General features: G+C 72.2%; 43 protein-coding genes and 1 riboswitch (2 of these 44 running past the window's edge). Of the genes, 19 read left to right on the forward strand and 24 right to left on the reverse strand.

Annotation, left to right across the window (positions count from 1 at the left end; translation table 11 throughout):
- On the reverse strand, nt 1-339 hold the 5' portion of the coding sequence (locus tag AB0N16_RS07040; protein ID WP_365793855.1) for a TetR family transcriptional regulator. Its footprint begins 405 nt before the window's first position; only the first 339 of its 744 coding nucleotides appear in the window; the start codon lies at nt 337-339; its stop codon lies off the left edge, out of view.
- Between the two features lie 175 nt (nt 340-514).
- Between AB0N16_RS07040 and AB0N16_RS07045 the strand changes: the two genes are divergently transcribed.
- Together AB0N16_RS07045 and AB0N16_RS07050 are read left to right on the forward strand one after the other, a co-directional pair.
- Complete coding sequence (locus AB0N16_RS07045; protein ID WP_365793857.1) at nt 515-1,318, forward strand: peptidoglycan-binding protein; 804 nt, start codon at nt 515-517, stop codon at nt 1,316-1,318.
- 135 nt (nt 1,319-1,453) lie between these two features.
- Entirely contained in the window at nt 1,454-1,597 is a 144-nt protein-coding gene (locus tag AB0N16_RS07050; RefSeq protein ID WP_365793859.1) for a hypothetical protein, read from the forward strand.
- Nucleotides 1,598-1,606: 9 nt separating this feature from the next.
- On the opposite strand, the gene AB0N16_RS07055 is transcribed toward AB0N16_RS07050, so the two are convergent.
- From AB0N16_RS07055 to AB0N16_RS07080, 6 genes are all read right to left on the reverse strand, one after another.
- Nucleotides 1,607-3,967, reverse strand: a complete 2,361-nt coding sequence (locus AB0N16_RS07055; RefSeq protein ID WP_365793861.1) for a SpoIIE family protein phosphatase — start codon at nt 3,965-3,967, stop codon at nt 1,607-1,609.
- Between the two features lie 101 nt (nt 3,968-4,068).
- Nucleotides 4,069-4,452 (reverse strand): hypothetical protein, encoded by a 384-nt coding sequence (locus AB0N16_RS07060; protein ID WP_365793863.1) that lies wholly within the window; start codon nt 4,450-4,452, stop codon nt 4,069-4,071.
- Between the two features lie 413 nt (nt 4,453-4,865).
- Nucleotides 4,866-5,789: a MurR/RpiR family transcriptional regulator gene (locus AB0N16_RS07065; protein WP_351744960.1), complete on the reverse strand. Its 924-nt coding sequence runs from the start codon at nt 5,787-5,789 to the stop codon at nt 4,866-4,868.
- Nucleotides 5,790-5,923: 134 nt separating this feature from the next.
- Nucleotides 5,924-7,612, reverse strand: coding sequence for a phospholipid carrier-dependent glycosyltransferase (locus tag AB0N16_RS07070; RefSeq protein WP_365793866.1), 1,689 nt, complete (start codon nt 7,610-7,612; stop codon nt 5,924-5,926).
- A gap of 93 nt (nt 7,613-7,705) precedes the next feature.
- Nucleotides 7,706-9,637 carry a phosphatase PAP2 family protein gene (locus AB0N16_RS07075; RefSeq protein ID WP_365793868.1) on the reverse strand — a complete coding sequence of 644 codons (1,932 nt, stop codon included), beginning with the start codon at nt 9,635-9,637 and terminating at the stop codon, nt 7,706-7,708.
- Between the two features lie 276 nt (nt 9,638-9,913).
- Entirely contained in the window at nt 9,914-10,819 is a 906-nt protein-coding gene (locus AB0N16_RS07080) for a BadF/BadG/BcrA/BcrD ATPase family protein (protein WP_365793870.1), read from the reverse strand.
- A gap of 547 nt (nt 10,820-11,366) precedes the next feature.
- On the opposite strand from AB0N16_RS07080, the gene AB0N16_RS07085 reads away from it, so the two are divergent.
- The 6 genes from AB0N16_RS07085 (at nt 11,367) to AB0N16_RS07110 (ending at nt 19,622) form a co-directional block, all read left to right on the forward strand.
- A complete protein-coding gene (locus AB0N16_RS07085; RefSeq protein WP_365793872.1) occupies nt 11,367-12,500 on the forward strand; it encodes an ROK family transcriptional regulator in 1,134 nt (377 codons plus the stop codon).
- 274 nt (nt 12,501-12,774) lie between these two features.
- Complete coding sequence (locus tag AB0N16_RS07090; protein ID WP_365793874.1) at nt 12,775-14,097, forward strand: extracellular solute-binding protein; 1,323 nt, start codon at nt 12,775-12,777, stop codon at nt 14,095-14,097.
- Between the two features lie 124 nt (nt 14,098-14,221).
- The gene (locus AB0N16_RS07095; RefSeq protein ID WP_365793876.1) at nt 14,222-15,133 is read left to right on the forward strand and encodes a sugar ABC transporter permease; all 912 of its coding nucleotides are present in this window, start codon (nt 14,222-14,224) and stop codon (nt 15,131-15,133) included.
- Nucleotides 15,130-16,032, forward strand: a complete 903-nt coding sequence (locus AB0N16_RS07100) for a carbohydrate ABC transporter permease (RefSeq protein ID WP_365793878.1) — start codon at nt 15,130-15,132, stop codon at nt 16,030-16,032. The genes AB0N16_RS07095 and AB0N16_RS07100 overlap by 4 nt, the downstream gene beginning before the upstream one ends.
- Before the next feature lie 2 nt (nt 16,033-16,034).
- Complete coding sequence (locus tag AB0N16_RS07105) at nt 16,035-17,753, forward strand: hypothetical protein (RefSeq protein ID WP_365793880.1); 1,719 nt, start codon at nt 16,035-16,037, stop codon at nt 17,751-17,753.
- A 51-nt stretch (nt 17,754-17,804) separates the two neighbouring features.
- Nucleotides 17,805-19,622, forward strand: a complete 1,818-nt coding sequence (locus AB0N16_RS07110; RefSeq protein ID WP_365793882.1) for a hypothetical protein — start codon at nt 17,805-17,807, stop codon at nt 19,620-19,622.
- Nucleotides 19,623-19,855: 233 nt separating this feature from the next.
- Here AB0N16_RS07110 and AB0N16_RS07115 read toward each other — a convergent pair whose 3' ends face one another.
- The gene (locus AB0N16_RS07115) at nt 19,856-20,725 is read right to left on the reverse strand and encodes a helix-turn-helix transcriptional regulator (RefSeq protein ID WP_365793884.1); all 870 of its coding nucleotides are present in this window, start codon (nt 20,723-20,725) and stop codon (nt 19,856-19,858) included.
- Between the two features lie 114 nt (nt 20,726-20,839).
- On the opposite strand from AB0N16_RS07115, the gene AB0N16_RS07120 reads away from it, so the two are divergent.
- Entirely contained in the window at nt 20,840-21,538 is a 699-nt protein-coding gene (locus AB0N16_RS07120) for an SDR family NAD(P)-dependent oxidoreductase (protein WP_365793886.1), read from the forward strand.
- A 219-nt stretch (nt 21,539-21,757) separates the two neighbouring features.
- Here the strand turns inward: AB0N16_RS07120 and AB0N16_RS07125 are convergent, their stop codons facing one another.
- On the reverse strand, nt 21,758-22,399 hold the full coding sequence (locus AB0N16_RS07125) for a nucleoside/nucleotide kinase family protein (protein ID WP_365793888.1): 642 nt from the start codon (nt 22,397-22,399) through the stop codon (nt 21,758-21,760).
- 77 nt (nt 22,400-22,476) lie between these two features.
- On the opposite strand from AB0N16_RS07125, the gene AB0N16_RS07130 reads away from it, so the two are divergent.
- Both AB0N16_RS07130 and AB0N16_RS07135 read left to right on the forward strand, forming a co-directional pair.
- Nucleotides 22,477-23,211, forward strand: coding sequence for a beta-phosphoglucomutase family hydrolase (locus AB0N16_RS07130; protein ID WP_365793890.1), 735 nt, complete (start codon nt 22,477-22,479; stop codon nt 23,209-23,211).
- Nucleotides 23,208-25,553 carry a glycosyl hydrolase family 65 protein gene (locus AB0N16_RS07135; RefSeq protein ID WP_365793892.1) on the forward strand — a complete coding sequence of 782 codons (2,346 nt, stop codon included), beginning with the start codon at nt 23,208-23,210 and terminating at the stop codon, nt 25,551-25,553. Before AB0N16_RS07130 ends, AB0N16_RS07135 begins: the two co-directional genes overlap by 4 nt.
- 159 nt (nt 25,554-25,712) lie before the next feature.
- On the opposite strand, the gene AB0N16_RS07140 is transcribed toward AB0N16_RS07135, so the two are convergent.
- Nucleotides 25,713-26,606 carry a M56 family metallopeptidase gene (locus AB0N16_RS07140; protein WP_365793894.1) on the reverse strand — a complete coding sequence of 298 codons (894 nt, stop codon included), beginning with the start codon at nt 26,604-26,606 and terminating at the stop codon, nt 25,713-25,715.
- Nucleotides 26,603-26,986, reverse strand: coding sequence for a BlaI/MecI/CopY family transcriptional regulator (locus AB0N16_RS07145; protein ID WP_365793896.1), 384 nt, complete (start codon nt 26,984-26,986; stop codon nt 26,603-26,605). The genes AB0N16_RS07140 and AB0N16_RS07145 overlap by 4 nt, the downstream gene beginning before the upstream one ends.
- 147 nt (nt 26,987-27,133) lie before the next feature.
- On the opposite strand from AB0N16_RS07145, the gene AB0N16_RS07150 reads away from it, so the two are divergent.
- Nucleotides 27,134-28,081 carry a lysylphosphatidylglycerol synthase domain-containing protein gene (locus tag AB0N16_RS07150; protein WP_365793898.1) on the forward strand — a complete coding sequence of 316 codons (948 nt, stop codon included), beginning with the start codon at nt 27,134-27,136 and terminating at the stop codon, nt 28,079-28,081.
- A gap of 40 nt (nt 28,082-28,121) precedes the next feature.
- On the opposite strand, the gene AB0N16_RS07155 is transcribed toward AB0N16_RS07150, so the two are convergent.
- On the reverse strand, nt 28,122-28,823 hold the full coding sequence (locus AB0N16_RS07155; RefSeq protein WP_365793900.1) for a phosphatase PAP2 family protein: 702 nt from the start codon (nt 28,821-28,823) through the stop codon (nt 28,122-28,124).
- 240 nt (nt 28,824-29,063) lie between these two features.
- Between AB0N16_RS07155 and efeU the strand changes: the two genes are divergently transcribed.
- The 3 genes from efeU to AB0N16_RS07170 all read left to right on the forward strand — a co-directional run bounded on the left by efeU (nt 29,064) and on the right by AB0N16_RS07170 (nt 33,927).
- Nucleotides 29,064-31,289, forward strand: a complete 2,226-nt coding sequence (efeU, locus tag AB0N16_RS07160) for an iron uptake transporter permease EfeU (protein ID WP_365793902.1) — start codon at nt 29,064-29,066, stop codon at nt 31,287-31,289.
- A gap of 47 nt (nt 31,290-31,336) precedes the next feature.
- Nucleotides 31,337-32,608 carry an iron uptake transporter deferrochelatase/peroxidase subunit gene (gene efeB / locus AB0N16_RS07165; protein WP_365793904.1) on the forward strand — a complete coding sequence of 424 codons (1,272 nt, stop codon included), beginning with the start codon at nt 31,337-31,339 and terminating at the stop codon, nt 32,606-32,608.
- Nucleotides 32,609-32,748: 140 nt separating this feature from the next.
- A complete protein-coding gene (locus AB0N16_RS07170; RefSeq protein WP_365793906.1) occupies nt 32,749-33,927 on the forward strand; it encodes a HoxN/HupN/NixA family nickel/cobalt transporter in 1,179 nt (392 codons plus the stop codon).
- Between the two features lie 10 nt (nt 33,928-33,937).
- Here the strand turns inward: AB0N16_RS07170 and AB0N16_RS07175 are convergent, their stop codons facing one another.
- The 5 genes from AB0N16_RS07175 to AB0N16_RS07195 form a co-directional block, all read right to left on the reverse strand.
- Nucleotides 33,938-34,897: a hypothetical protein gene (locus AB0N16_RS07175; RefSeq protein WP_365793908.1), complete on the reverse strand. Its 960-nt coding sequence runs from the start codon at nt 34,895-34,897 to the stop codon at nt 33,938-33,940.
- A 12-nt stretch (nt 34,898-34,909) separates the two neighbouring features.
- Nucleotides 34,910-36,382 carry an APC family permease gene (locus AB0N16_RS07180; protein ID WP_365793910.1) on the reverse strand — a complete coding sequence of 491 codons (1,473 nt, stop codon included), beginning with the start codon at nt 36,380-36,382 and terminating at the stop codon, nt 34,910-34,912.
- Nucleotides 36,383-36,674: 292 nt separating this feature from the next.
- Nucleotides 36,675-38,078 carry a Si-specific NAD(P)(+) transhydrogenase gene (sthA, locus tag AB0N16_RS07185; RefSeq protein ID WP_365793912.1) on the reverse strand — a complete coding sequence of 468 codons (1,404 nt, stop codon included), beginning with the start codon at nt 38,076-38,078 and terminating at the stop codon, nt 36,675-36,677.
- A 111-nt stretch (nt 38,079-38,189) separates the two neighbouring features.
- On the reverse strand, nt 38,190-38,354 hold the full coding sequence (locus AB0N16_RS07190) for a hypothetical protein (RefSeq protein ID WP_365793914.1): 165 nt from the start codon (nt 38,352-38,354) through the stop codon (nt 38,190-38,192).
- A gap of 123 nt (nt 38,355-38,477) precedes the next feature.
- Nucleotides 38,478-38,684, reverse strand: coding sequence for a hypothetical protein (locus AB0N16_RS07195; protein WP_365793916.1), 207 nt, complete (start codon nt 38,682-38,684; stop codon nt 38,478-38,480).
- A 170-nt stretch (nt 38,685-38,854) separates the two neighbouring features.
- Between AB0N16_RS07195 and AB0N16_RS07200 the strand changes: the two genes are divergently transcribed.
- The gene (locus AB0N16_RS07200) at nt 38,855-40,690 is read left to right on the forward strand and encodes a glycoside hydrolase family 15 protein (protein WP_365793918.1); all 1,836 of its coding nucleotides are present in this window, start codon (nt 38,855-38,857) and stop codon (nt 40,688-40,690) included.
- A gap of 255 nt (nt 40,691-40,945) precedes the next feature.
- On the opposite strand, the gene AB0N16_RS07205 is transcribed toward AB0N16_RS07200, so the two are convergent.
- The 5 genes from AB0N16_RS07205 to AB0N16_RS07225 all read right to left on the reverse strand — a co-directional run bounded on the left by AB0N16_RS07205 (nt 40,946) and on the right by AB0N16_RS07225 (nt 49,863).
- Entirely contained in the window at nt 40,946-43,582 is a 2,637-nt protein-coding gene (locus tag AB0N16_RS07205; protein ID WP_365794067.1) for a SpoIIE family protein phosphatase, read from the reverse strand.
- Between the two features lie 182 nt (nt 43,583-43,764).
- Entirely contained in the window at nt 43,765-46,266 is a 2,502-nt protein-coding gene (locus AB0N16_RS07210; RefSeq protein WP_365793920.1) for a SpoIIE family protein phosphatase, read from the reverse strand.
- Nucleotides 46,267-46,419: 153 nt separating this feature from the next.
- The gene (locus AB0N16_RS07215) at nt 46,420-46,707 is read right to left on the reverse strand and encodes a DUF1232 domain-containing protein (RefSeq protein WP_365793922.1); all 288 of its coding nucleotides are present in this window, start codon (nt 46,705-46,707) and stop codon (nt 46,420-46,422) included.
- A 39-nt stretch (nt 46,708-46,746) separates the two neighbouring features.
- Complete coding sequence (locus AB0N16_RS07220; RefSeq protein WP_365793925.1) at nt 46,747-47,922, reverse strand: hypothetical protein; 1,176 nt, start codon at nt 47,920-47,922, stop codon at nt 46,747-46,749.
- Between the two features lie 576 nt (nt 47,923-48,498).
- Nucleotides 48,499-49,863: an FAD-dependent oxidoreductase gene (locus AB0N16_RS07225; protein WP_365793927.1), complete on the reverse strand. Its 1,365-nt coding sequence runs from the start codon at nt 49,861-49,863 to the stop codon at nt 48,499-48,501.
- Between the two features lie 247 nt (nt 49,864-50,110).
- Between AB0N16_RS07225 and AB0N16_RS07230 the strand changes: the two genes are divergently transcribed.
- Nucleotides 50,111-51,172: an NAD-dependent epimerase/dehydratase family protein gene (locus AB0N16_RS07230; protein WP_365793929.1), complete on the forward strand. Its 1,062-nt coding sequence runs from the start codon at nt 50,111-50,113 to the stop codon at nt 51,170-51,172.
- Between the two features lie 20 nt (nt 51,173-51,192).
- Here AB0N16_RS07230 and AB0N16_RS07235 read toward each other — a convergent pair whose 3' ends face one another.
- A complete protein-coding gene (locus AB0N16_RS07235) occupies nt 51,193-53,358 on the reverse strand; it encodes an NlpC/P60 family protein (protein ID WP_365793931.1) in 2,166 nt (721 codons plus the stop codon).
- Nucleotides 53,359-53,366: 8 nt separating this feature from the next.
- Nucleotides 53,367-53,541: riboswitch (cyclic di-AMP (ydaO/yuaA leader) on the reverse strand.
- 408 nt (nt 53,542-53,949) lie between these two features.
- On the opposite strand from AB0N16_RS07235, the gene AB0N16_RS07240 reads away from it, so the two are divergent.
- Entirely contained in the window at nt 53,950-55,902 is a 1,953-nt protein-coding gene (locus AB0N16_RS07240; RefSeq protein ID WP_365794069.1) for a DUF1996 domain-containing protein, read from the forward strand.
- 74 nt (nt 55,903-55,976) lie between these two features.
- Here the strand turns inward: AB0N16_RS07240 and AB0N16_RS07245 are convergent, their stop codons facing one another.
- Nucleotides 55,977-56,618, reverse strand: a complete 642-nt coding sequence (locus AB0N16_RS07245; protein WP_365793933.1) for a lipoprotein — start codon at nt 56,616-56,618, stop codon at nt 55,977-55,979.
- A gap of 253 nt (nt 56,619-56,871) precedes the next feature.
- Here AB0N16_RS07245 and AB0N16_RS07250 point away from each other — a divergent pair, with 253 nt between their 5' ends.
- Nucleotides 56,872-57,671 carry the 5' portion of a lipase family protein gene (locus AB0N16_RS07250; RefSeq protein WP_365793935.1) on the forward strand. 517 nt of this gene lie beyond the right edge of the window, so only the first 800 of its 1,317 coding nucleotides appear in the window; it begins with the start codon at nt 56,872-56,874; its stop codon lies off the right edge, out of view.

Below are 57,671 nucleotides of genomic sequence, written 5' to 3' on the forward strand. Positions count from 1 at the left end.
GAGCCGGTAGCGCTGCACCGAGAACGTGGGGTTCTCCGCGTACATCCGCAGCACCAGCCGCGCCGCGTCGCAGACCCGCCGCACCGGCTCGCACCCGGGCTCGCTCGCCGCCAGGAAGGCGGTCATGTCGGCCAGGCAGCCCTCGTGGTCGGGGAAGACCACGTCCTCCTTGGAGGGGAAGTATCGGAAGAACGAGCGCCGCCCGACTCCGGCCAGGGCAACGATGTCGTCGACGGTCGTCTGCTCGTAGCCGCGCTCCAGGAAGAGCCGGAAGGCCGCCGCGACCAGGGCGTCCCGCATGGGCGGCTTCGTGGGCGGCGCCGTGCTGCTGGAGCTCATGGACGTGAACGTAGCATTCCGGCGCGCTCATGGCACTCAGTGCACACCAGGTGGGGAACTGAGTGCACTCCCTTTCCGCTGGTCCGGCGCGGGCTGAACCGGCGGACCGGTCCTGCCGTATGTGTTCTCGGGGATCGCGGACACCCGTGCGTACGGGACGTAGAAGGAGAGCAGTGTGTCGACACCGCCCGACCCTGAGCAGCCGCGCCGCGGGCCGATCCTGGAACCGGTCCGGGTGCTGCGCCCCCGCCGACTCGACGCTCTCGCGGAGTTGATGCGCGAGATCCGGGAGGAGGCGGAGGCCGACGAGAAGGCGCGCGAGACCGGGAAACAGGCCGGCAGTCAGACGGGGGACCCGACCGGGAAACAGGCCGGCAGTCGGACGGGGGACCCGACCGGGAAACAGCCGGGTCCGGCGGACTTCGAGGCCTTCGACGGACACGGCCGGCCCGGTGCCGGCACGGAGGACGAGACCCAGGAACTGCCGCCGGTCGCCGACGGCCCGCCTGGCCACGGTCACGGCCATGACGACCGTTCGTCGCGCGCCTTCGGCTTCGGCCCGGGGCTGCGCCGGGCCGCGGCCGTGGTGGCCGTCGGCGCGGCCGCCCTGGTCGGCTTCGGCTGCGCCCTGCTGCTGCCCGGCCGTGAGGGCACCGCCGCGGCCGCCCAGCCCGCCCCGTCCGCCACCACGTCACCGGTCACCACCTCACCCGCCTCGGACACCTCCACCGACCCCGACGGCGCCGGCACCCTCCGCGAGGGCGACACCGGCCCCGAGGTCGTCGACCTGGAGCAGCGCCTCCTGCGCATCCCGGACGTCTACCGTGACGGCTCCACCGGCGGAACATACGACACCGCCCTCACCGCGGCGGTGGAGCGCTTCCAGATCTGGTACGGCATCAGCGGCGACGAGCGCGGCGTCTACGGCGACGACACCCGGCGCGCCCTGGAGTCGCGCACCAGCCCGACGGCCGGCTGAGCGGGGACGAACGGCCCGGTGACCGGTCCCGTCGGCCGGTCCGGCGAGCGCCCTCGAACGCCGGGCAATGGATCAGGAAAGCGCCGGGACCGTGCGAGGAACGGGCGTCACCATGGGCAGCCACCCGGCAGCTCCGTGCCGCCGCGTTCCCACCGTACGACCCCGAAGGCCATGCCGATGAACGGCTCCCGCATCCCGGGCCTGCTGCTGCCCGCCGTGTTCCTGCTGGCCCTGGTGGTGGGCGTGTTCTGGTACTGGCGGCACCGCGACGACGACTGACCGCCGGGGCTACTCCGCGTCCGCCGCCGGCACCCGGATGTCCAGCACGCACACGTCGTCCCGCCGTTCGCCCTCCAGCATCGCGGCGAGCAGCGCGTCCAGGGATCCGGGTTCGGGGGTGCGGACGGCCTCGGCCAGGCGGGTCAGGCCCCGGTCGATGTCCTCGCCAAGCCGTTCCACCAGGCCGTCGGTGTACAGCAGCAGCCGGTCGCCGGGCTCCAGCTGGAACTCGGCGGACTCGTAGACCGGGTCCGCCGACGCCCCGAGCAGCATGCCGTCGGGGCGGTCGAGCCGCCGGACCTCGCCCGCGCGCACCAGCAGCGGCGGCAGGTGGCCCGCCTGGGCCCAGACGAGCCGGCGCTCGGCGGGCTGGTACCGGGCGAGCACGAGGGTCGCGGTGGACTGGCTGTCGCGCGAGTGCAGGAGCAGGAAGTTCAGCCGGGCGAGCGCACCGGTCAGCGAGGAGCCGGTGGTCACCATGCCCTTGGCGGTGAACCGGAGCTGTGCCATCGTCGCGACGGCGTCGACCCCGTGGCCCGCCACGTCGCCGACGACGAACAGCGCCGAGTCGTCGGGAAGCTCGATGGCGCTGAACCAGTCGCCGCCGACGTGCACCCCCGCCTGCGCGGGCAGATAGGCGACCTCGACGCGCAGCCCGCACAGCCGCACCGGCCCGCTGGGCTGCGGGAGCAGCGCGTGCTGGAGCCGGGTGGCCAGCGCGCGCTCGGCCTCCAGGACGCCGCGCTGCACCAGGATCGCCCGCTCGCTGTCCACCAGGGCGAGTTCGGCGCTGCGCTGGGCGGTGAGGTCCTGGACGAAGCCGTGCACCTCGACGACCATGCCGTCCGCGGCGGTCACCCCCTCCGCGACGGCCCGCAGATGCCGCACCGTGTTCCCGGTCCTGATCCGGAACGGGACGTCGAACGACCCGCCGGTGCGGGCGAGTTCGGAGACCGCGCGGGCCAGCGCGTGGGCGTCCTCGGGCAGTACCAGGTCCGGCAGCAGGTCCAGAGCGACCGCGCCGCGGCCCGGGTCGCGGCCCAGGATGGTGTACACCTGGGACGACCAGGTGACCTGACGGGTGATCAGGTTCCAGTTCGCCCAGCCGAGGTTGCCCAGCCGCTGCATGTCCGCCAGCCGCTGTTCCTGCCGCTCCTGCTGGTCGTGCCGCAGCCAGGTGACCAGCAGTCCGTCACCGAGCCGCGTGGCCCGTACCGAGTAGACGGCCCGCACGGTCGCCCCCGCGACGACCTCCTCGTGGACGAACGGTTCACCCTCGTACGGCTCCCCGTCGAGCGCCTTGAGATACCCCTGCCACAGCGACTCCCCGGCGACGGAGGGATAGCTCTCCAGGATGTGCGAGCCGACCAGCTCCCGGCCGGTGCGGCCGAGGATGTCGACCGCGTTCGGGCTGGCCGCCTCGATGCGGTAGTCCTCCACCTCCCCGACGGCGGTGCGCAGCGGGGTCAGCAGGACCGCAGCTCCCGGCAGCGCGTCCAGCACCGTCTGCACCGACCGGGAGAAGTCCGAGGCCGGCGGTTGGGCCGGGGCGCCGAGGGCGGTGAGCCGGCCCGCGCACAGCCGGGCGACGGCCCGGAGCAGCTCGCGTTCCGCCGGCCCGAAGACCGCGTCCTGCCGGCGCAGCACGCCGAGGGCCACATCGGTCGTGTCCCCGGTCGTGACCGGCAGCCAGGCCCGGGACAGCCAGCGCCCGGGGGGCTCGTCGATCAGCCGGTAGTCCTGCCGGTCCCGGGCGACGTGCTCCAGCCAGCGGGGCTCACCGGTCTTGAGGGTCTCCAGCGGGGCGAACCCACTCAGTGGCGGTACCCGGTGCCACTGGGCGGCGAGCGTCGCGTCGACACCGGCGTACCCGATGAGCTCGAGCCCGTGGCCGGCCGGCCGCCGGTACAGCAGCACCGCGTCGGCGCCGACGCCGGGCGCCAGGTGGTCGAGCAGCGCACCGGCCAGCTCCTGCGCGGAGCCCACGTGCACCAGGGCCGTGCCGAGGTGGCCGAGCGTCTCGGCGGTGCCGGGCGGCGCGAGCGACTTGCGGGGTTCCGCCGGGGCGGGCAGGTCGGTGACGGCATCGACGGCCGGGGACACGGTGGGCATCAGGGCGCCGAGGGTGAGCCAGCACTCCTCCAGCAGCGTGCGGCTGCCGGCCTGGGCCCGCTGCACAAGCGCCTCGTGCGCGGCGTCGGGGGAGTAGCCCGTGGTGGCCATCAGGGCGCCCTTGGCCCGCTCCACCACGGCGGAGGCGGCCACCTGGTCCCGCAGCCGGTCCAGCTCGGCGCGCTGCCGGGACACCACCTTGGCCAGAACCGCCGGCTCGGCGACGGCGCCGACAGGCGGCGCTTGCTCGCTCGTCACAGATCGAGCATGGCACAGGAAGGCGCCTTCGCTCACACCCGTACCCGATCAGTGAATGATCTCAGCATCCTCGGTCCGGAACCGGACCGGAACCGGACCGGTCAGCGGCCGGTACTGTGCCCGACGAGCGCCTCGGTGACGGCGCGGACGCTGCGCGCGATGTGCTGGAGTTGCAGCACCTCCGCCGCGTACAGCTTGATCGTGTGCTCGATGACCGACTCGGGCAGCCCCAGCAGGGGCAGTTCGGCCCGCGCGGTCTGCAGTGCCGTGCGGGCCACCCGGATCTCGTGCTGGACCTGGATCTGCGCGTGCCGGGCGAGCAGCACGGGGTGCCGGATCAGCGCCGGGTAGCTGGCGTAGCGGGCCGGCACCAGTTCGCGCAGCCACTTGGTGGCGGAGCGCTCCCAGTCGTAACTGCCCGGCGTCTTGACCTGGCAGGGCCAGTCGGGACTGATGCGGGTGGTCGTCGTCAGGGTCATGATCATCGCTTCCGGGGTGCGGCGTCGGGAAGGGTGGTCGACGGATGTCTGGGCGGCTCCGGCCTAGGGGATGGCCGGAGCCGCCGCGGGCGAATCGCGCAGGCGATGCCCGTTCGAACACCCCGGGCGCCGACGCGGGTAGGAGACGGCGGCTGGGGGTGTCCGTGCAGGGACCCCGGGTGTCGGCCGCTGGCGCTGCGGTGGTGCTGCGTGCGCATGGGCGGTCCGTCGGCTTTCTCGGGGCGGGTGCGAGCGGTGCGTCCTGGTGCGGAACGTGCCCGGAGTGTGCCGGGTGATCCGTCAGCAGTATTTATATATGCCATCCGGTTTGCAAGACGTATGAAAACATTCATGCGTGAATTGCGGTGAATGATCCCGCTACGGGTTGCTGCTACGGGGGAACCGCCGACGGCCCCGGGTCAGTCCTTGAGGAAGAACTGGTGCTGCTCGGCGACGTGCTCGTACTCCTCCAGGCGCGCCTGGGTGCGCTCCGGGTCGGCATCGGTCATGGCCTGGAGCAGGGCGGCGGCCATCAGGCCGGGCGCTGCGTAGGTGTCGAAGACCAGGCGGGACCCGATACCGGTGCTGAAGGTGACGTCGGCCTCGTCGGCCAGCGCGCCGAGCGCCAGGTCGGTCACGAGCGCGACCCGCAGACCCGCGGTGCGCGCCACCTGGATCGCGGTGAGCGTTTCCTGCGCGTGCCGCGGCATCCCGAACGCCAGCACCCAGGTGCCGCCCGCCTCCCGCGACTGCAGGAGCGCGTCGTAGGCCACGCTGCCGCCGCGGGTCACCAGCCGTACGTCGGGGTGGATACGGCGGGCGGCGTAGGCGAAGTACTCCGCCAGCGAGACGGAGATGCGCAGACCGAGCACGGTCAGCGGGGAGGACTGGGACAGCTCGCGGCCGATCCAGATCACCCGGTCCGGGTCGGCGAAGTCCCGGCGCAGGTTCTCCAGGTTCTCGATCTCGGCGTCGACGGCCGCCTGGAGTTCGTTGCTGCGGTGTTCGGTGGCGGCCCCGGTGCCGCCCGCCAGGGTGCGCAGTGCGATCGACTGGAGCCGCTCGCGCAGCGCCGGGTAGCCGTTGAAGCCGACCGCGCCCGCGAACCGGGTCACCGACGGCTGGCTGACCCCGACCCGCTCGGCGAGGTCGGTGATCGACAGAAAGGCGGCCTCGGTGATGTGGTCGATCAGGTACTGGGCGATGCGCCGCTGGCCGGGGGAGAGCCGGGGGCCGTCGAAGAGTTCGCGGAGCTGGGAGGTGGGCGCGGCCTCCGCCTCCGGCACCGTCTTGCCCGAGGTGATCGCGGATGCCTGTGCGCGAGCCTGCTGCGGCGATGGCACCGAAGCGCCTCCTTTGTCTCCCACGATGACTCAACATAGCTCACGGACCGTGGTGACCAGGGGTTGTGCCGACAGCCTGAGCGCCCCGGCGGCCGAACGCACAACGTGCGCGGCCGGCGCCGGGGTTCCTCTGGTCACCGCCGGTAGACGGTGATGGAATGCCCGACGTCGTCGACGGCACGGCTGCTGTCGATCAGCGCGGCCAGCCGGCCCCGCGCCTTGGCGACCGACGAGTCCGAGACGACCAGCAGCCCGTGCACCTCGCGGGGCGGCACCGTGCGGGGGTCGGTGGCGTGGATGCCGTAGTACGACGGGACGCCACTGCCCTTGTAGACCAGCCAGATCCGCTCGCCCGGATAGCGCACCCGCAGCCGGTCGGCGAGCCGGCCCAGGTCCTGGCCCCAGTCCACGTTGGAGTCGTGCAACCGCAGATGCGTCTTCGCCGGACCGCCGAACGCTTCGTTGGAGTACGGCAGATAGAACGGGAACGTGCGCAGCGAACTCACCGCGACGAACAGCAGCAACGCTCCGCCCACCGGCCGTGAGCACCGCCACCGCACCGCCAGCACCGAAGCCCCGCCCACCGCCAGGAACATCGGCATGAACAGCGCGTACCGCGTCCCGAAGTCCCGCGACCCGGTCATCGCCGAGGCGAGCAGCACGGCCGGCGGCAGCAGCACGTACGGCGCGGCCGGCCGCAGCCGCCGTACCGCCACCACCGCGACCGCACCGGCCGCCCACAGGGCCAGCATGCCCAGCGGCGTCTTCACCAGCAGCGCGGCCGGCAGGTAGTACCAGCGGGAGCCGGTGTAGAGGTGCCCGAACAGATAGCCCTGCCAGGGATAGTCCTCCAGGCCGAACTGCAGGCGCATGCCGTCCCGGTAGGCGGGCGGGAAGGGCATCAGATCCACCAGCAGGCCGCGTGGACCGTGGATCGCCGGGATCGGCACCGCGGCCGCGGAGCGCAGCCGGGGATCGACGGCCAGATAGGAGAGCCACACGACGGCGACCGCCGTCGCCGTCACCACCGCCGCGGCCGTGAGCGCGCGCCGCGCCCGGCCGGGGCGCACGCCCCACACCGACAGCACCGCCAGTGCCGGCAGTACCGGGAGCGCGGGCAGCACGCTCATCTTGGTCGCCACCGCCGCGCCCAGGGCGGCCCCGGCGAGGGGCAGATAGAGCCGGGGGCGGTGGCGCGCCCGCCACAGCAGCCAGGCCGAGGTCAGCACGAACCCGGCCGACGGCACGTCCAGGGTGGCCAGCGAACCGTGCGAGATCAGGTCGGGGGAGAAGCAGTACAGGGCGAGCGCGAGGAGCCCGGCGGCCGTACCGAGGACCTCGCGGGCGAAGGCGAAGACCACCAGGGCGAACAGCAGCGTCAGTGCGATCACCGGCAGCCGGGCCCACAGCATCAGCCGCCAGGGGTCGTTGCCCGACGCGTAGAGCAGATGCCGGCCCACCTGCCCCTGGTCGCCCCGGTACGACGGGTCGTAGCGCGGGTCGGCGACCGCGATCCCGGCCATGACGACGAGCTTGCCGAGCGGCGGGTGCTCGGGGTTGTAGCGCAGCCGGTGCTCGTGGAGGTAGTCGGTGGCCGCGGCCACGTAGACCGGCTCGTCGATGGTCGGCGTCTGCTGGACGGCGGCGGTCACCATCGCGACCGCCATCTGGGCGATGAGCAGCACCACCAGGACCGGCACCAGCCACCGGCGGCGGGCGCGCAGGGCGGCGGTCAGCCGGGCCGCGGGGGCGGGCCGTGGGACGGGTGCGGGGTCGCCGAGGTGGCCGGGATCGAGGACCGACTGCTGTTCGCTTGCCATCATCCGCCCCGCGGGGACGCCGGGCCCGCGGTGGCGGGAGCGATCAGGAGCAGGGGCATGGGCCCCACTCTCGCATCGCTCCCGCCACCGGGCGCGTCACCGCTTCACGAGTCGCACCGACAGACCGTCTGCCGTGTACACGGGTACGGCCCGCAGCTTGTCAGAGTTCACCTCGATGTGGTCGAACTGTCCGCGCAGTCGCGGAGCGTCGAGTACCGGGAGGGTGCGGCCCGCGGCCGGCGGGTGGTCGGTGTCGAGCCTCAGGGACAGCGTGCTGCCCTTGCCGAGCACGGCCAGGTGCTTCACCTGGAGGGGCGCCTTGCGGCCCGTCCCGGGCGTCACCTCCAGGGTGCCCGCGTCCTGTGTGTAGGTTCCCCGCACGAACAGGTCCCCGGTCACCCGCAGGGTGCCGGCCTCGATCCGGACGTCGCCGCGGCCCAGCGCCTCGTCCGAGGCCGCGACCAGGGTGCCGCCGGCCACCACGGTGCCGCCGCGGTAGGCGTTGCCGCCGGTCAGCGTCAGCGTGCCGGTGCCCTTCTTGGTCAGGCCGCCGTGGCCGTCGATGTCATTGCGCCAGCTGTCGGCCGCCGAGAAGCCGCCGGCCGCCGCGTCCAGGGTGACCGTGACGTCCGTGTCGAAGGCGCCGTAGCCGTCCGCCGCGGCGAACAGGTTGAGGCGGCCCCACTGCTCGACGCCGTCCAGCAGCACGTAGCCGGCGGGCAGGGCGGTGCTGCGCAGCACCTCGCGGCGCTGGTCGGCGGTGAGGTAGGGCTGGCGGGTCTCCAGGAGCACCTCGGCGCCCTTGGGCACGGTGAGCGGCAGGTCGCCGCCCTGCCGCCGCAGGACGTACGTCAGCCGGGGGGTGGCCGCGCGCTCGTTGGCCGCGCGGTCGGCGTACGGGTCGGCGGCGGTGCCGGCCGCGTGGGCGTAGGCGTACAGGGTGTCGGCGGTGGCGCCGGTCCGCGCCTCGAAGTAGGCGAGGGCCTGGGCGCGGGCGGCCGCCTTGAGGGCCGCGTTGGCCGGGTCGGCGAGGGTGGCGGCGGCCAGGGCGGTGGCCATGATGCGGCCGCCGATCACGTCGACCGTGTTGTGCATACCGGCGATGATGCGGGTGTCGCTGAGCTCCAGGGCGCGGGCGACCAGCTCCTGGAAGCGCTCCGGCACCGCGTAGGCGTAGGCGAGACCCGCCAGGTGGAAGGCGTTGGTGTGGCCCGACGGGAAGCCGCCGTCGTCGACCGGGGAGGTGCTGCGCTGGCGCAGCAGCTGCGGGGCGACGACCACCTCGGAGTCGTAGACCGGGAAGCCGTAGGCGTCGGTCCTGCCGGTGTCGACGACCTCGCTGTCCTCGTTCATGCGCCACGGACGGGGGTACTGGTAGGCGTACTTGGAGGGGTTGCCGGAGGCGTAGTTGCCGCGCAGGGTGTCGACCAGCTCGGCGACCTTGCCCAGCGCCGAGTCGTGCGAGCCGGCGCCGAGCGCCGAGCCCGCCGGGGCGTCGGCCGGGACGGCGTCGTTGACGGTGGTCGCGGGCGTCCCGTCGGGGGCGCTGGTGATCGAGGTGACCGCCAGCGAACCGGCCTTGTACAGGTCCGCCAGCGGGCCGAGGCCGGCGATCATCGCGTAGCTCTGGTGCTGGCGGTCGTAGAGGAACGCCTTCTTCGCCTCGGCCGCGGAGCGCTTGGCGGTGATCTTGGCGCAGTAACGCATGTTGTCGCGCAGGATGTCGGCGCGCAGCACGGTACCGGTGTTCCAGGCGGAACCCGTCTTCCATATCCGCGCGAAGCCGCCGAGGATGCGGACCACCGCGTTGGTGTCGGCGGTCAGGTTGGTGCTGATGTTCGTCTTGTAGTCGTCGACGAACGCGAGAGCGGTCGCGGCCTTGGCGTCCGCGGCGGCGAGCCACCCGGCGAAGGTCGGGGCCGCCAGCACACCCGCCGACGCGCCGAGCGAGGTCTTCAGGAATCCCCGCCGGCCGGCGGCGAGTCCACGGGCCGGAGAGGAGATGCGGTGCCCGGCAGGTGACGGCATGGATGTGCCTCTCTTGAGTTCTTGGGGAGTTCACGCGGGGGCCGATGCTCCAGATACGCGTGAGCGGGTGAGTTCGCGTGGGAAAAGTGGTGAACGAGCGAAGTTCTAGGGCGAGTTCGTGTCCCTGCGGTCATGGCCCGACGACCGCCACGTGACCCGGAGTTGAACGGCAGCCCTGTGGTTCACAGGAAGAACCGCCCGGGACCTGCGTGTTCGCAGCGTCGAACAGCCCGTGGTCCACGGCATACGGAACCGGACGGGCCGCGGACGGGTTTCTCACCGGATCGAACGTGCCAGCGCCACCGCGCCCTCGACCGGCGGGAGTCGCAACGGCTGTGGCCGCGCCCCGGGTACCGCCTCGGCGAGCGCGGCCGCGAAGGCGTCGTACAGGCGCGGCTGGGAGAGGATCGTGCCGCCCGCGACCACCACGTCGTCCACGGCGAGACCGCGGGCGGCGAGCCGGACCACGAGGCCGGCGAGGGCGCGTCCGCCGCCGGCTATCACGCCGGCGGCGAGCCGGGAGCCCGCGTCGGCCGCGGCGAAAAGCACCGGGGCGTGCCGGCCCCACTCGGCGGAGACGTCGGAGGCGCCCTCAAGGGCGGCGCCGAGCGCGGGTACCTCGGCCACCTCGAAGGCGGCGACGAGTCCGGTCGCGAGGGCGTCCGGGGCCTCGCCGCGGTCGTGCGCCGCCCAGACGGCGCGGGCGGCCTCCCGGACCAGTCCGGCGGCGCCGCCCTCGTCGCCGAGGACCGCGCCCCAGCCGCCCACCTGCACGGGGCTGCCGTCGGGCTGCCGGCCGACGGCCACCGAGCCGGTGCCGGCGACCAGGCCGACACCCTTGTCCAGACCGGCGGCCGGGACGAGGAGCTCCGCGTCGCCCACCACCCGGACGGGCACGCCGAGGAGGTCCCGCAGCGCGGCGGCGATGCCGGCGCACTGGCGGGGGGTCTCACAGGCGTGCCCGCCGACGGCCAGGGCGGCCGGGCGGGTACCGGGGGGCAGGGCGTCGTGGACCAGCGCGGTCAGCCAGCGGGCCGCGGCGGCCGGGTCGTGCGGCCGCCAGCCGCTGCTCGGACGGACGTGGTCGGCGACCCGCTCCGCGCCGGCGAGGGCGCGGAGGTGGGTCTTGGTGCCGCCGACGTCGATGCCGACCACGAGCGGGGAAGAAGGAGTGTCCTGCACGGATCCTCTTTCGTCGTCTGGGCGAAGAGCGCCGAAGAGCCTGGCACTCAGGGCCTGGCCGACGGATCCAGCCGCAGGCTCGGGGCGTGGTACGCACTTCTGCGGCGTTCTCGTCGGTCGCCGACGCTTCGCGTCGACTTCCTCCTCCGCCTCGCAGCTGCACGTTCCCCCACGCTCGAACAACCTCGCGCGGGAGGAACCCCCATCGCCCCGCTCAGCGGCGCTGACAGCCGCCGCTGATTTCCTTCGTCTTGATCCGACGGCCGGCCCCTAGCTGTGACGGCGGGCGAACCGTGTCTGGCCGAACAGGAGTTGAGCAAGTCGGGAAGCCCCGGGACAGGCTTCTTACGGAGCACGGCAGGCGAGTACCGTGAACTTCGTTAGGAAGTTAACTAACGAAGTACAGTGCGTCAAGAGTCGCCGCGGACTCGATCAACGGGAGGCTGTCGAGGCCACCATCGCGCGGCACAAGGGCACCGCATCGCCGCATCCCGCGACACCCGGGGGAGCGCGGCCCCTGACCCATGGGGGAACTGTGGAACACGTCGTGACTGAGGCCCCCCGGCTCACGGAGAGCGCCGGCGCGGTCTTCGCCGTGCTGGCCCAGGCCGGCAGCGCCACCCGGCCGCAGCTCGCGAGCCTCGCCGGCCTGTCCAAGCCGACGGTGTCCGCCGCCGTCGCGGAACTGGAGGGGGCCCGGCTGGCCACTCACTCCGGCACCGCGTCCGGCGGCACCGGCCGCTCCGCCGCCGTCTACGGGCTCGGGCCCGCCTCCGGCTCGGTCCTCGCCGTCGACCTCGGCCCGGCCCGCACCCGGGTGCGCGGCTGCGCCCTGGACGGCACGCTGCTCGCCGAGGCGGCCACCCCGCGGACCCGCGCCGCCGACGCCGTCCGCGAGGCCCTGGCCGCGCTGCCCGCGGGCGCCCCGCTGCGGGCCATCGTCGTCGCCGTCGGCGACGTCACCGCCCCCGACCTGGCGGGTACCGGGATGCGCCCCGCGACCGCCAAGGCCGGGCCCGTCTTCGACGCGGTCTCGGTCGCCCTGCCGCCGGGGGCCCCGGTCCACCTGGAGAACAACGTCAACTGCGCCGCCCTCGCCGAACTCCACGAGGGCGCCGCCCGGGGCCGCCATACCTTCGGCTATCTGCGCATCGGCGTCGGTATCGGTCTCGGCATCGTCATCGGCGGCCAGGTGCTGCGCGGGGCGAACGGGGCGGCCGGTGAGCTGGCCCGGCTGCCGTACCCCTGGGACGACGACCGGGAACCCCGCCGGGAGGCCCTGGAGGCCTATGTCGGCTCACAGGCACTGCTGCGCCGGGCCGCCGAGGCCTGGCGGGCCGCCGACGGCCCCCGCCCCCGTACCGCCGAGGGGCTCTTCGCGCTGGCCGCCGAGGGCCGGGAACCCGCCCGGGGCCTGGTCGCCCGGCACGCCGCCGACGTGGGCCGGCTGGCCGCCGCCGTGGCCGCCGTGCTGGATCCGGGGCTGATCGTGCTCGGCGGCAGCACCGGCGCGGATCCCCAGCTCCTGCCCGGGGTGCGGGCCGAGCTGGGGCGGCTGAGCTGGCCCACCGAGGTGGTCAGCAGCCAGATCGGGGATCTCGGTACTGTCGTGGGTGCGGCCCGGCTCGCGGTGGCCAAGGGAGTCCAAAACGTGACCGAAGGCGCGCAGGCGAAGGATTGACGGGTTCCAACTCGGTCTGCCAATGTCCGGACAAGCGCTTTCTAAGTCGGCCGGGACGCCGACTCCGGGTGAGCCTTCAGCCCGTACGCGAAGTACGGCAGCCGCACGAGGGCGTGCTTGTGCGACGCCGGCCGTCATGGCCGGGGACCCCACCCGTCAAGGCGACACGGCCGGGCGAGGCCGTGCCCCCGGAAAGCGAAATCTTCCGCAAAATGCACCCGTGCCGCCTCGGCTGGCGCCGTGCTTCTTCCGCTACGACGAAAAGGGATTGAAGATGACCAGTGTGGGTGTGCGGCGCTCTCGCCGACTCGGCCGCGGCGGCATGCGCCGCCTGGCTCCTCTCGCTGCCGCAGCCGCGGCAGGAGCCCTGCTGCTCTCCGCCTGCGGGTCGGGGTCCGGCTCGGGCGGGACCTCCAAGTCGCTGACGTTCTGGATCTCCACGGTTCCGGGACAGGACGCGGGCTGGAAGAAGCTGGTGGCGCAGTACAAGAAGGAAGCCGGCGTCAACGTCAAGCTCGTCAACATCCCCTACGACGGCTACCCGACGAAGCTGCACAACGCCGCGCAGGCGAACTCGCTGCCGGATGTTGCCGACGTGCCCGCCCTTGACCCGATCTGGTCGAACAAGCTGATCGACCTCAGCTCCATCGCCAACAACAAGACCAACAAGATCAACGCCAACTTCCTCGCCAAGGACTCGTCCGGGAAGGTGCTGTCCATCCCTTCGGACGTCACCGCGTCCGGCCTGTTCATCAACAAGACGCTGTTCAAGAAGGCCGGCGTCGCCGTCCCGACCTCGCCCTCCAAGACCTGGACCTGGACGGAGTTCATCGCGGCGGCGAACAAGGTCCGGGAGAAGACCGGTGCCAAGTACTCCCTCACGTTCGACCAGTCGCCGTCCCGGCTGCGCGCCATGGTGTACGAGATGGGCGGGCAGTACGTCCACGCGGACTCGTCGGGCAAGTTCTCGGTGGACGCGGCGACCAAGAAGGCCGTGAAGTACTTCGTCGGACTCAACGACGACAAGACCATGCCGAAGTCGGTGTGGACCAGCGGCGCCGACCCGTCGGCCATGTTCCAGAGCGGTGACGTGGTCGCCTACTGGTCCGGTGTGTGGCAGGTCGCCTCCTTCGCGGACAGCATCAAGAAGTTCGACTGGGCGAGCGTCCCGACCCCCGCCCAGCCGGTGCAGGCCAGTGACGTCAACAGCGGCGGCATGATGGTGGGCTTCAACAACAACGGCGCCGCGTCCACCGCCGCGCAGAAGTTCCTGTCCTGGGTGTACGAGCCGAAGCAGTACACCGAGCTGGTCCAGACCTCCGGGTTCCTCCCGGTCGAGAGCGGACTGAACCCGAAGTACCCCTTCACCTCCGAGGCGGCGCAGGCGGCGTTCAAGCTGTACAACGAGGAGATCCCGCTCTACGCCCCGATCTCGGGTTACTTCAACGGCGCGCAGACCAACTGGGTGCTGAAGGGCAAGAGCCTCACCACCGACCCGACCAAGACGGAGCTGGGCAAGGCGATCAACGGCCAGCAGAGCGTCGACAAGGCCCTCCAGAACATCGTGGACGGCTACAACCAGCAGGTCGGCGGCTGATCGTAGGCCCAAGGGCCCGGGCGGCGGGGTCGAGACACCGCCGCCCGGCCCTGGTCGCCCTCGTGAGGCCGGGCTCACGGCGTGAGCCCACCGCAACCCATCCACCAGCACGGAAGTCAGGAAGATGACAAAAAGCGCCGCGGACGTGTCCGTGAGGCAGACCAGGAGACGCAGCACCTACACGCTCGCGCCGCTCGTCCTCATCGCGGCCAATGTCGTGCTCTTCGCGCTGTTCTTCGCGTGGCCGGCGGTGATCGGACTCGTCTACTCCTTCACGAACTACACCGGTGTGGGGGCGTTCCAGTTCATCGGACTGGACAACTACCACAACCTGTTCGGGGACTCCGCCTTCTACGACGCGCTGACCCGGACGCTGCTGTACACCGTCCTCTTCGTTCCGCTGAACTTCGCGCTCTCACTGCTCGCCGCCAACCTGCTGGTGAGCAAGCACGCCAAGGGCGCGTCCGTCGCCCGTGTCATCTTCTTCATCCCGTGGCTGCTGTCGCCCATCGTCGTGGGTGTCCTGTGGCGGTGGCTGTTCGGCGAGAACTTCGGACTGGTCAACTACGTCATCGAGAAGCTCGGCGGCTCCGCCGTTCCGTGGCAGTCGAACGCGGACCTTTCGCTGCTGGTGGTGGTGTTCGCGGCGTCCTGGGCCTGGACGGGCTTCTCGATGCTGCTGTTCATCGCGGCGATCAAGAACGTCCCGGTGTCGTACTACGAGGCGGCCTCGCTGGACGGCGCCGGCCCCTGGCGCCAGTTCATCAGCATCACGCTGCCGAGCATCGCGCCCACCTCGTTCATCGTGATCCTGCTCAACACGATCAACGCGATGAAGGAATACCCGGTGTTCGTCTCCCTCAACAACGGCGGACCCGGAACGTCGAACAACCTGCTTGTCCAGTACATCTACCAGACCGGCTTCCAACGGGGCCAGATCGGCTACGCGAGCGCCGCGTCGTTCGTGCTCATGCTCATCCTGATGGCCGTCGCGATCATCCAGCTGATCGTCAACCGACGGGTGGAGAACCGATGACAACCACAGACATGCCACGCCCGGTCGACGCCGGTCCCGGACGAGCCGTTTCCAAGAAGCGGTCCCGCGGTGCGAGCAGCGGCGGGCTCCGGCGGGCGGTACCCGCGACGACACTGCTGTGGATCATGGCGTGCCTCTACGGGCTGCCGGTGCTGTGGTTCATCCTCAGCTCACTCAAGCCGGCCGGGGACCTGTTCTCCTATCCGCTGACGCTGATTCCGCACCACCCCACCCTGTCGGGTTACTCCCAGGCGTGGCGCAGTGCCAACTTCTCCCAGTACTTCATCAACACGACCATCGTGTGCGTGGTCACGACGATCCTCACGGTGGGCGTCAGCTGCTGCACCGGCTACGCGCTGGCCAAGTACGACAACAGATGGCTCAAGGCGTTCTTCATCTGCATCCTGGCCACCACGATGCTGCCGGGCGAGGTCATGCTCGCCCCCGAGTTCCTCGTGGTCCGCAACCTCGGCCTCTACAACTCCTTCGCCGGCATCATCCTCCCGGCCGTGCTCACCGCGACCGGCTGCTTCATGTTCCGCCAGTTCTTCATCACGGTCCCCGACGAACTCGTGGAAGCCGCACGCATCGACGGCGCCCGCGAACTGTCGATCTTCCTGCGGATCATGGTGCCGCTCTCCCGGCCCATCATGCTGACCCTCGCCATCCTGTCCTTCCAGTGGCGGTGGAACGACTACATCTGGCCGCTGCTGATGCTGAACGACCCCAACAAGTTCACCGTGCAGATCGGCATCCAGAGCATCGTCGGCGCGCAGAACATCAACTGGTCGGTCCTGCTCGGCGCGTCGGTCATCTCCATGATCCCGCTGATCGCCATCTTCCTGGTCTTCCAGCGCTATGTCATGGGTGCCGACATCAACGCCGGACTGAAGGACTGACCGTGCCCACCCCGCTCGACCACGAGTTCGTCCGCGCGGCGGCCGGCGCCGCCGACCGGTCGGCCGCCCCGCCGGCGGCCGACCCCGACGAGGAACCCGCCGGTGTGCCGCACCGTGGTCTGGCGCGGCGGGTGAAGACCCTGATCGCGGCGTACCGTTCCCCGGACTCGGCACTGCACGGCAGCGGACAGGCGGTCGCCGCCGCGATGACCCACCTCCGCGCCCTGCGGGCCGTGCAGACGCCCTCCGGTCTCTTCGCGGGCGGAGACAACGTCCAGTCACCGCCCGACTCCGCGTTCACCGTCAACGACGTGTGCGACGCGTACGTCCTCGCCGCCGACGCGGGGCCGGAACTGCGCGACGTCACGGCCGCGCTCGCCGAGATCGCCGGCTCCGCCACCGCCAGTCTCCTGACCGGTGGCGTGCACACCCCGAACCACCGCTGGGAGCTGAGCGCGGCGCTCGCCCGTCTGCACCGGTCGTTCCCCGACGACCGGCTGCTCGACCGCGTCGAGGAGTGGCTCGCCGAGGGCCTCGACATCGACACGGAGGGCCTGTACTCGGAACGCAGTGCCGTCTACGCGTCCCTCGTGACCAACCCGTCGCTGCTGTTGCTGGCCGAGGTGCTCGGGCGTACCGACCTGCTGGACGCCGTCGAACGCAACCTCGCCACGACCCTGGACCTGATCAGACCGGACGGCACGGTGGAGACCGTCCACTCGCGCCGCCAGGACCAGAAGCTCTCGTTCCCGCTGTGGCCCTACCTGCCGCATTACCGGCTGCTCGCGATCCGCACCGGCCGGGGCGACTTCGCCCGCGCGGCCCGCCTGGCGGCCGCCGACGGCATCGACGACCCCGACCTGCTCGCCCAGACCCTCCTCACTCCGGATCTGTGCCGCGCCCTGCCGGCCCCGGACGCGGAGAAGCTCCCGCGCGACCGGTACCTCCCCACCGCACGCCTCGCCGCACACGTCTCGGCCACCGCGCACACCGTGGTGTACGGCGGCTCCGACGTGCCCGAGCACCGGCGCATCCGCTCGGGCCTCGCCTGCAACCCCACCTTCCTGCGCCTGTTCGCCGGTGCCGCGGTCCTCGACGCGGTCCGCCTCTCGCGGGCGTTCTTCGACCTGGGCCCGTTCCGTGCCGCCGACATGGAACAGCTCGCCGACAACCGGTACCGGCTCACCCAAACCCTGACAACCGCCTACTACCAGCCGCTCCCGAAGGGCCGGAGGCGCGACGACGGCGCCTACCGCCTGGTGGACGAGGGCCGTTTCTCCGCGGCGATGGCCTTCCCCGACCGCCCTCAGGACGAGGTCTCCCACACGACCCGGGTCGAGGTCGACCTGCGGGAGGACGGGGCCGACCTGCGGATCGACATCAGCGGCCCATCGGTGCCCTGGGCCCTCGAACTGACCTTCCGACCGGGAGGCGAGCCGCAGGGCGCCGTACCGCTCGGCGACGGAAGCTGGTGCCTGACGACCGAGCCGCTGACCTACCGCGTCGGCGACGACGAGATCCGCGTCGAGGCCGCCGTCGAGACGGGCGAACCGCTCGCCGGACCGGACCGGAGGGACGTACTGCGCTACGACCCGGGGCAGGACTACACCGTGGTCGGCGGCACCGACGCGACCACCGGGAACCGCGTCTACCTCGGTGGGCAGGGACCGCAGATACTGAGCGTCGCACTCCGCGCCCGCCGCCCCGCACCCGTCTCATGACCCCGACGACCCACACCATGGCCACCTCAGGCATGAAGGGCTGAACCACCAGTGCACCTCCTTCACCAGCGCGGTCCGCTGCACGACCTCCCGGACACCCAGGAGGCCTACGACGCGGTCCTCGCCGACGTCGTCGAGCAGGCCCTGCGCCGCATCACGCCGGACGGCAACCTCGAACACCCCGACTGCTACGACGACATCGGGGACACCTCGCTCGGGATCACGTCCCTGCTCGCCTTCGCGTGGCAGCGCGGCAAGGACCCGCGGCTGCCGGAGGCGGTACGGCGCAGCCTCGCCTTCCACCTCCGCGAGCGCGTCTACACCGTGGACAACCCCGGCTACCCGAACCTGAAGGTCCGCAACTCCGGCCTCCCGTACGCCCGTTACGTCCTGGAAGCGGGCGCGCACCCCATCGGCGACTGGCCGAGCACGGCGTGGGCGCTGCTCCAGGCGGTCACCATCCTCGATGTGACAGACGGGCTCGTCGACGACGAACAGCGCACCGCGCTGGTCGAGTTGGCGCACGGCTACTGGCGCTGGCTGACCGAGGCGACCTTCTTCAACCCGCAGGAAGCCGGTAACCAGGCCATCGGATGCGTCGTCGGCGGCCTGATGCTGGCCCGCCATCTCCCGTCAGCGGAAGGCGAGTCGGTCCGCGCACGCGCGCTCCGTGTGTACGCCGACGAGATCCGCGCCCACCGCGTGAGCGACCGCGGCGCCCTCCTCCCACCCGAGCACGGCGGCGCGTACGACAACAACTACGGCCCGATCTCCCTGTCGTTCCTCGCGCAGGCCCACCTCGTCAGTGGCGAGGACGTCTTCGCCGAGGACGGCGAGGCGCTGGCCCGCTACATCGACGCACGCCTGACCAACGGCGGCTTCGACAACGGTGGCCCGCGCTACAGCGAGCAGCACTCCGCCTTCGAGTCGGTCCTCGGCCTGCGCTACTTCGGCAGCCGTATCGGCGCGGACCTCGGCCGCTACCGGGGCGACAGCCGCTGGGCCAGGCACGCGGTCAAGCCGGACGGGGGAGTGGACGGCCACTTCGCGTGGATGCTGGTTTGGCAGATCCAGGACGCCACGCGCTGGCACCGCACCCCTGCGACGGAGGCGGTCCGCCATCAACTCCGCGCCGGCACCGTGTCGGTGGCCTTCGACAGCAGGATGACTCCGTCAGTGGTCGAGGCCGACGGCACGTACTACCTGCCCGCGGCCGTGAACCGGCAGCACGGCTTCGGCCCGGTGCTCGACGGCTTCCTGCTGTGCCGCCCGATGGGCGAGGTGCGGGTCCGCGACGTCCGCGCCGACGGCCTCACCGCCAAGCTGGTCACCAAGCCGGTCGTGGGCCGCGACCACGTACTGCGCCACGTGCGCTCCCTGTACGTCACGGACGGCACCCGCCTGTGGGTGACGGTGGCCCTGGAGCGCCTCGCCGGAACGCCTTACCTGCTGGCCGGGCTGCCGTACGCGGCGGACGACGGCGACCGGGTGCGCCGCGTCGCCGAGGGCGAGATCGCCGCCGCGGGCGCGCTGCGCCTCACCCACCCCGCACAGCAGGGCCCCGACCACTTCGACGCGCGCGCCGAACTCACCCAGGAGCAGGCCGCCTTCGCGCTCGCCGCCGACCCGCGCGGTTACGGCAACCCGGACGAGGGCTGGCGCCACCTGGTCACCTCCACGGCGTACGAGGCCGAACCGGCGCCGGGCGCACCGCCGCACCTGCATGTGTTCGCCGTACGGTACGGGCCCGGCGGAGACTTCACGCCGTCGTTCGACGGCGATCTGACCATGCACACCGAGGCGTTCACGGCCGTCATCGAGACCGAGGACGCCCACGGCGATCCCGGGCTCGCCCTCACCGGCCGCTGAGTGCTCCGCTGCAAGTGCAGTGAGCCTCCGCCAACTTGACATCACAGGTCAAAGAGCGGGTGTGACCGTTCTCGGGGTGCTCACGCTGGTCGTGGGCGACAGTCTGCGGGTGCGGTCGGCGGCGCCATGGACGGACCGTATCCGCCGCCTCCTGAGCACCCGTCGGTGCGTGTCCAACGGTTTGGTGCGTCACGAAAACCGTGAGCCGTCGGTCGGCCGAGGGGCGGGGCGGATCAGTTGCGCGTGCCGGCCGGTGGGCCGACGACGGTGGTGAGCTGGAGTTTGGTCTCGTCCGCACTGCCCGGCGCGGCGGTCATGATGACGATCTTGAGCTCCGTGTCGCCGTCGGTCAGGACATCGCAGTCCACCGCGACCGGGCCCACCGACGGGTGATCGACCCTCTTGTGGACCTCGCGGTTCGCGGTCACCTCTCCCTTCGCCCACAGCTCGGCGAACCTCTCGTTGCCTGCGTTCAGGTCGCGGACCAGCGCGGCCAGACGGCTGTCCCGGGGGAAGCGGCCGGTGGCGCGGCGCAGATCGGAGACGAGGGCGGCGTCGGCGGTGTCGGGGTCCGTCTCGGTGACCGGCCACAGCGCGAGGGGGGTGTGATCGACGTCCACCGGGAACCTGTCGCGGGCGAAGTTGCGCATCCGCGGCGGCGAGGCCAAGGGGTCTCCCAGCAGGGCGGCCCACCCGTGGTTCCACCACACCAGTTGCCAGTCCGCCGCGAACACGGCCACCGGTACGTCTCCGAGGCGGACGAGTACCCGTTGCATACCGGGCGGGAGATGGTCGCAGATCGTGCCGTCCGCCGGCGGCACGATCTGGGCCAGCCGGTAGAGGTGGTCCCGCTCGGCGGTGGACAGTTGGAGAGCGCGCGCCAGGGACGCCACCACCGACGCCGAGGGTGTCGTGGCCCGCCCCTGCTCCAGGCGCACGACGTAGTCGACCGACACTCCGGCCAGGTCGGCCAGTTCCTCGCGCCGCAGCCCGACAGCCCGGCGCTTGCGGACGACCGGCAGCCCAGCGGCTGACGGGGGCAGCCGGTTCCGCCACGTGCGGATCATCGCGCCCAGTCCAGCTCCGGGGGGTGTCGTCGTCATGCTCTCCATCCTCCCGCGTCCCCGATCACATGCGGGGGCGCGAGGGTGGTACTGGTCTTCCCACCGTCGAAGCGTCCCTGGTCCGGCTCCCTCGTCAAGGCAACTATCGAAGGCATGACGATCACTTTCATCACCGGAGCCAACAAGGGCATCGGCCGCGAGACCGCCCGCCGCCTCATCGCGTGCGGTCACACCGTTCTCCTGGGAGCCCGCGACCGTGAGCGGGGTGAGGAGGCAGCCGCCGCGCTGGGCGCACGCTTCGTCCCCGTCGACGTGACCGACGACGCGTCCGTGGCCGCCGCAGCCGCGGATGTCGCCGAGCACGAGGGCAGGATCGATGTCCTGATCAACAACGCGGGGGTCCAGGGTCCCTTCGGTGATCCCGGCGACCTCACCGCCGCCGACGCCCTCACCGTCCTCGACGTCAACGTCATCGGCGTGGTCCGCACCACCACCGCGTTCCTGCCGCTGCTGCGCCGTTCGGACGACCCCGTGATCATCAACGTCAGCAGCGGCATGGGCTCCCTCGCCTTCACCCACGACCCCGGCCGGTCCGAGTCGCACGTCGTCGTGCCGCTGTACGCCTCCTCGAAGGCGGCGCTGACGATGTTGACCACGCAGTACGCCAAAGGGCTCAAGGGCATTCGCGTCAACGCCGCCGACCCCGGCTACACCGCGACCGACATAAACGGTCACAGCGGCTCCCAGACCGTCACCGAGGGCACGGACGCGATCGTCGCCCTCGCCACCGAGGGGCCCGGTGCCGGCACCGGACGCTTCATCGACCGCCATGGCGAGATCGCCTGGTCCTGAGACCGGCGGTGCCGGGTCACCGGCCCTGAAGAACAGAACGGGCAGAACATCGAGACCGGTCCCGGACAGTGCAGTGCAGCGCGGCCCAGTGCCAATGCCGTGCCGTGCCCTGCCGCGCCGTGGTTCGGCTGCCGCACCGTCGTGGCTGGGCGCGCAGTTCCTCCCCCAGTCTTCGGCCGGGGTACCCCAGCGCCGCTTCGGGGCGCTGCCGAACCGCGCTCAGGTCAGCGTCGGCTCCGGGACCACCAGGTCCGCCCGGTCCCGGGTCGCCGCGACCAGGTCGGCGTTGCGCTGGTCGGTGCCCGCCACCCAGGCCACCGCCTGCTCGTGTCCCTTGCCGAACTCCTCGTGCCGGGCGACCAGCCGCCGTATCCGCTCGGCCTCGTCGATCTCGCAGAACCACACCTCGTCCAGAGCCGTCCGTACCCGCGCCCAGGGATCCTCCGCCAGCAGCAGGTAGTTGCCCTCCGTCACCACCAGCCGGGCCGTCGGCGGCACCGGGATCGCGCCTGCCAGCGGCTGTTCGAGGACCCGCTCGAAGCCCGGCGCGTACACCACCTCGTCGGTGTCCTCGCGCAGCCGCCGCAGCAGCGCCGCGTACCCGGCCGCGTCGAAGGTCGCGGGCGCGCCCTTGCGGTCCCGCAGGCCCAGCCGGTCCAGTTCGGCGTCGGCCAGATGGAAGCCGTCCATGGGCACCTGCGCCACCCACGGTTCGCCGGAGCCGTTCAGCTCGCGCACCAGACGCTCGGCGAGCGTGGACTTGCCGGCTCCCGGGCTGCCGGCGATGCCCAGGATCGCGCGCGGACCGCGTCCGGGGAGTGAACGGGCCCGGTCGAGGAGGTCGTCGAAAGTCAGTGGCACGCAAAAAGTGTGACATCGGGCCCGGGATGTGGTGTGTACCACCCCCTGGAAGGCGTCCGGTGGGGAAGATGCCGGACATGACAGCACTCGGTCTGCCCGACACCATCCAGGCCTGTCTCTTCGATCTCGACGGGGTCGTCACCAAGACCGCCGTCGTGCACGCGGCGGCCTGGAAGGAGACCTTCGACGCGTTCCTGCGCGGCTACGACGGCCAGCGGCCCTTCGACGCGGCCGCCGACTACGACGAGTACGTCGACGGACGCCCTCGCGCCGACGGGGTCCGCGCGTTCCTCGACTCCCGCGGCATCAACCTGCCCGAAGGCACCCCGGACGACCCGCCGGACGCCGCCACGGTGCACGGCCTCGGCAACCGCAAGAACGAACTGCTCCTGGAGAAGATCCGCACCGACGGCGTCGAGGCCTACGACGGCACCCTGCGCTACCTGGAGGCGGTCCGCGCGCAGGGGCTGCGCACCGCGATCGTCTCCTCCAGCGCCAACTGCCGTGACGTGCTGCGTTCGATCGGCGCTGAGCACTTCTTCGACGTCCGTATCGACGGGGTGGTGGCCGCCGAGCGCCATCTCCCCGGAAAGCCGCACCCGGACACCTTCCTGGCCGCCGCCCACGACCTCGGCGTCGAACCCGCCCACGCCGCCGTCTTCGAGGACGCCCTCGCCGGCATGGACGCGGGTCGCGCCGGCCGATTCGGGTACGTCGTCGGCGTGGACCGCGTCGGGCAGACGGACGCCCTGTACGCGCACGGCGCGGACACCGTCGTGAAGGACCTCGCCGAGCTGGGAGGCAAGGAGTGATCACCCACCGGTCGTACGCCGTGGAGCCCTGGGCGGTCCGCGAGACCGACCTCAACCTCGACGTGCTCGCGCAGAGCGAGTCGGTGTTCGCGCTGTCCAACGGACATGTCGGCTGGCGCGGCAACCTCGACGAGGGCGAACCGCACGGCCTGCCCGGGAGCTACCTCAACGGCGTGCACGAGGTGCACCCGCTGCCGTACGCCGAGGCCGGCTACGGCTATCCGGAGTCCGGACAGACCGTCATCAACGTCACCAACGGCAAGATCCTGCGGCTGCTCGTCGACGACGAGCCCTTCGACCTGCGGTACGGCCGGCTGGTCAGCCACGAGCGGGTCCTCGACCTGCGCCGGGGTGTCCTGGAGCGGACCTGCGAGTGGACCTCGCCCGCCGGGTCCACCGTGCGGGTGCGCTCGACCCGGCTGGTGTCGCTGACCCAGCGGGCGGTGGCCGCCGTCGTCTACGAGGTCGAGGCCGTCGACCGGCGCTGCCGGATCGTGATCCAGTCCGAGCTGGTCGCCAACGAGCAACTGCCCGGGGCGAACGGCGACCCGCGCGCCGCGGTGGCGCTGGAGTCCCCGCTGGAGCAGGAGGACGACTTCGCCTCCGGGCGCCGGCTGCGCCTGGTGCACCGCACCCGGCGCAGCGGCCTGCGGGTCGCGGTCGCCGCCGACCACACGGTCGCCGGTCCCGGGCGGACCACCACACAGGCCGAGAGCGACACCGACGTGGCCCGGCTGACCGTCACCTCCGTGCTGGAGCCGGGGGAGCGGCTGCGGGTCGAGAAGTTCGTCGCCCACGGCTGGTCCGGGGTGCGTTCGCTGCCCGCCATGGCCGACCAGGTGGACGCGGCGCTCGCGGCCGCCGCGCACGAGGGCTGGCAGGGGCTCGCCGACGAACAGCGCGGCTACCTGGACGACTACTGGTCCCGCGCCGACGTGGAGGTGGACGGCGACGAGGAGGTCCAGCAGGCCGTCCGCTTCGCCCTCTTCCATGTGCTCCAGGCCGGGGCCCGCGCCGAACAGCGCGCGATACCCGCCAAGGGCCTGACCGGCTCCGGATACGACGGGCACGCCTTCTGGGACACCGAGATGTTCGTGCTGCCCGTCCTCACCCACACCGCCCCGGGCGCCGTCGCCGAGGCGCTGCGCTGGCGCTACAACACCCTGCCCGCCGCCCGTGAACGCGCCACTCAACTCGGCCTGGACGGGGCCGCGTTCCCCTGGCGGACCATCGCCGGCTCGGAGGGCTCGGCGTACTGGCCGGCCGGCACCGCGGCCTTTCACGTCAACGCCGACGTCGCCGACGCGGTGGTCCGTTATGTCGCCGCCACCGGCGACACCGACTTCGAACGGGACACCGGCGTCGAACTCCTCGTGGAGACCGCCCGGCTGTGGCGCTCGCTCGGCCACCACGACAGCCGCGGCGCCTTCCACATAGACGGCGTCACCGGCCCCGACGAGTACAGCGCGGTCGCCGACGACAACACGTACACCAACCTGATGGCCCGGGCGAACCTGCTGGCCGCCGCCGACGCGGTCGAACGCCACCCCCGGCAGGCGGCGCGGCTCGGCGTCGACGCGGAGGAGAGCGCCGCCTGGCGGGACGCCGCCGACTCCGTGCACGTCCCCTACAACCACGAACTCGGCGTCCACGAACAGCACGCCGGGTTCACCCGCTACCAGCGGTGGGACTTCGCGAACACCAGCCCCGAGCAGTACCCGCTGCTGCTGAACTTCCCCTACTTCGACCTCTACCGCAAACAGGTCGTCAAACAGGCCGACCTGGTGCTGGCGATGTACACCTGCGGGCCCTTCTTCGACGAGGAGCACATCGCCCGCAACTTCGCCTACTACGAGCCGCTGACGGTACGCGACTCCTCCCTGTCCGCCTGCTGCCAGGCCGTCGTCGCCGCCCAGGCCGGGCATCTGACGCTGGCCCACGCCTACACCGCCGAGGCCGCGCTGATGGACCTCGACGACCTGGAGCACAACACCCGCGACGGACTGCACATCGCCTCCCTGGCCGGCACCTGGATGGCGCTGGTGGCCGGCTTCGGCGGCATGCGCCACTACGACGACGGCGCCCGGTTCGCGCCCCGGCTGCCGGAGCGGCTGCGCCGGCTCGCCTTCAATCTGCAACTGCGGGGCAGCAGGCTGCGCGTGGAGATCGGCGCCGACAAGGCGACCTACACCCTCCTCGACGGCCCGCCGCTCACCGTCCACCACCACGGGGAGCCGGTCACGGTCAGCACGGACAGCCCGGCGGTGCGGGCGGTGCCACCGGTCCGCCCCGGACCGACCCCGCAGCAACCGCCCCACCGGGCACCGACCCGACCGGCGTGACCTGTAGGCGCCCCGTAAGGGGCGCGGGGAACTGCGCGATCAGCCCCCGTCGACCGGCACTCCGCCACGGCCGTCCGCGGCACCGTCGTGGCTGATCGCGCAGTTCCTCCCCCAGCCTTCGGCCGGGGGTACCCCCAGCGCCCCCAAAAATGGGGCGTTTCACGTGAGCGCGTTGAAAAGGAGCCCCACCAGGTCGCCCGTCGCGTCCGCCGCGAACAGCGCCGCCAGTGCGCCCAGTGCGAGTACGGCCGCGGCGGCCGGCCACAGGGAGGGCGGCGGGCTGGTCTGGAGCGCCGCGACCCGGCGGGTGACCGCGCGGTCCGTGAAGTTGAGGGCGCAGGACGGGCGGGCTTGGCCCGCGCTGAGGGCGGCGCGGGCCAGAGCGCGGGCCGTGGTCACCCGGTCCCCGACCTCCGTCGCCGCCTGCTCGTCAGCCCACCGCTCCACCAGGAAGGTCACGGCCGCACGGACCGGTCCGAGCAGCGGGTTGGCGGCCGCGGCGAGCGTCATCGCTGTCACGAGGCGGCCGTGCCGGTGCCTGAGATGGGCCCGCTCATGGGCCAGCAGCACCCGCCGCTCCGCCGGTGCCAGCGCGCTCAGCATCGCCGAGGTGACCAGGATCCGGCCCGGCCGGCCCGGGATCGCGAACGCCTCCGGCATCTCGCTGGCGGCCACCACCAGCTCGGTGTCTCCCGGATGCCCCTCGCACAGCCGGCGCAGCGCCCGCCGGGTCCGGCGCTCGGCGCGCACCGCCCGCTGCACCCGCCACACCACCACGGCCAGCGTGAGGCAGGCGGCGACGCCGATCACCTCGGGCACCGGGTCGGTCAGCGGGCGGCCGTCCTCGCGGGCCTCCCGGATCACCGGCGGGGCATCGCCCAGCAGGGCGGTCGTCAGCAGCACCAGGGACCAGGTGGTCGCGGCGGCGGTGAGCACGGCGGCGGAGGTCAGCACACGCGCCGCCAGGGCCGGGGCCACCCGCCGGCCGATCACCGCGCTGACCGACGGCAGCAGCAGGGAGACCAGCAGCGGGGTGTAGACGTCGAACCTCATGCCGCGCCCTCGGCGAACAGATCGCGCAGCGCCCGCTCCTCCTCCGCGCTCAGCCCGGACACGAACTGCTGCAGGGCGGCGATCGGGTCGGGCCCCCGGTCCAGGGCCTCGTGCATGGCCTCGGCGGTCAGCTCGGCCGCGTTCTTCGCCGGCCGGTAGGCACCGCGCCGCCCGTCGGCGTCCCGCAGCACCAGTCCTTTGTCGTACAGCCGCTTGAGGATGGTGTGGACAGTGTTGTACGCCAGTCCGCCGCCGATCTCGGACTGGATCTCCGCCGGGGTCAACGAGCGTTCGGTCGCCCACAGGGCTGCCAGCACTTCACTCTCCAGCTCTCCGGCGCTGCGCCGCTCCGCCCTGCCGCGGGACCCTGTGCCAGCCATGGCCCAACCTTACAGCGCGTAGTGCCGCCGTTCGTATGGACGTACCTGCGCGGCCTACGTCGGTAATTGCGATTAATTTGTCAGTGTTTGTCCCTGAAGCCCAAGAACGGTCCTGCGAGCTGTAGGGGAACAGGGGTGGGTGCCGCCATGGTCCCGAACGTGAACGCCACGCCCGTCGCGGGCCGCCGGGGCGTCTACTGGCAGACCGCTCTCTGCCTCGCCCTGCTGGCCGGAGCGGGCTGGCTGCTCCGCCGGCACTGGCCGACCGTGGAGCACGGGGCGCTCCGGCTCGCCGTCGCCGACCAGGGCTGGCTGCTCGTGGCGGCCCTGGCGGCGATGGGAACCTGGGCCTCCTCGGCCCTCGCCCAGCAGGGCGCGGTCGCCCGCCGGCTGCCGGGTGGACGCCTGGTCGCGGCGCAGTTCGCCGCCTCGGCCGCCAACCATCTGCTGCCCGCCGGGCTCGGCGCGGGCGCGGTGAACCTGCGTTTCCTGATGCGCTGCGGACTCCCGGCCGGCCGCGGTGCGTCGGCCCTCGCGGTCAAGGCGGCCGCCGGTGCCGTGGTCCGCCTGGTCCTGATCGCCGTCCTCGCCCCCGCCTGTCCGGGGCTGCTGCGGATCCCGCACCTGTCCGTCGGCGCGCTCCTCGCCGTGACCGCCGCGGCCGGCCTGCTCGTCGTCCTGACCCGGGCCCGGGTGTGGGCCCGCTGTCGGGGTGCGGTGACCGCCGTGGCCGCCGACATCCGGGCCCTGCACGCCCGCCCCGTCCGCGCGGCCGCGCTATGGGGCGGCTCCCTCGCCTTCGCGGGGCTGCACGCCCTGGTCCTGATCGCCGTGACCCGGGCGGTCGAACTCCCGCTGTCCCCGCCCCGGGTGGCGCTGCTCTACCTAGCCGCCAGCGGCGCCGCCGCGCTGCTGCCCACCCCGGGCGGCCTCGGCTCGCTCGACGCGGCCCTCGCCGTCGCCCTGACCGCCTCCGGAGCCCCGCCCGCCGCGGCCGCCTCCGCCGTGCTCGGCTACCGACTGCTGACCGTGTGGCTGCCGCTGCTGCCGGGCCTGTTGGTGCTCGGGCTGCTGGTCCGGCGCCGGGCGCTGTGACCGGGCGGCCCGCACCGGGCAGGGATGTCGGGCCCCGGACTCAACCGCCGCCCCTCCCGCCGCTCTCCGCCGCCGGACTCTCCGACAGATCGCCCGGGGTTCCCGGATCCGGCATCCAACGGGCGGCCACGCACCAGCAGATCCCGAGCCAGCCGACCGCGAACAGCCAGCCGCCGACCACATCCGTGCACCAGTGCACGCCGAGGAACACCCGGGTGGCCCCGACGGCGAGCCCCCAGCAGGAGACGGCCACGCACCACGCCGTACGGCCGCGCGGCGCCCGAATGCACAGCGCGAGCACCAGCAGCCCGGCGGCCAGTGCGGACGTCGTGCTGTGGCCGGACGGGAACGACCAACCGGAGGCATGCGCCTGCCAGTCGGCCTGCGGCGGCCGGGCCCGGGCGATCAGCTCCAGCACGCCGAACCGGGCCGCCTGGCCCAGGGCCAGGCAGGTCACGCAGAGCAGGGCGGCGGCCGGCCACCACCGCGGGGTGCGGGCCGCGAGCACCCCGGCCAGCACGGCCAGGGCGTACGGCACGACCCCGGTGCCGGTCGCGGTGAGCCCCCGGGCCACGGCCACTGCCACGTCCGGGCGGTGACCGAGGGACCACGCCAGCAGGGCGCGGTCAACGGCGAGCGGGGCGCCGTGGTGGCCGGCCACGACCAGGGCCAGCACGGTGAACCCCGTCCAGGCGCCGAGGCCGACGCTCGCCGCGTACGCCGCGGTCCTCTTGTGGTTCATGACCCCGGTGACGGCCTTTCCTGCCCGATGACGGTCTACTGGAATGTAGACGATCGTCGGCCGACCTGTGTTCCCGGGCGCGCGAGTCCGGACGCGCTCGCGACTTTTGCCGCACCATTGCCGGTTCATGACCGACTGACTACACGGGTGTAGTCATCATGGTCGGCGGAAGTAAGGCATGCCTTCACTAAGTTCGAGCCAAGGGGCGGGGACGGGCCTGCCGGGGGAGGGCTGCGGCGGATGTGGGACGACGCGTTTCCGAGTTTCCTGATCGGACTGAGGGAGGGCCTTGAGGCCGGCCTGATCGTCTCGATCCTCGTCGCCACCCTGGTGCGGGCCGGCGCCCGGAACCGGCTGCCGCAGGTCTGGACGGGTGTCCTCGCGGCGATCGCGCTGGCGATGAGCTTCGGCGCGGTCCTCACCTTCACCGCCGCCTCCCTTTCCGCGACCGCGCAGGAGGCCTTCGGCGGGACCCTCAGCGTGATCGCGGTCGCCTTCGTCACCGCGATGGTCTTCTGGATGCGCCGCTCGGCCCGCAGCCTCTCCGGCGAGATCAAGGAGAAGGTGACCGGCGCCCTGGCCATGGGCTCGGGCGTGCTGGTCGTCACCTCGTTCCTCGCCGTCGGCCGCGAGGGCCTGGAGACCGCGCTGTTCCTGTGGACGACCGCCCAGGCGGCCGGCGAGTCCGCGGGCCCGCTGACCGGCGCCGGGATCGGCCTGGTCCTGGCGGCGGCCCTGTGCTGGGGCCTGTACCGCCGCGTCCTGAAGATCAACCTGACGAGGTTCTTCACCTACACCGGCGCCGTCCTCATCGTCATCGCGGCCGGCGTCCTCGGCTACGGGCTGCGGGACCTCCAGGAGGGCGGGGTCTTCCCGGGCCGGACGTCCTACGTCCTCGACCTGAGCGGCAGCATCGACGCCGGCTCCTGGTACAGCACGCTCCTCCAGGGCGTTCTGAACATCACTCCGGCCATGACCTGGCTCCAGGTGATCGGCTACGTCGGCTATCTCGCGGTCGTGATGACCCTGTTCGTACGCGGTGTGCGCACTGGCGCGCCGAAGCGGGCCGTCGGCGAGACTGCAGGGGCAGGGGCAGGGGCAGGGGCAGGGGCAGGGGCAGGGGCGGGGTCGGTCGCCGACGCCCCCGAGCCGCAGTCGGCAGCCGAAGAGTCAGCGCCGCAGGGCGGGCGGGCTTCCGTCGTGGGGGGCTCGGAGCCGCCGGCCGCTGTCGGCGGGCCGCAGCCGCAGGCCCAGTCGGCCTACGGCGCCGGCCGCCCCGGGCCGCAGTCCGTGAGGGCGCCGCGTCGTCGGCCCGGCTGGGTGATCCCCGTCGCCGTGGTCGCCGTCCCGGCCGTGGTCGCCGGACTCGTCGTCGCCCTCGCCCGGCCCAAGGCCACGGGCGGTGAGATCGTCGCCGTCTCCGAGACCGAGTGCGGCAGGGGCTTCACCGCGCCCGAGCCAGGCCGGCAGACCTTCCAGATGCGGAACACCGGCAGCAAGACCGCCGAGGTGTACTTGATCGACCCGAGCAGCAACGCGGTCTACGGCGAGGTCGAGGGCCTCGCCCCCGGCACCACCCGCGCCCTGGTCGCCACCGTCGCCGGCGGCACCTACGCCTGGCGCTGCGTCCCCTCCGGCGGCAGGGCCGTCACCTCCGCGTCGGTCACGGTCACCGGGGGCAAAAGCGGCGTCCAGGCGGTCGTACCGGTCTCCGGGCAGGACCTCGCCGCGCCCCTGAAGGCCTACAAGGCGTACGTCGAGCAGGGGCTGGCCACCCTCGTCGCCCAGACCCGCACCCTCGACGCCGACATCGCGGGCAACCACCTCGCCCAGGCCCGCACCGACTGGCTGACCGCCCACCTCACCTACTCCTCCCTCGGCGCCGCCTACGGCACCTTCGAGGACTTCGACAAGAAGATCAATGGCCGCGCCGACGGCCTCCCGGGCGGGGTCGCCGACCAGGACTTCGCCGGGTTCCACCGGGTCGAGTACGGGCTGTGGCACGGACAGTCCGCCGATGGGCTGAAGGCTCCCGCCCAGGCGCTCGCCGACGCGGCGGCCGGGCTCCAGAAGGCGTTCCCCGCCCAGGACTTCGATCCGGACGACCTGCCGCTGCGCGCCCACGAGATCCTGGAGAACACCCTCCAGTTCGAGCTGACCGCCGACACCGACGAGGGCAGCGGCACCAACCTCGCCACCGCGAACGCCAACCTGGCCGGCACCCGCGAGCTGCTCACCGTGCTGCGGCCGCTGCTGACCACCCGCGCGCCGAAGCTGCTGCCGGCCGTCGACGCGGACATCGCCCGGCTGCAGAAGCTCCTGGACGCCGAGCACCGGGGCGCGAGCTGGACCCCGGTCGAGCAGCTCGACACCGTCACCCGGCAGCGGATCACCGGCGCCACCGGACAGCTCCTGGAGGACCTCGCCCCGGTGCCGGACCTCCTGGAGATCAGGAAGTCCGCCTGATGAACCCCGCACAGCACCCGCACCCGTACGACGAAGGGAACCCTCCGATGTCCGCTGCCGAGACCCCGTCCTGCCCGATGGGCGCGGGCCGCCGTTCCTTCGTGCGGACGGCGCTGGGCGCCGGCGCCGCGGGCGCGGTCCTGGCCGGCGGCGGCTTCGCGCTCGGCCAGGCCGGCGGCACCGCGGAGGCCGCGGCCGGCGACGCGAGCGGCACCGCCAGGGTGCCCTTCCACGGCACCCACCAGGCCGGCATCCTCACCCCCGCCCCGGCCGCCGCCACCTTCGTCTCCCTGGACGTCATCGCCGACACCCGGCAGGACCTCGCCGACCTGCTGAGGACGATCACCGAGCGGGCCCGCTTCCTCACCGCCGGCGGCACCCCCACCGACCTCGGCGTCGGCGCGCCGCCCTCCGACAACGGCATCCTCGGTCCCGAGGTCCCCTCCGACGCGCTGACCGTCACCGTCGGCGTCGGAGCCTCCCTCTTCGACGACCGCTACGGCCTGGCGAAGGCCAGGCCGGCCCGGCTGACGCCGATGCGGACCTTCCCGAACGACAACCTGAGGCCCGCCGAGTGCCACGGCGATCTCTCACTGCAGATCTGCGCCGACAGCCAGGACACCGTGCTGCACGCGCTCCGCGACATCGCCAAGCACACCCGCGGTGCCATGCAGATCAAGTGGCGCGTGGACGGCTTCCAGAACGCTCCGCGCCCCACCGGCGCCCAGCGCAATCTGCTCGGCTTCAAGGACGGCATCGCCAACCCGGACGTGAACTCTGCCAGGGAGACCAGCCGGCTGATCTGGGTCGGCGAGGGCCAGGGCGAGCCCGCCTGGACGGCGGGGGGCAGCTACCAGGTGATCCGGATCATCCGGATGCTGGTCGAGTTCTGGGACCGGGTCTCGCTGAGCGAGCAGGAGCTGATGTTCGGCCGCCGCAAGGACACCGGTGCCCCGCTGGACGGCGCCAAGGAGACCGACATCCCGCACTACGCCAAGGACCCGCAAGGCAACGCGATCCCGCTGGACGCCCACATCCGGCTCGCCAACCCGCGCACCGCCAGGACCGACAGCTCCCGCATCCTGCGCCGCGGCTACAACTACGACCGGGGCGTCGACAGCGTCGGCAACCTCGACATGGGCCTGGTCTTCTGCTGCTACCAGCAGGACGTCCGGCGCCAGTTCGAGGCCACCCAGACCCGGCTGATCGACGAGCCCCTCGTCGACTACATCTCCCCGACCGGCGGCGGCTACTTCTTCGCCCTGCCCGGCGTGAAGAACGGCAAGGACTGGCTGGGCAGCGGGCTGCTGGCCGCCTGAGACGCCGTGCCTTCCCTTTGCCTTCTCATGGGAAAGGCCTGTCATCGCCTTTAGTGCGAACGATTTGCAAGTACGGGAGGATGACACAAGGCTGCTGACCGCAGCTGCTCAACATGCTCGACCGAAGGATGCACCTCCCGATGACGGCCGCCCCTGGTTCCGCTCCGTCCCTCCCCGCCCAGGCCGAGACCAAGCGCTCGGCCTGGCACCGTGTCCGGGGCTCCATGACACGGCAGGAGTGGATCAGGGTCGGCGGGATGGCCGCCTTCGTGCTCGCCCTGCACGTCATCGGCTGGGGCACCCTCGTCGGGATCATCGCCCCGCGGCATTTCAGCGTCGGCACCGCATCTGCCGGAGAATCGGCGGACTTCGGTATCGGCATCGGCGTCACCGCCTACACCCTGGGCATGCGGCACGCCTTCGACGCCGACCACATCGCGGCCATCGACAACACCACCCGCAAGCTGATGGGCGAGGGCCGGCGCCCGCTGTCCGTCGGCTTCTGGTTCTCCCTCGGCCACTCCAGCATCGTCTTCGGCCTCGCCCTGCTGCTCTCGCTCGGCATGAAGGCCCTGGCCGGCCCGGTCCAGGACGACGGCTCGCACCTCCACGAGGTCACCGGCCTCATCGGTACGACGGTCTCCGGGACCTTCCTCTACCTCATCGCCGGCATCAACCTCGTCATCCTGGCCGGCATCTGGAAGGTCTTCCGGCAGATGCGCTCCGGCGCCTACGACGAGGCCGCGCTGGAGACGCAGCTGAACAACCGCGGCTTCATGAACCGCTTCCTCGGCCGGGTCACCGGCTCGATCAGCAAGCCCTGGCAGATGTACCCGCTGGGCCTGCTGTTCGGCCTCGGCTTCGACACCGCCACGGAGATCGCGCTGCTGGTCCTCGCCGGCTCCGGCGCCGCCTCCGGTCTGCCCTGGTACGCCATCATGACCCTGCCGGTGCTCTTCGCGGCCGGGATGTCGCTGCTCGACACCATCGACGGCTCGTTCATGAACTTCGCCTACGAGTGGGCGTTCTCCAAGCCGGTCCGCAAGGTCTACTACAACCTCACCATCACGGGCCTGTCCGTCGCCGTCGCCCTCATCATCGGCACGGTGGAACTCCTCGGCCTCCTCGCCGACAAGCTGGACCTCCACGGCGCCTTCTGGGACTGGGTCTCCGGCCTCGACCTCAACACCGTCGGCTTCGTCATCGTCGGCCTGTTCTTCGCCACCTGGGTGATCGCCCTGCTGATCTGGAAGGCGGCCCGTATCGAGGAGAAGTGGACGACGGGCCTCGCCCCGTCCGCCGAGCGGACCGAGGCGTAGCCCGCCGCCGTCAGCCGCGGATCTTCAGATCCGCCCGCCACTTGGCGATCTGCTTCTCCGCGTCACCGGTGTACGACCACGGGGTGCGGGTCATCCGCCGCCCCTGGATCCGCAGCAGGGCCGAGGCGATGTCCGTGACCCCCGCCTGGCAGGCCGCGTGCGTCAGGTAGTTGAGGTCACGCAGTTCGCCGGGGGCGACGGGTCCCTCGCCGCGCTGGGCGATCCAGCGCTCCCAGGTGCGCCGTACGTCGCTGACCGCGCCGTCGTGCTTCCAGTGCTGGCCGTGCCCCACCGAGGTCTGCTGTCCCTGCGCCTCGTCCAGGGCGAAGCGGAACTCCTCGACGCGGGCGTACTGCACGAGGACCGGCAGTGCGCAGCCGGGTGGGGCCACCCCGGCCGCGTCCCGGGCGAAGTCGTACATCAGGCCGTGCGTGCCGTGCCAGCGCGCGGAGTAGTAGTGGAGCACCTGGAGGTGGCCCTCCACGTTGTACGGGTCGCGCCGGTGCAACTCGTCCCACCAGCGGGCGAGTTCCTGCCGGCGCACCCCGGTCGGATACAGCCGTGCCACCGAGATCAGGGAGACCCAGGGGGTGGGGTCCTGCGGGTAGGCCTCCGTGGCCGCCAGACAGGCCAGTACGGCGGCGTCGATCCTGGACCGGTCGATCGGGGTGCCCCGGCCCGCCGAGATGGCCAGGGTGAACGCCCGGGCCGTCTCGGTCGCGGCCCGCAGCGCCAGCGCGTCGGCACCGTGCGGTTCCGCGGCCAGCCAGGACTCCGCCGTCGAACTGCCCGCGCAGGCCTGCGCAAGGAGACGCACCCGGTGTCCCCGGGCCAGCCAGTCCGGGCCGGTGGCTCGCAGCAGGTCCCTCAGGCCCTGCCAGCGGCCGATGACGATGTCCTGACGGGCCGAGGTGAGGGCGGTGTCCCCGCAGTCCGGGTCGAAATCGGGGACGAAGCGGTCTCTCGCCATCGCGCTCGTACCTCAGAAATCCGTGGGGAGGCCTTCGTAAGCCTGGGCCTGTGCGGTGGCATGGTCGTCGGGCAGGTAGTCCGCCTCGACGGTGTGGGTGGCGTCCAGCTTGGCAGGCCGGTAGTAGTCGCTGCCCTGCTTCCAGTACCAGAACATCGGGATCAGGCCGACGGCCAGACCGCCGACACCGATCGTGATCGCCGCGCTGCTCAGCTCACTCAGCGACTCGACGAAGATCCAGAACATGAACACCGCGCCGAGCAGCGGCCACACCCCACCGAGCAGGAAGTTGCCCGCGGACTTGAAGAGCGTCTTGCGGTAGGCGACGACCACCGCGAGGCCCGCCAGACCGTAGTAGACGGCGATCTGGAGGCCGATCGCCGAGATGGCGTCGGAGAGGATCTCGCCCACCGAGCCCAGCGCGTTGGAGGCGATGAACAACACCAGCGCCACCGCGCCGACCACCGCGATCGCCACGTACGGGGTGTTCCAGGTGCGGTGCACCTTTCCCAGCGCGGCCGGCATCGTGCGGTCGCGGCCCATGGCGAACAGCGAGCGGGTGACCTGGATGAGGGTCGTCTCCAGGGTGGCGATGGTGGACAGCATCACGGCGACGATCAGCAGCTTGCCGCCCCAGCCCGGCCAGATCTCCTCGCCGAGGACGGCCAGTACATTGGCGTCGTTCTCCGCGATCTGGTCCGCGGACAGGATGACGTTCACGGCGATGGTGAACACCTCGAAAAGGGCGAAGACGATGCCGACGCCGATCAGGCCGGCGATTCCGGTCGTACGGCGGGAGTTGCGGGTCTCCTCGCTGAGGTTGCTGGTGACGTCCCAGCCCCAGTAGTAGAACGCGGCGATCAGCGCGCCCGAGGCGAAGCCGGAGACGCCGTCGAAGTGGCTGAAGCCGAGCCACGACCACTGGAAGGCGCGGGCGTTGCCGGTGTGGAAGAGGGCGAGCACCGCGAACAGCAGCAGGATCGCCAGCTCGATGCCGGACATCAGCAGCTGGGCGCGGACCGTGAGGCGGGCGCCGCCGAGCACCACCGCCAGCATGACCAGGAACCAGGCGGCCCCGACCACCGTGGACAGCGCCACGTTGTCGGCGAGGCCCGAGTCGAACAGGGACAGCGTCATCGAGCCGGCGGGCAGGGAGCCGGCCACCATGAAGATGGTCGCCGACACCACCAGCGCCCAGCCGCTGACGAAGCCGAGGAAGGGGTGCAGGGTGCGGCCCACCCAGGAGTAGCTCGCACCCGCGTTGACATCGATCCGGCCCAGGTAGCTGAAGGCCAGCGCGATACCCAGCATCGGTATCGCGCACCACAGCAGCGCGGCCGGACTGGCCAGCCCCACCGCCCCCACCAGGACCGCGGTCGTCGCGGCCAGCGAGTACGCCGGTGCACTGCCCGCGACGGCCATGACCACGGTGTCGAACGTGCCGAGGGCGTTGGCCTGCAGCCCTCTGCCCCTGTTGTTGCTCATGGTTGTGCTGCTTTCCGGTCGTGCAGGGCGCACGGGAGTGCAGGCCCGCGGTGGTACGGAGGTGCACGACCCGCCTCGCAGCCGGTGAGGGGTGGCCTCGGGCAGGGGGCCGGTCGGAGGAGACAAAGGGGTGGTGAGGGCCGCGTGCCGAGAGTTGGCGAACGGTCACACCGCGTGTGTGGGTGTGACTATAGCGGCACCCTTTGACCTTTCAAGCTGACCGACCGGTAATCACATATGCCACTTGGGGCGGCCAACCCCCCGCACCGGAAGCAGTGGTTCCCTGAGCCCCTCAGTCCTCCAGCCGGTCGAGCTGCCGCAGCTTGTTGGTGGCGTCCAGCGCCGCCACCTTGTACGACTCCGCGAGCGTCGGGTAGTTGAAGACGGCATCGACCAGGTAGTCGACCGTGCCGCCGCAACCCATCACCGACTGACCGATATGGATCAGTTCTGTTGCTCCGGTACCGAAGCAGTGCACACCGAGCAGCCGCCGGTCGTCGGGGGAGACCAGGAGCTTGAGCATCCCGTGCGAGTCGCCGATGATCTGCCCCCGGGCCAGCTCCCGGTAGCGGGCCACCCCGACCTCGAACGGCACGCAGTCCTCGGTGAGTTGGTCCTCGGTCCGACCGACGAAGCTGATCTCCGGGATGGTGTAGATCCCGATCGGCTGCAGGTTGTCCATCTGCCCGACCGGTTCCCCGTACGCGTGGTACGCGGCGACCCGGCCCTGTTCCATCGAGGTCGCGGCGAGCGCCGGGAATCCGATGACATCGCCGACGGCGTAGATGTGCGGCACCTCGGTGCGGAAGTGCTCGTCCACCTTGATCCGGCCCCGCCGGTCCGCGGACAGACCCGCCTTGTCCAGGTCGAGTTCGTCGGTCAGGCCCTGCCGTCCCGCCGAGTACATCACCGTGTCCGCCGGTATCTTCTTGCCGCTCTCCAGCACGGTCAGGGTGCCCCGGGGGTGCCGCTCGACGGCGGCGACGGTCTCGCCGAACCGGAAGGTGACGGCCAGGTCCCTGAGGTGGTACTTGAGCGACTCGACGACCTCGACGTCGCACATGTCGAGCATGGCCGCGCGCTTCTCGACCACGGTGACCTTGCTGCCGAGCGCGGCGAACATCGAGGCGTACTCCATGCCGATCACACCGGCACCCACGATGACCATGGAGCGCGGTACCCGCTCCAGCGACAGCACGTTGTCCGAGTCCATGATGGTGCGGCCGTCGAACTCGACGCTGTCCGGGCGGGCCGGCCGGGTGCCGGTGGCGATGACGATGTGCTCCGCGGTCAACAGCCTCTCGTTGCCGCTCGGTTCGCGCAGGGCGACGGTGTGCGGGTCGACGAAGCGGCCGGTGCCGGAGCAGAGGGTGACGTGGTTGCGGGAGAGCTGGTTGCGGATGACGTCCACCTCGCGGCTGACCACGTGCTGGGTGCGCGCGGTCAGGTCGGCGACGGTGATGTCCTCCTTGAGCCGGTAGCTCTGGCCGTAGAGATCGCGCTGGGTGAGGCCGGTCAGATAGAGGACCGCCTCGCGCAGGGTCTTGGAGGGGATGGTGCCGGTGTGGATGGACACACCGCCGACCATCTCGGGGCTGTCGACCACGGCGACCCGGCGGCCCAGCTTGGCCGCTGCGATGGCGGCCTTCTGGCCGCCGGGTCCGGATCCGATGACAAGCATGTCGAAGTCTGGCACCTTGCGGAGTCTGTCAGCAGGCGCCCCCGCTTCGAAAGGGAGAACGGGCAACCTTCGCGTGAAATCCGGTACGGACCAGGGCCGTTGCGCATCCGGCGCGCCACGGCCGCCTCAGGAGGCCCCGCCCGCCGAAGTGCCGCGCAGGATCTGGGCCCGCCGGAACAGGTTCTCGGCCGACGTGTTCACCCCCCGCCCCCGGACCCGGCCCAAGCCCACGACCACCGCGCCGAAGGGGTAGCGGGGGTTGCGGCACGCCTGGTCGACCGCGGCCCTCATGAACCGCGCGTGGTCCTGGCGATCACCGCCCGTGGGCCGGCCGTGGCAGGACCGGACGGCACCACGCCCGGGGGCCCGAGCAGTCCGAGGAGGCGGCGCCTGTCCAACGTCACTCGACTCTCCTCAGGGCAGGAGCCTCTCGACGCAGTTCGGCCCCTCGCGCTCCATCTTCTTCCGGGCCCATTCCAGGGTGGCCGGGGTGACGTCCCGGCCCGACGCCATCACCAGGTCTTCGGGCGCCACCCCGGTGCCGGGGGCGCTGTGCAGCAGGGAGTCCGGGGTGGCGCGGTCGTCGGACGACCGGGACGCTTCGGGTTCTGTGGTCGACATGGTCTCTCCTTCGCGGAGCGGGGTGCACACTCTCACAATTGCCCGCCCGGCCGCACCCCGCATCCCGAGCGGCTCGGGGCCCATCCCGCACCGGGTACCCAATACAGAAAGGAAATTATCCCTTTTAAGATGTAATGTGCCTATACATCCGTCCAGGGGAGGCCGCCTCGATGATCGAACAGCGGTTCTTTCAGAACGCGCCCGGCAGCCCCCGCTACCTGCCGATCGCCGAGCACGGGCTGATCGGCGACCTGCGCAGCGTGGCCCTGGTCGGCAGCGACGGCACCATCGACTGGTACTGCTGCCCGTCCTTCGACGCCCCCAGCGTCTTCGCGGCCGTGCTGGACGCCGAGCGCGGCGGTCACTTCGCGCTGGCCCCGGCCGTACCGGCCCGTACCAAGCAGTTCTACTTCCCCGACACCAACGTGCTGATCACCCGGTTCTTCACCGACGAGGGCGTCGGCGAGGTCCAGGACTTCATGCCGGTCGCCGGCGAGTCCGGGGACAGCGAGCGGCACCGGCTCATCCGCCGGGTGATCTGCGTGCGCGGCACCGTCCCCTTCCGGGTCCGGGTGGCACCCCGCTTCAACTACGGTGCCGACCCGCACACCATGAGCATGTGCGACGGCACCGCCCTGTTCGAGTCCGAGACGCTGTCCCTGGCGCTCACCGCCACGGTGGTCATGGAGAGCGACGGCCCGGACGCCCACGCCGACTTCAAACTCGCCGAGGGCGAGTCCGCGGTCTTCGCCCTCGACCAGGCCGGCGAGCACATCGCCCCGCGCGGCTGCGCCCATGCCGAGGCCGAGCGGCAGTTCGAGGCCACCGTCCGCTACTGGCGGCGCTGGCTGTCGAGGTCCCGCTACCGGGGCCGCTGGCGCGAGATGGTGCACCGCTCCGCACTCACCCTGAAGCTGCTCACCTACGCGCCCACCGGCGCCATCGTGGCCGCGCCCACCACCAGCCTCCCCGAGCAGTTCGGCGGCGAGCGCAACTGGGACTACCGCTACGTCTGGATCCGCGACGCCGCCTTCGCCGTCTACGCCCTGCTGCGGCTCGGCTTCACCGGCGAGGCCGAGGCCTTCATGAAGTTCCTCACCACCTACATCAGCCCCGGCGACGGTGCCCCCTCGGGACCGTTGCAGATCATGTACGGCATCGACGGCCGCACCGACCTGCCCGAACGCGTGCTCCCGCATCTGGAGGGCCACTGCGGATCCGCCCCCGTACGCGTCGGAAACGCCGCGGCCGACCAGCTCCAGCTGGACATCTACGGCGCCCTCATCGACTCGATCTATCTCTACGACAAATGGGCCCAGCCCATCTCCAGCGCCCAGTGGGACGACGTCACCCGGCTCGTCGCATGGGTCTGCGACCACTGGGACCAGCCCGACGAGGGCGTCTGGGAGACCCGCGGCGGCCGCAAGAACTTCCTCTACTCGCGCCTGATGTGCTGGGTCGCCATCGAGCGGGCGATCCGGCTGGCCAACCGGCGCGGCCTGCCCGCCGACCTGGCCCACTGGCTGGGCGCCAGGGACGCCGTCTACCGGCGGATCATGGACCGCGGCTGGTCCGAGCGGCGTCGCGCCTTCGTCCAGTACGAGGGCGGGGACGTCCTGGACGCCTCACTCCTGATGATGCCCCTGGCCAAGTTCATCGCCCCGACCGACCCCAAGTGGCTCTCCACCCTGGACGCCCTGGGCGAGGACCTGGTCTCCGACTCCCTCGTCTACCGCTACGACCCACAGGCCAGCCCCGACGGCCTGCGCGGTGACGAGGGCACCTTCTCCATCTGCTCCTTCTGGTACGTCGAGGCCCTGGTGCGCGCCGGACGCGTGGACGAGGCACGGCTCGCCTTCGAGAAGATGCTGACCTACGCCAACCATCTGGGCCTGTACGCCGAGGAGATCGGCCGCACCGGCGAACAACAGGGCAACTTCCCCCAGGCGTTCACCCATCTCTCGCTGATCAGCGCGGCCTTCAACCTGGACCGGGCGCTCGGCTGACGGCGGGCCGTGTCGAGTTCGCCCGCCATGGGCGCGTTCCACACCAGCAGATACCGGTCCGGCCGGTCGGCGAACTCGCCTTCATGCCGGGCCAGTTCGGTCATCGCCTCGTGGTGGAGCTCCTTGCTCTCGTACGCCGGGGCACTCCCAGGCCTCGACGAGGTCGGCGGACGTGGGGCGACGGCTGCGGCGCCAGAACATGCCGGAGATCATCACCCACCGGGTGACGTGTCCTCAACACCATGGTGCGAGGGCTCAGGGCAGCGGCTGCTCCGCCCAGATGACCTTGCCGGCGGGCGTGTACCGGGTACCCCAGCGCTCGGCCATCTGCGCGACCAGGAACAGGCCCCGGCCGCCCTCGTCGGTGCTCGCCGCGTACCGCAGATGCGGCGAGGTGGTGCTGGCGTCGCAGACCTCGCAGATCAGCGTCCGGTCGCGGAGCAGCCGTACCCCGATGGGCGCGCGGCCGTAGCGGATGGCGTTCGTGACCAGCTCGCTGAGGATCAGTTCGGTGGTGAACGACAGCTCGTCCAGGTCCCAGTCCGCGAGCTGACGGGTCACCTTGGACCGCACCTCGGAGACGGCCGCCGGGTCGGCCGGCACCTGCCACTCGGCGATCCGGTCCGGGCCGAGCGCCCGGGTGCGGGCGACGATCAGTGCCACGTCGTCGCCGGGACGGGCCGGCAGCCGCTCCAGGACGGCCGCACAGGTCTCGTCGGGAGTGGCCCCGGCCGCCGACTCCAGGGCACCGGCGAGCAGTTCGAGACCCTCGTCGATGTCCCGCTGCCGGTCCTCGACCAGCCCGTCGGTGTACAGGACCAGGCTGCTGCCCTCGGGCAGCTCCAGGTCGGCCGTCTCGAACGGCAGTCCGCCCACCCCCAGCGGCGGACCGGCCGGCACCTCCGGGAACTCCACACTGCCGTCGGGCCTGAGCAGCGCCGGCGGCGGATGACCGGCCCGGGCCACCGTGCAGCGCCGGGAGACGGGGTCGTAGATCGCGTACATACAGGTCGCGCCCGTGACCGGGGCGGTGCTGTCCGTGGGGGTCTCGTCCTGGTCGATACGGCCCACCAACTCGTCCAGCAGGCTCAGCAGTTCGTCGGGGGTCAGGTCCAGCGCCGCGAAGTTGTGCACGGCCGTGCGCAGCCGCCCCATGGTCGCCGCCGCGTGCAGCCCGTGGCCCACGACATCCCCGACCACCAGCGCCACCCGGGCCCCGGACAGCGGCAGGACGTCGAACCAGTCGCCGCCCACGCCCGCCTGCGCCGGCAGATAACGGTAGGCGATCTCCAGGGCGCTCTGCTCGGGCAGACTGCGCGGCAGCAGGCTGCGCTGGAGGGCCACCGCCATGCTGTGCTCGCGGGTGTAGCGGCGGGCGTTGTCGATGGAGACGGCGGCCCGGGCCACCAGCTCCTCCGCTAGGGCGAGCTCCTCCGTGTCGAACGGCGCGAGCTTCTCCGCACGGCAGAAGTTGGCCAGCCCCAGCACCAGGTTCCCGGCCCGCAGCGGCACCGTGATCAGCGAGTGGATGCCGAAGTCCAGGATCCGGCCGGTGAGCTCCACGTCCTGGGCCCGCCAGCCGGGAGCGTCCCGCAGCCGCGGCTCGACGACGGACTCACCGGTGTCCAGACAACGGGCCTGCGGCGAGGACGGCACGAAACGGATCCGCTCGCCGACCTGGTACAGCGGTGCGTCCTTGTGGAGCCCGGTGAACGCCACCCGGCGCAGCGCGTCCCCGGGCTTGGGCTCCTCGCCCTTGAGGACCGCGTCGTACAGGTCGATGGCGGCATAGTCCGCGAACCGGGGCACGGCCAGCTCCGCCAGTTCCTCGGCGGTGCGGGTGACGTCCAGGCTGGTACCGATGCCCACCCCGGCGTCGTACAGCATGTTCAGGCGCTCGCGGGCCACCTCGGCGCGCCCGGACAGGGCGCGCAGCTCGGTGGAGTCACGCAGGGTGATGACGCTGCCGGGCGGGCCGCCGCGCACCTCGATGGGGCGCTGGTTGACGGCCAGCAGCCGGTCCTTGACCAGGTGCACCTCGTCGGTGGCCATCCGGCCCGAGGCGATCAGCTCGGCGGTGTCGTCGTCCAGGCCGAGGTCCCGGATCCGGCGGCGCTCGGCGTCCGGGGGCAGGTGCAGCAGACGCTGTGCCTCGTCGTTGGCGAGCATCAGCCGGCCGTCGCCGCCGACGATCAGCACCCCCTCCCGCACGGAGTGCAGCACCGCGTCGTGGTGCTCGTACATGCGGGTCATCTCGTCCGGTCCGAGACCGTGCGTCTGGCGCCTGAGCCGGCGGCTGACCAGTGCCGTGCCCGCCGTCGCCAGGGCCAGCGCGGCGGCGGCCGAGGTCAGCAGCAGCGGCAGCTGCTGGTCGGCGGCGCCGCCCACGTGCGCGGTGGTGATGCCGGCCGACACCAGCCCCACCACCTTGCCGTCGGCGTCCTTGACCGGGACCACGGCCTGCACCAGCTCCCCGATGGTGCCCTTGACCTCCTCGGTGACGGTCTCGCCGGCCAGCGCGGGCCCGATGTTCCCGACGAACTTCTTCCCGATGCGGTCCGGCTTGGGGTGCGTGTAGCGGATCCCCTCGGTGTTCATGACGACGATGAAGTCCACGCCGGTCGCCTTGCGGGTCGCCTCCGCCTTGGGCTGGAGCACGGCCGTGGGGTCGGGCAGCCGCAGCGCGGCGGCGGTGCCGGGCGCGTTGGCGAAGGACTGGGCGACGGCCAGCGACCGGTTGCGGGCCTCCGTGCTGCTGTCGTGCCGTACCTGGAGGAACTGTGCCACCACCGCCGACACGACGAGCAGCAGCACGATCACCACCTGCAGCACGAACACCTGTCCGGCCACGCTGCGACCGCTGCGCGCCGACCACCGCCGCCCGGACGCCATATGCCCGGGCCGGGTCGCCGTCTGCTCCCGCTCTGTGAGCGGCGCGCGCGGTGTCCCGGAAGGGAGCGGCCGAGTGTCGGACCGGCCGGGCAGACGGACCATGAGCCTATGTCTACACTGCCCGGCCTTGCGAGGCGAGAGGGTCTCAGGGGGTATCCGGCTCGATTGCCGGTTGTGCCGTGTCACCGGCGGCCCCCGGACGTCCGGCGGCGGGTGGCGAGCAGCAGCGCCACGTCGTCGGGGCGGTCGGCGGCGTGCCGGGCCGTGGCGGTGAGCCGGTCGGCCACCCCGGCCAGCGAGCGGCCACCGTGCCGGCCCGGCGCCGACCCGGCTCTCGCCAGGGCCAGCCGCAGCGCCGTGATGCCGTCGTCGATGTCCTCGCCCGGCCGCTCCACCAGCCCGTCCGTGTACAGGGCCAGGATCGCGTCGGGCTCCAGCTCCAGTTCGGTCACCGGGTACCGGGCGCGCGGGTCCACGCCGAGCACGACTCCGCCGGCGATGTCCACGACACGGGTGCGGCCGTCCGGGGCACGCAGCAGGGGCGGCGGATGACCGGCCCGCGCGACCCGGGCCAGCCCGGTGGCGGGGTCCAGGCGCAGATAGCAGCAGCTGGCGAACTGGCCCGGGTCGAGGTCGATGAGCAGATGGTTGGTACTGCTCAGCACCTCGTCGGGCGGCCGGTCGCCGAGTGCGAACGCCCGTACCACGCTGCGTAGTTGTCCCATGGTGGCCGCCGCCTGCACCCCGTGCCCCTGAACGTCCCCGATGACCAGGGCCAGTCCGGCGCCGGCCTCGACGACGTCGTACCAGTCGCCGCCCACGTCCATGCCCTGGGTGCCCGGCAGATACCGGCCGGCGGTCTCCACCTGCGGGTGCACCGACAGCCGACGGGGCAGCAGCGCCTGCTGGAGGCCGCGGGCCAGGGCCGCCTCGGAGTCGTAGCGCTGGGCCCTCTCCATCGCGTGCGCGATCAGGCCCGCGAGCGCCGTGAGGACGGTGCGCTCCTCGGTGGTGAAGCCGCGCTCGACGTCGAAGCCGAGGATGCAGGTGCCGACCGGGCGGCCGGAGGCGATCAGCGGCAGGAAGGCGCGGGCACCCACGGCGGCGTCCAGGGCGAGGTCCGGGTAGGTGTCCGCCAGCTGCCGCATCGACTCGAAGAACAGCGGTCTGCCGGTGGTGAGGGTATCGACGCCAGGGATGCGGGCGTCCAGTCCGACCCCGTCGAAGGGGGCGAGGAAGCCCTGCGGGAAGCCGTACTCCCAGGCCAGGTAGAGATGCCGGTCCTGGAGGAGGTAGATGGCCAGCCGGCCGCCGCCGAAGGCCGGGAGCAGTTCCCGCATCACCACCGCCGACACCTGCCGGGCGGTCACGGCGTCGGTCAGCGCGATGGCCAGGGCGATCGGCCGGTACATCGGGGCCGCCGAGGGGCCGCCGACGGGGACCGGACCACCCGCCGCACCCGGCTCCGGCGGGCTGGGCAGGCGTACGGCCGGGTCGATCCGGTTGGCGGGGACCACCGTGCCGGTGATGACGTCGGGGCCCGGGTGCAGGGACAGGGCGAGCCAGCCGCCCTCCCCGGTGTCCCCGTGGCGGACCTGGAAGTGCACCGGGTCGGGGGCGAGCAGCGCACCGCGCCAGTGGTCGTCGTACGGCGATCCGCTCAGCCACGGCATGGCCTCCCACACGGGCCGGCCGAGCAGCTCGGCGGCCGGCCGGCCCGTCAGGCGGGCGGCGGCCGGGTTGACGTAGCGGAGCAGCCCCGAGCGGTCCAGGCAGAACACGCCCTGGGGGAGCAGATCGGCCACCCCGTCGGCCGACCCGACCGGGCCCGGGTCCACGACGATCCCGGAGACCAGGGTCGGGTCCGCGGCGCCGGGCGGCCACAGCGCCAGCAGGCGCGGAGCACCGTCCGGGGCCCGCACCCGCAGCGGGGACTCCGGTGGCCGGCCGGCCGCCGTCTCACGGAGCGCGCTCAGCACCTGGTGGGTGTCGGCGGGTGTCACGGCGGCCGCCAGCTCGGCGCCGGTGGTGGGGAAGTCCTTGGGCGCCACGCCGAGCAGGGCGTGCAGCCGGGCGTCCGCGCGGACCAGCGAGGTGGCCGGGTCCCAGGTGAAACGGCCGGCCCTGGCCATCCCGCGGCCGGTCGCGGGCGGGCGTACGCACACCGGCGGGTCCTCCCAGGCGACCGCCGCCTCGCCCTCCTCGGCGACCAGCTCGCGCAGCCCGGCTCCGAGGTCCTCGGCCAGCCGGCCCAGGTGGTCCAGGCCGGGCAGCTCGTCCTCGGTGTCCGGGACCGCCGGACGCAGCACCGTGAGCACTCCGAAGGACGGCGCCGCCCCGGGCACGGGTGTGTACACCGACCCGAACTGGAACGGCAGACCGGCCGCGAACTGGGGGTAGCGGCGCACCATCTCGGTGGCGTTCGGCAGCACCACCCGCACTCCGAGCCGGTAGGCGTCCGCGACCGGGAACGGCCGGTCCACGTACAGCCGCCACCAGGGCCTGAACAGCGGGCCGGGCAGCCCCACCAGCGTCGAGAGCCGCAGCAGACCGGGGGTTCCGGAGCGCAGGTACACACCGGCGACGTGGCCGCCCGCCGCGTCCAGGGCGCCGGTCGAGGCGTCGACCAGCAGCGCGGTCAGCCGTTCACGCGCCCGGCCCAGGTGCTCGCCGCTCCCAGTCATCCGGTCCTACCTCGTCCGTGCACCGCCGGGTGGGGGGACACAGCAAGAATGCGCCACGACGCCCACGGAACGCACCCGGGCGGCACCGACAGGTCGGTCCTCGCAGAGCACCGGCCCCGCCCCCGCCGACGGGCGGTCGCTCTCCCGGGCGGCTCAGAGTTCGGGATCCTCCGCCGGCAGCACCCGGGCGGCCCGCATCGAGCGCAGGGCCAGCAGGAGGACGCCGATGTCGTCCAGGTAGATCGGGTCGGGGAGCAGGTCGGTCGGCAGCACCAGATACAGGACGGCGCCCCAGAACACCCAGCGCGGTCCGGTGGGCAGCCCGGCCCGGCGCAGTGTGCGCCGGGTACGGACCAGTCGTACGAGCACGGTGACCGCCCCGGCGAGCAGGGCCGCCGCGACGATCGCGCAGATCACGAGCACGGTCGTGGTGGTGTCCATGGCTGTCCTGTCGTCCCGCCCCGGTCCGGCCCGGGGTTCTCACTGGTCCGTCTTCCCGGTTTCGTCGTCGGGCATGGCCTTCGGTTCGGCATTCTCCTTCGGCGGTCGCAGGCCCTTGAAGACGCGGGTCAACTGTTGGAAGGGGGAGGCGGGTTGGGCCGTGGGCAGGGCGGGGGACGGGGTGTCGCGGAGGGCGGCGAGCGCCTCGTCGGCCCGCTCGGCGGCCTCCCGGTACAGGTCGCGGGACCTGGTCATGGCCTCCAGGGCCTCGGCGTACTGCGCGACCCGCTCGCGTTCGCGGGCGAGTTCCTCCTCCAGCGTCATCAGGGTCCAGTTGTCGCGCAGATCGGCCAGCGCCTCCGCGGCACCCTGCGGCGCGGGCTTGGGCAGCGCGGCGAACCGGCTGAGGGCGGCGATCAGTTCGGTGGGTTCCGAGCCGTCCAGGAAGACGCTGCGCACCGCGTACTCCCGCGCGTCGTAGCCGGCCGGTGCCGGGTCCGGGGGCAGCAGGACGGCACCGCCGCGCGGCACCTCCACGCCGAGGTCGCGCACCGCCCAGTTGACGGCTCGGAACTGCTGGGGCGTCGCCCGGTGCTCCACGACACGGTGGGCGAGGCCGGGCGGCAACTGCCGGACCAGCGGGAGCCGGCCGAGCGCGTCGGGCGTCATCGCCTCGTGCACCACGAGGTTGACGCACCAGGCGTCCTTCGCGGCGTCGCGCAGCACCCGCCGCATGTCCTTGTCGTCGGCGGGCAGCGGGTTGACGGTGCGCAGCCGCACGCCCGCGACGGCCGGGTGGTAGTCCCAGGCGGCCTCGCCCCCGTCACCGGCCTCGTCGCCGTCGGGCCAGAACATCGTCGCCGGGGAGGGCCAGGCCTCGTCCCAGGGCCGCTCGGCCTCGGCGACGAGCTGCCACTCCCGTCCGGCCTGCCGCGTTGCGAGGGTCAGCCGGGCGCGCACCGTCACCGTTCTGTCGTCGACGCGCCAACGGGCCTCGAAGACCCGCGGACCGGGCTCCCCGGGCGTGGCGGTCTCGCCGGGCACGGCGGATTCGGCGGGCACGGTGGGTTCGGCGAAGTCGTCGAGGGCGCCGGTCTCCTTGCGGCGGCGCAGGATCCGGCGGATCACCTCCTCGGAGTCCGGGCCCGTGTGGCGGCCGCGAGCGGGCCAGACGGTCGGCGGAAGGACGGCACGGTCGGGGGCGGAGTTCGACATGGGCCAATCTGCTGATGGGAGCGGGGTGTGCGTTCCAGTATCACCGCCCGGGAGCGTGTCCCACCGGGCGGGGGCCGCCCGCGCACGGGGAATGCGCCCCGCACCCGGGGTGGGCACCGTGCGCGTCGTACGACTGCGGTTCACCCATGTCCCTGACCAGGCGGATTCCGGACAATGGTGCGGCGAACGGGGCCCGCTCGTCCATCCGCTCAGGGGCGGGCCTCGTTCACCGGGCGTGTCCCGTTCACCGTTCCGGTCCTGTTCACCGGGCGTGTCCCGTTCACCGTGCGGGGCCCGCTCACCGGGCCGGTCCTGTTCACCGTGCGGGGCCCGCTCACCGGGCCGGTCCTGTTCACCGTGCGGGGCCCGTTCACCGGGCTGCCGGTGAGCGGTCCGTAGCAGCCTGTGCTGTATGTGCTCGATGTATATCGGCAGCCGATGACGGCGGCGCTCGCGATCGTGGGAGGGCGTGGCCTCGCGGCCCGCCGGTGAAGGCGAGAGGGGGGCCGACGGCGATCCGTCGGCCCCCCTCTTGGAGTTCCTTCGAAGGGTTCCTTCGAGCGGTTCAGCGTCGCGTCACGCGCCGCTCTCCCGGAGCATGTCCTCGCGCTCGACGAGCTTCACGCGCTCGCGGCCCTGCGGCTCGCCCAGCGCCCGCTCGGCGGCGTCCAGCTTGTACCAGCCCTGCCAGGTGGTGAAGCGGACGTTCCGCTCGGCGAGGAAGGCGTCCACAGCCTCCGGCGCGGGCGACTCGGGGGTGTGCAGCCGACCGTTGGCGTGGTCGTCCAGCAGGTTGGAGACCGTCTCGTTGGCGTCACCCTTGGTGTGGCCGATCAGACCGACCGGGCCCCGGCGGATCCAGCCGGTGACGTACGTGGACTGGAGGTGGTTGCCGCTCTCCTCGATGACCCGGCCGCCCTCGTCCGGGACCGTGCCCGAGTCGATGTCCCAGGGCAGCTTGGGCAGCTTGTCGGAGAGGTAGCCGACCGCGCGGTAGACCGCGCCGAGCTCCCAGTCCTTGAACTCGCCGGTGCCCTTGACGTTGCCGGTGCCGTCCAGGGCGGTGCGCTCGGTGCGCAGGCCGGTGACCTTGCCGTCCTCGCCGAGGATCTCGGTCGGCGACTCGAAGAAGTGCAGGAAGATCTTGTGCGGGCGGTCGCCGACATCGCGGATCGCCCAGTTCTCCAGGGTCTTGGCGACCATGTCGGCCTGCTTGTTGCCGCGCCGGGTCTCGATCGAGCCCTCGTCGTAGTCGATGTCCTCGGGGTCGACGATGACCTCGATGTTGGGGGAGTGGTCCAGCTCCCGCAGTTCCATCGGGGAGAACTTCGCCTGCGCCGGACCGCGGCGGCCGAAGACGTGCACCTCGAGGGCCTTGTTGGCCTTCAGGCCGTCGTGGACGTTCGGCGGGATCTCGGTCGGCAGCAGCTCGTCGGCGGTCTTGGCGAGGATGCGGGCCACGTCCAGGGCCACGTTGCCGACGCCGAGAACGGCGACCTTCTCGGCCTCCAGCGGCCAGGTGCGCGGCACGTCCGGGTGGCCGTCGTACCAGGAGACGAAGTCGGCGGCGCCGTAGGAGCCGTCCAGCTCGATGCCGGGTATCCGCAGCTCGCGGTCGGCCGTGGCGCCGGTCGAGAAGATCACCGCGTCGTAGAAGGAGCGCAGGTCGTCGAGGCTGATGTCGGTCGGGTAGTCCACGTTGCCGAAGAGGCGGATCTGCGGCTTGTCGAGCACCTGGTGCAGGGCGGTGATGATGCCCTTGATGCGCGGGTGGTCGGGGGCGACGCCGTACCGGATCAGGCCGAACGGGGCGGGCATCCGCTCGAAGAGGTCGATGGACACGCCGGGCTCGGCGGCCACCGCGGACTTGAGCAGGGCGTCGGCGGCGTAGATCCCGGCGGGGCCGGCTCCGACGATGGCTACCCGCAGGGGGCGCGGCATGATCAGGTTCCCTTCGAGTGAGGACAATCGATCTCGAACGGGAAGCCTAAACTAAGGCAGTCCTAAGTTTGTACGCGGGTCCGGTCTATGACCTCATAAGCCGACCTTATGACTTCTGTCGGGCACCGCTTATGGCCGGGAGACGGAACAGCGCTCCTCCCGGTGCTTGGCGGGCGCCCCGGGCATGCACCAACCTGTCCTCTGCGGCGCACCGAGGCGCGGTGGCCAAAGGGCGAGGGGTGAGGGCGTGGACGCACGCGGGGAGAGGACCGTCGCGGTCACCGGCGGCAGCGGATTCGTCGGCAGCCATCTGGTACGCAGGCTGCTGGAGCGCGGCTACCGGGTCCACGCGACCGTCCGGCGCGTCTCCGCCGCGGCCAAGGTCCGGCCGCTGTGGGAACTGCAGGAGGCGTTCCCCGGCCGGCTCACCCTGTTCGAGGCCGACCTGCTCAAGGACGGCTCCTTCGACGAGGCGTTCCGCGGCTGTGCGACCGTCTTCCACGTGGCCTCGCCGTTCCTGATGCCGGAGCGGATCAAGGACGGTCAACGGGACGTCGTGGACCCGGCGTTGCTCGGCACCCGCAACGTGCTGGCGAGCGTGGACCGTACCCCGGACGTGGCGACCCTGGTCTTCACCTCGACCGTGGGCGCGATCTTCGGCGACTACTCCGACGTCCGCGAGATGGCCGGCGAGATCCTGACGGAGAAGTACTTCAACACCACCAGCACGGTGGCCGGCAACCCCTACCACTACGCCAAGACGGTCGCCGAACGAGCCGCCTGGGACGCCGAGGCCGCCCAGGACCGCTGGCGCATGGTCGCCGTCAACCCCGGCCTGATTCTGGGCCCTTCGCTCACGCCCGCCTCCGAGTCCGGCAGCCTGTTCCTGCTGGACGAGCTGTTCAAGGGCTACTTCTGCTACGGCGCCCCGGACTTCAGCTTCACCACCGCGGACGTCCGCGACGTGGCCGACGCGCACATCGCGGCGGCGGAGAACCCGGCGGCCAACGGCCGTTACATCGTGGCCAACGAGACGATGACGTCCTTCCACGAGATGTCCAGGATCATCCGCACCCGCCGTCCCTGGGATCCGCGGCTGCCGCGCACCGCGCTCCCGCACTGGCCGGTACGGATCCTCGGCCCGTCCTTCGGCCTCACCCAGGACTACATACGCAAGCACCTCGGCATCCGCTTCCGCGTCGACAACAGCCGGAGCGTCCATGAACTGGGCCTCACCTACCGGCCCGTCGAGGAGACCCTCCTGGACCACCACGAGAGCTGGCGCAAGCGGCGGCGGAGGAGGGTCTGACCCCGGCGGGGGGGGGGGTGTCAGGCCGGGCGGACCACCCGGTGGATCGCCGACTCCCCGGCGTTGTAGATCGACTCCTCGCGGATGGACGCCCCCGGGCTCGGCGCGTGGACCATCATGCCGTTGCCCGCGTAGACCCCGACGTGGCTGTCGTTGTCGAAGAAGAAGACCAGGTCACCCGGCTCGATGGCGGCCAGCGTCACCGGGGTGCCGGCGAAGGTCTGGTCCGGCGCGCTGCGCGGCAGCGACACACCGGCGGCGCGCCAGGCGGCCTGGGTGAGGCTGGAGCAGTCGTACGACTCCGGACCGGTCGCCCCCCAGACACAGGGCCGCCCGATCTGCGCCCGGGCGAACGCCAGCGCCTTCATGGCCTTGCCGGGCTCGGCCGCGACACCGGGCCTGAGCAAGGAACCGGTGTCGGTGAAGGTGCCGGGCGCGAAGGTGGCCGCGGCGGCGGCCGGAGGCGCGGTGGGGAGCGGGGCGGTGACCACGGGGGGCGCGGTCGGGACGGGGACGGTGACCACCGGGGGCGCGGCCGGGACAGGGGCGGCGGTGGGGAGCGGGTCCGGGGCGACCGGGGCTGCGGTGGCCATCGCCATCGGGGGCGCGGTCATCGCGGCGGGGGACGCCATCATCGCCCACGGAGGGTCCGTCACCGCCGTGGGTATCACCGCCGTGGGCGTCGGCGCCTGGGACGCGGGCATCGCCGGGGCGGTGGCGTAGGCGGCCGCCGCGGGCTGCGTTCCGGTGGCGTAGGCGCCCATGCCGGCGGCGGGCGCGCCGGGGAAGGCGCCGGTGCCGAAGTCGGCCGACGGCATGGCGGCGGGGGCGGACATGCCGTACCCGGCGGCGGGATAGCCGGTCTCCGCGGCGGCCGGCGGTGCGCTGACGTAGGCGGCGGTGGCGGCCGGCGCCGAACCCGGGAAGGAACCGGTGTCCATCGGGCCCGGCAGGGGCGCGGCGAACACGGCGGGTGCGGCGGTCGGGAAGGCGCCGGTGTCGGAAGGGGCCGCGGTCGGGAAGGCGCCCGTGTTCGTGGGGGCCGCGGTCGGGAAGGCGCCGGTGTCGTCCGGCATCGGGAACGTGCCGGTGGCGCCCGGGGTCATGACCCGGAAGGAACCGGTGTCGCCGGGACTCGCGGGCGGCGTGGCACCCGCGTCCATGGCGGTCACGGCCGGGAAGGTGCTTGTGGCGCCCGGGGTCATGACCCGGAAGGAACCGGTGTCGCCCGGACTCGCGGGCGGCGTGGCACCCGCGTCCATGGCGGTCACGGCCGGGAAGGTGCTTGTGGCGCCCGGGGTCATGATGCGGAAGCCACCCGTGTCCGCCGGGGACATGGGCTGGGCGGCGCCCGGGGTCATGACCCGGAAGGAGCCGGTGTCCGTCGCGGGCACCACCGGGATGGCACCCGTGTCCGTCACGGTCATCGCGGGGAAGGCGCCCGTACCGGTCAGGGCGTCGGTCCCGAAGGAGCCGGTGTCGCCGTACTGGCCGGGCATGCCGGCGGGGGCAGGCCACTGCTGCGCCGGGACCTGGGCCTCGGGCGTGGGCCAAGGGCTCTGAGCGGCGGGGGCCGGGGCGGGCGCGGCCGGTTCGAGCGCCGCGATCGCGCGCTGCCCGGTGCGCTGCGACAGCATCTCGCGCGCCTTGGCGATCTTCAGCTGACTCTTGGTCTTGGACGTGCCCGGGGTGGCACGCTGCGGCGCGGCGGGGGCCGGCGCCTTGGGCGCGCTCGACGGTCCCGGGGGCAGCGCCGCGGGGGACCCGGCCGTCAGTTCCAGCTTCGGACGCTCCGGCAGCTCCCGGACGACCTCGACGTCGCTGTTGGCGGACGACCCCGCGGGCAGCTCCGGCCGGGACGGGCCGGAGCCCTCCAACTGGCCCAGCAGGTCGGCGGCCATGGCGCTGACGGGTCGTCGCGGGCCGGGCCGGGCGGGCTGCCGGTCGGAGGGCAGTGCCGCCGGGACGCTCGGCCCCAGTCGCGATCGCGCGCCGTCGAACCACTCCCGGGCGATGTTGTCGAGGCCCGGGTCGTCACGCCGGGGCCGCTTGAACAGCGGGACACCGCGGGAGCGCGAGCCCCCGTTCATCGCACGTGTGGCGTTGAAGTTCCCGGTGGCGTTCTCGGCCTGGTCGTAGAGGCTGTCGATCCGCTGTCGAACCTCGTCACGGCTCTCGGGCGCCATGGGGGTCGTGCTCCTTCCGTGCTCCGCCTACCGAGTTAGCTGTCGGGTTCGGGCGGGTCGATCCGGAAGGCATGCCCTACGGCCCTTGCCCCTGAGGGCAGTTGACCGATTCACCCCAGTGGTTCGGTTGGGTCCCCGGCTCCGGAACGCCCCGTTGGGCACCGGATTAGGCGGAGGCCGCGCGGCCCGACGGGATTCGCCGGGGGGAGCCGAACGGCTTGGACGTCAACTTAGCCAACTTGTGTCACTCGTGTGAAGGTTGAAGTGCGTAATGTCCGATACGTAATTGTGATGTTCGTCGTAGCGTTCGAGATCCGGCCATACGTGACGGCATTTCGCCAGCACCCCGATCCTCGTCGTGCGGCCGTCGTGCGGCCGTCGGAGCAGTGCCGTCGGTTGCCTGAGGGGCCCGCTTTCTGTGAGGTCACCGTGAATTTCCGGGACTGTTGAACACGGTGGCGCCCTGCCGCGTATAGGGCGGGGGATTTCCATGTCCGGCCGACCACGACACGCAGGGGAACGACCTTGAGACCCAACAGGCGCAGACGCCCGACCGGTGCACAACGCGCGACCTTCGCAGCGGTCGCCCTGATGCTCGGCGGCGGAGTACTGGTCGGGGTGAACGTCTACGCCTCGGCCACCGAAGGCGGTTCGGACCAGTCCGGGCAGGCCGCCACCGCCCAGGTGCTGTCCGCGCCCACCGTCTACTGTCCCGACGTCGGCAGCCGGCTGACGGACGTGCCCGACGCGGCCCGGGCCGACGTCGACGGTGAACTCGCGCAGCTGGACCAGCAGATCGCGGCCGCCTACCAGCAGCTCAAGGAGTCGGCCGCGGAGATCGAGCAGAACCCTGGCCTCGCCGACCGGACGATCCTGGATCCGCTGAAGGAGAAGCGGTCCGAATCCCTCCAGCGCATCGCCGACGCCCTCGACCGCGAGGGCGACCGCCCCCAGGGTCTCGACGACCTCGCCGCCTGCACCCTGCGCTCCTCCGACCAGGGCGCCGGGCAGTCGACGGCGCCGCAGGACAGCGCCACGCCGAGCCAGAGTGCCAGTGCCAGTGCCAGTGCCAGTGCCAGTGCCGGTGCCGGCGTCGGCGGCCAGGGCGGCAACGGCCCCGTCGCCGCTGACTACGCCGACATCACCAGCGTCCAGCCCAATGTCACGACCCCGGCCGAGCAGCCCGGCGGCTCCACCGGCACCTTCGCCTCCAGTTGCGGTGTCAACGCGAACGGCCTGTTCAACTCGGACAACGTGATCGTCGCGCCCGGTGTCTCCAACGGCGCCCACCACTTCCACGACTACATCGGTAACCAGTCCAACAACGCCTTCGCCAGCGACGACGACCTCGCGAACGCCGACACGAGCTGTGCGGACCAGGGCGACAAGTCCACGTACTACTGGCCCGTGCTGCGGCTGCAGAACGGCAAGCAGGAGCGGGACGCCGACAAGCCGGGCGGCGGCACCGAGGGCAACGCCGGGCAGATCGTGACGGCGAAGGAGGTCACGCTGACCTTCGAGGGCAACCCGACCTCCAAGGTCACCGAGATGCCGCGGCTGCTGCGCATCATCACCGGTGACGCCAAGGCCTTCGTCAACGGCCCGGCCAACGCCAACGCCTCGTGGAGCTGCACCGGTTTCGAGGACCGGCAGCTCAAGGACAAGTACCCGCTCTGTCCTTCGGGCAGTGACGTCGTACGCACGTTCAAGTTCCAGAGCTGCTGGGACGGCCGGAACATCGACAGCGCCAACCACCGCACGCATGTGGCGTTCGCCGCGGCCGACGGCAGCTGCCAGGCCGGTTTCCAGGCGATCCCGCAACTGGTGCAGCGCATCGTCTACGACGTCGACCCGCCGAGCCTCCAGGACGGCGGCCGTACGGTCCCGCTGTTCGCGGTGGACTCGTTCCCCGAGCAGCTGCACAAGCCGGTCACCGACCACGGCGACTTCATCAACGTCTTCGACGAGAGCCTGATGCGGAAGATGGTCGACTGCATCAACTCCGGCCGCACCTGCGGGGCCGGGGCCGACGAGCAGCCGCCGTCGCAGAGCGCCGACCCCGACCCGTCCGAGTCGGCGAGCCCGGAGAACCCGCCGTCCGACCCGGCGAGCCCGGTCACCGAGCCGAGCGACACGGCGGCCCCGGCCGACCCGCCGGCCGAGACCGAGAGCGCCGAGCCCTCTGAGCCCCCGGCCGAGCCGTCCGCCACGAAGACCGCCTCCGGCGACACCGGTCTGCCGCAGGTCTACACGAGCGCTTCGCCCAAGAAGTCGTCGGGCACGGGGGGCGGTGTCATCAGCCGGCCGACCGAGCGGCCCGAGACCCAGGCCCCGGCCGACACGGCGACCGGTACGGCGACCGCGGCCGGTGCCGCTCCGGCGGGCCAGCAGGCGCCGTCCACCGCACCCCAGACCGAGCCGCAGGCCGTCCAGGGTGATCTCGCCGAGACCGGCGCCCACCTGTGGCCGGCTCTCTTCGGCGGAGTGCTGCTGGCCGCCGGGTTCGTGCTGCTGTGGCGTACCCGATGGAGGAACTCGGCCTGACGCATCCGACGCGACTCCGCCCGGCCGCGGCCCGAGGGAGTCGACGCGACTCCGCCTGACCCCTTCTGCCGGGGTCAGGCGGTTCGCAGCGTCCGCTGGGCGAGCTCGAACGCGGGGAGCATCTCGTCGTGCTCCGCGCTGTCGAGCCCGCCCAGGTGCAGTACGACGGGTCCGCGGGGTGTGACCACGGCCAGTGCGGACTCCGTCTTGCTCTCGTCCAGCAGCTTGCTCGTGTAGACGTAGTCGACCCGCATCCCGGCGAGTCCGCCGGACGTGAAGGCCCGGTACTTCGCCTCGCTGGTGCCGTCCTCGGCGGCCACGAAGGCCCGCAGCACCGCGCCGGCGTCACCGCTGCCCGGCTTTGCGGTCGACACCCGCAGAAAGCCGATGGCCCCGGCGGGCTTGGCGTCGATCTCGCAGACCAGGGTCACCGGGCCCTGACGCAGCAGGCTCTCCGCCAGGTCGCCGTCCGTGCCGTTCGAGGCGACCGCGGCCGGTCCGTCGACGGCCTCCGCCTGCCAGCCGCGGGCGATGTCGAACGTGACCGGAAGCGCACAGGCCGAACCGGCGGCGCCGACCGTGCCCCCGCTCTGGGCCGCCCCGCTGGACGCCTGCCCCGAGACCGTGACATCGGTCGCTCGCGCCGACACCCCGCACCCCGTCAGCAGCCCCGCGAGCAGCGCGAGCGGTACGGCTCTTCTCCCCAGGGTCCCCACCCGTTGCCTCCCCATCGGCGTCCCGGCGGGTCACTGTAATCGAGGGCTCCGACAAAGCCGCACGGTGCCCGTCCGAGGAGCTTCTGTTGACGGGTTGTCACATTACTGAACCGTAACCTCACGACTGCTACCGCGGGTAACGGTCTGCTCGCTACCGTCGAGGAAGCCGCACCCGTCCCCTGGGCCGCACCGGGGACGCCGCTCCGTGCTCCTCGCACCACCTCCCACGTCCCGCACGTCAAGGAGGTACCCCATGCCCGTTCGCGTCCGCCTGCTGGCCACCGCCCTCGCCGCTGCCGCCTGCCTCTGTGTCCAGACGGTGCAGGCCACGGCCTCTCAAGCGGAGGTCTCCCGGGGCGTCACCATCCCCGCCTTCTACGATCCGCCCGCCGGCCTCCCCACGGCCGACGGCACCCTCATCCGCACCGAGCCCCTCCCGCTGGCCCTGAGCCTGCCGAGCCTGCCGGGTCCGCTGCCCGGCAGCGCGACCCGGCTGATGTACAAGTCCACCGACTCGGCGGGCGGCTCCGTCGCGGTCACCGGCGCCTACATCGAACCGACACTGCCGTGGCTCGGCCCCGGTGCCCGCCCGCTGGTCGCCCTGGCGCCCGGCACCATGGGCCAGGGTGACCAGTGCGCCGCCTCCCTCGGCCTGGAACACCCGCTGGTCCTCAATGGGCAGACGGTGTCCGTCGGTTACGAGGACCTGTCGATCTACCGGCTGCTCGCCGAGGGCGTCGCGGTCGTCGTCACCGACTACGTCGGGCTCGGCGCGACCGACCGGCTGCACACCTACGTCAACCGGCTGGACGGCGCCCACGCGGTCCTGGACGCCGTACGCGCCGCCCGAAGCGTGCCCGGCGCCTCGGTCACCGGCGCCTCGCGGGTGGGCCTGTTCGGCTACAGCCAGGGCGGCGGCGCGACCGCGGCGGCCGCCGAACTCCAGCCCGACTACGCCCCTGACGTCACCCTCTCCGGCACCTACGCGGGGGCGCCGCCCGCAGACCTCGCCGCCGTCACCGCGGCCATCGACGGCACGGACCTGTCCGGTGC

The sequence above is a fragment of the Streptomyces sp. NPDC051105 genome, assembly GCF_040682795.1.
In the GTDB taxonomy this organism is placed as follows: Bacteria; Actinomycetota; Actinomycetes; order Streptomycetales; family Streptomycetaceae; genus Streptomyces.

Excerpts from the sequence above, each read along its gene's own strand:
- AB0N16_RS07130 (WP_365793890.1), top strand. The coding sequence starts at position 22,477 with ATGACAGCACTCGGTCTGCCCGACACCATCCAGGCCTGTCTCTTCGAT.
- efeU (WP_365793902.1), top strand. The coding sequence starts at position 29,064 with ATGTGGGACGACGCGTTTCCGAGTTTCCTGATCGGACTGAGGGAGGGC.
- AB0N16_RS07205 (WP_365794067.1), bottom strand. The coding sequence starts at position 43,582 with ATGGCGTCCGGGCGGCGGTGGTCGGCGCGCAGCGGTCGCAGCGTGGCC.
- AB0N16_RS07140 (WP_365793894.1), bottom strand. The coding sequence starts at position 26,606 with ATGAGGTTCGACGTCTACACCCCGCTGCTGGTCTCCCTGCTGCTGCCG.
- AB0N16_RS07190 (WP_365793914.1), bottom strand. The coding sequence starts at position 38,354 with ATGAGGGCCGCGGTCGACCAGGCGTGCCGCAACCCCCGCTACCCCTTC.
- AB0N16_RS07240 (WP_365794069.1), top strand. The coding sequence starts at position 53,950 with ATGCTCGGCGGCGGAGTACTGGTCGGGGTGAACGTCTACGCCTCGGCC.
- AB0N16_RS07215 (WP_365793922.1), bottom strand. The coding sequence starts at position 46,707 with ATGGACACCACCACGACCGTGCTCGTGATCTGCGCGATCGTCGCGGCG.
- AB0N16_RS07195 (WP_365793916.1), bottom strand. The coding sequence starts at position 38,684 with ATGTCGACCACAGAACCCGAAGCGTCCCGGTCGTCCGACGACCGCGCC.
- AB0N16_RS07170 (WP_365793906.1), top strand. The coding sequence starts at position 32,749 with ATGACGGCCGCCCCTGGTTCCGCTCCGTCCCTCCCCGCCCAGGCCGAG.
- AB0N16_RS07120 (WP_365793886.1), top strand. The coding sequence starts at position 20,840 with ATGACGATCACTTTCATCACCGGAGCCAACAAGGGCATCGGCCGCGAG.
- AB0N16_RS07175 (WP_365793908.1), bottom strand. The coding sequence starts at position 34,897 with ATGGCGAGAGACCGCTTCGTCCCCGATTTCGACCCGGACTGCGGGGAC.
- AB0N16_RS07155 (WP_365793900.1), bottom strand. The coding sequence starts at position 28,823 with ATGAACCACAAGAGGACCGCGGCGTACGCGGCGAGCGTCGGCCTCGGC.
- AB0N16_RS07200 (WP_365793918.1), top strand. The coding sequence starts at position 38,855 with ATGATCGAACAGCGGTTCTTTCAGAACGCGCCCGGCAGCCCCCGCTAC.
- AB0N16_RS07095 (WP_365793876.1), top strand. The coding sequence starts at position 14,222 with ATGACAAAAAGCGCCGCGGACGTGTCCGTGAGGCAGACCAGGAGACGC.
- AB0N16_RS07100 (WP_365793878.1), top strand. The coding sequence starts at position 15,130 with ATGACAACCACAGACATGCCACGCCCGGTCGACGCCGGTCCCGGACGA.
- AB0N16_RS07070 (WP_365793866.1), bottom strand. The coding sequence starts at position 7,612 with ATGATGGCAAGCGAACAGCAGTCGGTCCTCGATCCCGGCCACCTCGGC.
- AB0N16_RS07210 (WP_365793920.1), bottom strand. The coding sequence starts at position 46,266 with ATGACTGGGAGCGGCGAGCACCTGGGCCGGGCGCGTGAACGGCTGACC.
- AB0N16_RS07075 (WP_365793868.1), bottom strand. The coding sequence starts at position 9,637 with ATGCCGTCACCTGCCGGGCACCGCATCTCCTCTCCGGCCCGTGGACTC.
- AB0N16_RS07225 (WP_365793927.1), bottom strand. The coding sequence starts at position 49,863 with ATGCCGCGCCCCCTGCGGGTAGCCATCGTCGGAGCCGGCCCCGCCGGG.
- efeB (WP_365793904.1), top strand. The coding sequence starts at position 31,337 with ATGTCCGCTGCCGAGACCCCGTCCTGCCCGATGGGCGCGGGCCGCCGT.
- AB0N16_RS07060 (WP_365793863.1), bottom strand. The coding sequence starts at position 4,452 with ATGATCATGACCCTGACGACGACCACCCGCATCAGTCCCGACTGGCCC.
- AB0N16_RS07150 (WP_365793898.1), top strand. The coding sequence starts at position 27,134 with ATGGTCCCGAACGTGAACGCCACGCCCGTCGCGGGCCGCCGGGGCGTC.
- AB0N16_RS07180 (WP_365793910.1), bottom strand. The coding sequence starts at position 36,382 with ATGAGCAACAACAGGGGCAGAGGGCTGCAGGCCAACGCCCTCGGCACG.
- AB0N16_RS07220 (WP_365793925.1), bottom strand. The coding sequence starts at position 47,922 with ATGTCGAACTCCGCCCCCGACCGTGCCGTCCTTCCGCCGACCGTCTGG.
- AB0N16_RS07235 (WP_365793931.1), bottom strand. The coding sequence starts at position 53,358 with ATGGCGCCCGAGAGCCGTGACGAGGTTCGACAGCGGATCGACAGCCTC.
- AB0N16_RS07145 (WP_365793896.1), bottom strand. The coding sequence starts at position 26,986 with ATGGCTGGCACAGGGTCCCGCGGCAGGGCGGAGCGGCGCAGCGCCGGA.
- AB0N16_RS07115 (WP_365793884.1), bottom strand. The coding sequence starts at position 20,725 with ATGACGACGACACCCCCCGGAGCTGGACTGGGCGCGATGATCCGCACG.
- AB0N16_RS07090 (WP_365793874.1), top strand. The coding sequence starts at position 12,775 with ATGACCAGTGTGGGTGTGCGGCGCTCTCGCCGACTCGGCCGCGGCGGC.